The organism is Corynebacterium sp. HMSC29G08 (assembly GCF_001806875.1).
Lineage (GTDB): Bacteria > Actinomycetota > Actinomycetes > Mycobacteriales > Mycobacteriaceae > Corynebacterium.
The window spans coordinates 1-57671 of sequence record NZ_KV786272.1 but is presented as its reverse complement, the minus strand read 5'-3'; the positions used below and the strand labels follow the sequence as shown (position 1 = coordinate 57671).

The window sequence follows — 57671 nt, the reverse complement described above, 5'->3', positions numbered from 1 at the left end:
TTACGCCTTTGACGCTGAGGTGGCGGCGGCGCTCGGCGTGCCGGTGCTGCTGCTGGCGCACGACGAGCGTGCGGGGGCCCTTGCCAAACGCCGCGTGGATGAAGGCGGCGGCGTTGCCGAAGTGGTCACGGCCGACAACCTGGGCAGCGTGGCACTTAGCCCGGCCGCCCCGGTGATGTCGCCCGCGGTGTTTGAAACCTGGCTGCTAGAGCAGGCGAAGTCCCACCAGTCGCACATCGTGCTGCCGGAGGGCGAAGACGACAGGATTTTGCAGGCGGCGGATCAACTGCTGGCCAAAAACATTGCCAAACTGACCATCCTGGGCAACCCGGTAGACATTGAGCAGCGCGCCCAACAACTGGGCCTCGACCTGTCCAAGGCCACGGTGCTACACCACCTAGAGTCTGATCTTTTGGAGCAGTTCGCCGAAGACTTTGCGCAGTTGCGTAAATCCAAGGGCGTCACTGTAGATGAAGCGCGCGAAACCATGAAGGACATTTCCTACTTTGCCACCATGATGGTGCACAAGGGGCTTGCGGACGGCATGGTATCCGGTGCTGCGCACACCACGGCGCACACCATCAAACCGTCGTTCCAGATCATCAAAACCGCGCCCGGGTCTTCCGTGGTGTCCTCGGTATTTTTGATGGTGCTCAACGGCAAGGTGTGGGCGTTTGGAGACTGCGCGGTAAACCCCAACCCCACCGCCGAGCAGCTCGGGGAGATCGCGGTGGCATCCGCACGCACTGCCTCCCAGTTTGGTCTGGACCCGAAGGTGGCAATGCTGTCCTACTCCACGGGCACCTCCGGCAGCGGCCCGGATGTGGACCGTGCCGTCGCGGCCGTCGCTGCGGCACGCAGCGCCGATCCCGCCCTGTGCGTGGATGGCCCCCTGCAGTTCGACGCAGCCTGCGACCCTGGTGTTGCCGCGAAGAAAGCCCCCGACTCACCAGTGGCGGGTAAAGCAAACGTGTTCATCTTCCCCGACCTTGAAGCCGGCAACGCCGGGTACAAGATCGCGCAGCGCACTGGCGGCGCACTCGCGGTCGGTCCGGTGCTGCAGGGCCTGAACAAGCCGGTCAATGACCTCTCCCGGGGCGCTACCGTGCCCGACATTGTCAACACCGTAGCCATCACGGCGATCCAGGCAGGTGCATGATTGTGAGCTACGTCCTTGTTATTAACTCCGGGTCTTCCTCGCTGAAGTTCCAGATCGTCGACCCCACCGCTACCGCAGCTGACCCCCCGTTTGTCTCGGGCCTGGTGGAACAAATTGGTGAGCCCCAGGGCCGCCTCACCGTCAAACATGGCGAAGACAAATGGGTAGTCCAACGCGATATTCCCACCCACACGGTGGGCTTGCGCGAAGCGTTTAAGCTTCTAGACTCCAAGGGGGTCGGACCCACCCAACTCGAACTAACCGCAGTTGGCCACCGTGTAGTCCACGGCGGCATGGTCTTTTCTGAACCCGAGTTGATTGTGGACCAAGTGGTGGAGATGATCCGCTCCCTTATCCCACTTGCGCCACTGCATAATCCGGCCAACATCGACGGCATCGAAGTCGCCCGCGAACTGCTGCCGGACATCCCGCACGTTGCCGTGTTTGACACCGGATTCTTCCGCAACCTGCCACCCGCTGCGGCACTGTACGCCATCAACGCCGAAGTGGCGCAGCGCAACCTGATCCGCCGCTACGGCTTCCACGGCACCTCCCACGAATTCGTCTCCTCTCAAGTGCCGGCGCTCATTGGGCGCGACCCGCACCACACCCGCCAAATCGTGCTCCACCTTGGCAACGGCGCCTCGGCCTCCGCGGTGGAAAACGGCCACGCCATTGACACCTCCATGGGGCTGACCCCGCTGGCCGGCCTGGTCATGGGCACCCGTTCCGGCGACATTGACCCCGGCATCATCTTTCACTTGGTGCGCGAGGGCGGCATGACTATCGACGAAATCGACAACCTCCTCAACCGCCAATCCGGAGTCAAAGGCCTCGCTGGTGTCAACGACTTCCGCGAACTGCGCGCCATGATTGACAATGAGAACGAAGACGCCTGGCTGGCATACAACGTCTACATCAACCAGTTGCGACGCTTCATCGGCGCCTACATGATCGCCCTGGGCCGTGTGGACGCCATCACGTTCACCGCCGGCGTCGGCGAAAACGACAAGTTCGTACGCGCCGACGCGCTGGACACCATGGAAAACTTCGGCGTGGAAATCGATCCGGAGCGTAACAGCCTGCCCAACGACGGCCCGCGCATCATCTCCACCGACGCCTCCCGCGTCAAAGTGCTCGTGGTGCCAACGAACGAGGAGCTCGCGATCGCGCAAAAAGCCGCTGCCGTCGCGGCGCGCTACGCCTAGCGCGCCCCGTCGTTGCTCTGCGCTACCCCGCGCTGCGCTGCGCTGCGCCTAGCGCGCCCCGTCGTTGCTCTGCGCTACCCTGCGCTACGCCTAGCGCACACCGCGCGCCCCGCGCTGCCCCGCCGCTGCTAAAAAGGCGCAACAGTTGCCGTCAACGCCACCGATCATACGCATACCGAAACGATCCCAGCCGAGTAGTGGACTACGTCCTCGGCCGCGTCGGGTGAAGGGGCGAGGCGACCCCTCCAGAACACAGATATGCATACCTCGATATGCATACCTGCAGGTCGCGGACCATTTTCATTAACGGGGCCGTTATTGAAAAAACGCTCTGACCATTGCCTATGCATATCGACGTATGCATATCTGTTGAGATCGACGGCCGAACCGACCTGGCCCATGTCTGACCGACCTGGCTCATGTCTGACCGACCTGGCCAAAAGGTCGAGGCTCGGCGAGCGGGGTGCTCAAACCCCAAACCCCAAACCCCAAACCCCAAACCCCAACCCCAAACCCCGAAGCGCTAGAACCACGTGGCGGGGCGGACTTTGTTCGCCATGTCTACCAGCGCGTAGCGGTGCTTTGCATAGGGCGCCACGCGTGCCTGCTCTCGCAGCGTCAGTGCAAGGCCGCGGCGAAGGCCCCGTAACGTGAAGTCATACTCGAACAATTGTTTGCCGGACGCCGCGGTGGCCACGTCGTTGTCACGCAAAAATGTCAACGCCGCACGCAGCACGAAGATCTTCACCTGCAGGAAACGCGGCTCCGTATTCGGGATCTCCTCAAGTCGGCGCGCCGCCGCCCGGATCCGAGACTCCGTGAGCTCACGGTTTACCAGGCACAAAATCGCAGTCAAGGACGCCATCCGGTTGTGCCGCGAAGACTGTGGCACCTTATCCAACGCAGCAACCGCAAGCTCCACCTCCCCCTCGTGCATCAGTTGGCGCGCCAACCCAAACGCGGACGACACCGTCGTCGGGTTCGCCGCCCACACCAACGCATATAAACGCATGGCGTGGAAGCGAAGCATCGCGGGGTCATCCGCAACCATCGTCCAGGTGGGATCGAGCAAGCCGTCTTGGGTGAGGTTGTGGAAGAAGGACGTCGGGACGTCTGCAAGCGAAGTGCTCAACCCCGCACTCGCACGCGCCAACACGTCATCCAGCATTTCGGTGGTGTTCTCCCCGGAACGCTGCAGCAGCAACTCATCGGTGGCGGCAAGGGCAAGCTTCGGCGCGGCCTCACCAGGCAGGATCTCCAACACCGCAGAGAAGTCCCGCTGCGCCGCCACGAAATCCTCCTGCAGCAAATCCACCACGCCGGAGTACCAGTAGTAGCGCCAATTACGCCCGTAACGCTCATCCAGAGAGGACAACCAGTTGGACGCCTGCCCCGTCAACCCCAAGTCCAACATGCTGCGAACCACACCGAAGGGGATTTCCATGGACTCTTCGTACTGCGGGGTCCGCATCGCCTGGCGCAACATCTCAAGCGTTTCCTGCGGCTCCGCGTAGGAGGAACCCTGCAACATGGCAGCACCCACATCGTGGCGGTCGATAAGCGGGGAAGGCAGTGCAGCGACTACTTCGGGTGGTGTGATTTCGACGGTGCGCGTGATGCCGTCGATAAGCTGGTCAGTGTGAAACACCAAGTGCTTGGTGCCGAAGGTGGTTCTCTGCGGGGAGAACAGCGAATGCTGGGCGGGAAAGGTCACCCGGTCGCGGATGGCCAGCACCTCACGCAACACGCCAAGAAGCTGCAGCTCCATCGCGTGGGCGGAGTGGAAGCGGCGCTCCGGGTCCAGATCGCACGCGCGCGCAAGCACCCGGTACAGCGAGGTATAGCGGCGAAACAGTGGCTCATCGGTGGGTGATGGGATGCCGTGCTCAAACACGCCATCGGTAGACGGCAGGTCAATCACCAACGCCGCAAGCGTGCGCCCCACGGTGTAAATGTCCGACTCAATCGACGGGCCATCACTTGCCACCTCCGGCGCCTGGAAGCCACGCGTGCCATAGATGTAGCCGTACGCACCGATACCGGAGACTGCACCCAGGTCAATCAGTTTGACCTGGTCCTCGGTGACAATCACGTTGTCCGGCTTCAAATCGTTATACACCACCCCGCGGCTGTGCAGGTACCCCAGCGCCGGCAACACCTCAAGTATGTAGGCAATCGCCACGTCCGGCTCCAGCGGTGCCTTGCGCTGGCTGCGTAACGACGGCCCACCCACATACTCCATCACAATAAACCCACCCGGAACCCGTGGATCATCGATGAAGTTGAAAATCTTCACAATCCCTGGGTGCGTAATATCCGCCAGGAATTCCCGCTCCGCGGCGGCTGCCGCCGCCTCGTCCGCATTCGTCGTGGAATGCAGACCTTTGAGCACCACCACACGCCCTGCCACGAAGTGGTCTTGCGCCAAGTAGATCCAGCCCATGCCGCCGTGGGCAATAACGCCCATGATCTCGTACTGGTTTGCCACCATGTCACCCGGTTTCAGCGCTGGGGGAGCGGCCTTCGTATCCTCCGGGTTGATCAGTGACTCCGACGGGACCGTCGGTGTCACCCACGGCAACTCCACCATGCCGTCCGCCACCATGCGGCTGGCGCGCCGGGCCCCACGACGCTCACGGAACGTATCCAACGCTTTGAGCCTTGAGCGCTGGCTCTCCATCTCCTTGAGCAGACCAGCCATGTCGCCGAGAGGTTCGTCGTGGAAGTCATCGTCATCATCCGCGAACGGGTCGAAGGCAACGGCTTCCGTGCCTGGATACTCAGCCGGCTCAGCCTGCTCATCGTCATCATCGGCGAACGGGTCGAAGTGCACCGCCTGCGTCGGCTCTGCAAGTGGCTCCTCGTGTCCGTTTTCATGCGTGCCGGTCCCCGGCTCTGCATGTTGCTGGTTGCTCACTACGTTTCACCCTCCTCCGCGTACATCTGCCGCGGTAGCCAAGACTCTGCAAGGGAAGTGCGTAGCCATTGGTTGTACATGTGGGTCCAGGTGCCGTCGCTACGCAAGCGCTCAATCGTGAAATTGACCTGACGCACCACATCATCATGGCCCAGACCCACGCCCACGGCGTAACGCTGCTCCGCAAGACGCTCCGGGAAAATCTCCATCAGCGGGTCCTGGGCGACCATGCCGGCGAGCAACGTGTCATCTCCAATCACCGCAAACGCCTGGTACTGCTGCAGCGCCATCAAACAATCCGACCAGGAACGGGTGCGCAGCACCTCAGAGCCCGGCACCTTCTCACGCACCAGGTTCAGCAGGTTCGTGCCGTCAACCACACACACCGTTTTCCCCGGCAAATCCTCCAGACTCTTCACGTCACTGTCGCGCGGCGCGAGCATCCTTACATATGACGTGAGATACGGCGTGGAAAACGACACCATTTCCGCACGATCCGGTGTGACCGACATCGTCCGAATCACAATGTCCACATCGCCTGAGCGCAGCGCCTCCGCGCGCGAGGCGGATTCCACGAAACGGAACTCCACGTGATCCGGGCTGCCGAACACGTCACGGGCAATCTCACGCGCCAGGTCCACCTCAAAGCCGCGCATCTCGCCTGCTGAGGGATCACGGTAACTCAACAAATACTGCGACTGATCCACACCGACCAACACACGGCCGCGTTCACGAATGCGCTGCATGTTCGGACCGTCGCGCTGCTCCTGTGTCCCGGGGCGCAGCGAACCCGGCCATCCCCACTCGTCAGGCGTGGAAGCGTACTCGCCGTCCGGCTCAACACCCGGCGGGTCCAGGAACGCGCCCGGTGGGAGCAGCGGCTCACGCGTGGGCAACGGCGGATCGCCCGCGGGCGGGGGTGGGGGGCTTGTGCAGGCGGTTGCCATGACGGCAACTGTTGCACAAGCGGAAAAGACAAGAGGAATGCGCTTCATCGGTAGTACTCCCCAAGCCGGGGGCGAATACCCGCCCAAATGCACGCAACCGTAAACAACGTCAACCCCGCCACCGCGGTAGACACCAGCCTCGTCGCATCCAAGGACGCGTTGATGAACTCACGCGTATTCTCACGGGAGAAGTTAATCAACTGCTGCAGCTGCTCATCTAAATCCGCATACGCGGTGCTGCCGTTGACTAGGTCGATGGCGGTGGTAAAACGGCCGTCGGCAAGCAAACGCTCCAGCTCAGCGTGCTCCTGCGACCAGGCGGATAGCGCTCCGCGCGCTGGGTCCACCTCCGCGCCAAGCGACTCCGCCGCATCCAACGCGTCGCGAATATGCTCGCCGGTCAGCGCGAAGCTTTGCGAGGCCCTAGTCACCGACCGCCTCGACAACAACGCCAACGTCTCATCCGTGCGGGTCTCCTGGGCCTCAATACGCGCCCGCGCCAGCTGCTGCCAGGGATCTGCCGCGCTCTCAAAACCCACCGCGCCGGACTCCCACGCCTGGTAGTTGGCCGCACCGACCCACCCGATCGCAATCACAATCGCTGCCGTTCCCGCCACGAACCCCTTGTTCAAGCGGCGGCGGAACACGCGCCACAGCGCCCACTGCGCCGCCAGCAAAAACCCAAGCGCCGCAAACAGACCACTGAGCGGCACCCACTGCGGCGCGGACAGACGCCGCATCTCACGCGCCACCTCCTCCTGCGTCAGCTGCGAGAGCCGATCCGCTTTCAGCAGCATCCCGTCACGCATCACGGAACTGGCCTGTGTCATGTACGCCACACCCACCGGGTTACCAATGCGCTGATTCACCTTCGCGCGCTCCATCAAACCGGTGTAAACAGGCAGGTCGCGCTGAATATCGGTGACGTGTTTGGTGATGGTCGTGCGCGTGGCCTCCGCGCCCGCGCCACCGCCGACAGTGGTCACCGCGCCCTCATGAATATCGGCAGCAGTGGCGGCCGCGCGATCAATACTCGCCGCGTACGCCTCCATCTGCTCCTTTGACAGAAGGCCGGGCTGCACGAACGCGTTGGTGGAAATCGTGTCCGCCTGGCTCAGGCTGTTGTACAACAGGTGCGCCGAATGCGCCATCGGCTCCGTGGAGGTAATCAGCGTGTCCAGCGCCCGTTGCCGGGCCGCAATGGACTGGCTCATGGAAAAACCGGCCGCGAGTAGCGCCAACGTTAGCACCAGCATCATCGCCACCAGCCGCCCCGGAGTGGATGCCAGCCCCGCCGGAATACGCACCAGTTGAAAGCGCCGCCGCGTTGCGGTCTCGGCGCTATCAAGCCAGGCATCGTCGAACATTCCCCAAGAATATTACAGTGGGGCTCATGCTTGGCGACGGAAACGGCTGGGTCCACCACCACAACCACAAATTCTGGGGCCTCTATGGTGCCGCAGGGCTCTTTTTGCTTGCCGACGACCACGTGCTCCTCCAACACCGCGCCCCCTGGACCGCAGACGGCGACACCTGGGGCATCCCCGGTGGCGCCTGCGACTCCCACGAAACTGCCGCCGAAGCCGCGTTGCGCGAAACGGTAGAGGAGTGCGGCATCGATCCTTCGCTGGTCACCGTTGTAGAAAGCGTGGTTACGTTCGAGGTGCCGGGGTGGAGTTACACCACCGTGATCGCTTCGGCGGAATCTCGCTTGCCCTTCGCCGCGAATGAGGAGAGCGTGGAGCTGCGCTGGGTCCCGCTCGGGGAGCTCGCTCAGTCTGGCTCCGGTGGAGCGGCGCTGCCGCTGCACCCCGGTTTCGCCGCCTCGCTGCCAACAGTTCTGGCGCGCGTGGGGCATACTATTGCGCATGATTGAAGTACAAGGCCTGACAAAGCGCTACGGCGCAGTCACCGCCGTGGAAGACCTGACCTTCAGCGTCCAACCCGGTCACGTCACCGGCTTTTTGGGCCCGAACGGTGCAGGTAAATCCACCACGATGCGCATGATTCTCGGCCTAGACAAGCCGACTGCGGGCACGGCGTTCATCGACGGCGCGCCCTATTCCGCCCTTGCCAACCCCACCCGCAAGGTGGGCGCACTGTTGGACGCCAAGGGTGTGCACCCGAACCGCTCCGCGCGTGCGACTCTGTTGTGGCAGGCGCAGGCGGCGGGGTTGCCTGCCTCACGCGTTGATGAGGTGCTCTCGCTGGTTGGCCTTTCTCAGGCTGCTGGTAAGCGTGTTGGCGGCTTTTCGCTTGGTATGAGCCAGCGCCTCGGCATCGCGGCGGCGCTGCTTGGAGACCCCGAAATTCTCATCCTCGACGAACCCGTCAACGGCCTCGACCCCGAAGGCATCCGCTGGGTCCGCGGCCTATTGAAGTCCTTTGCCGCCGAAGGCCGCACCGTGCTCGTGTCCTCGCACCTTTTGGCAGAGATGGCGCAAACCGCAGACCACCTCATCGTCATTGGCAAGGGCAAGCTCGTTGCCGATACTTCCGTTGCTGAGTTCATCCGCGGTAACTCTGCGGTGGTGACGGTGGTGAGGGTTGGCGGGGGCGTCGATAAGCAAAAGCTCCTTGGGGTGCTCAATGAGTACACCGAGACTATCGACGCCGACGGGCGCCCAACCATCGAAGTGCCCAACATGACCAGCGACGAGGTCGGTGCGGCGGCATTTGCAGCCGGCGTGCAACTGGCCGAGCTGAGCGAGCGACGCGCCTCGCTCGAAGACGCCTACATGCAATCCACCGAAGGCCACACCCAATACGCTGCTTCTGCTTCTGCTCTGGAGGGTCCTCATGCTTAATCTTCTGCCTGCCGAATGGACCAAACTACGCACCACCGCCGCCTTCTGGTGGACCTCCGGGCTGACCGTGCTGATCGCCGCCGGCTACGGGGCGCTGTTCGCGTGGACCGCGCGCTTGGGCACCATCCCCTATGTTCCCCTGACCGTGATCGCCACGGTGTCGCTGACCAGCATCATCGTGATGATCGTGCAGCAATCCATGGTGGTGACCACCGAATACCGCTTCGGCCTCCCCGCCACCAACTTCCGCATCGCGCCACAGCGCTGGAAAGTAGCCGCAGCGAAAGTGGTGCTCGGCGCTGTGCTGGCGGCTGTGGTGTGCGCCGTGGCGCTGGCGGCGGCGCTGACGCTTGCAGATCTCACCGCACCCGTCTCCGCCAACTGGCCCACCAACTCCGCCACGCAACGCGCCATGTGGGCCGTGCCGCTGGGGATGGCGCTGGTAAGCCTGTTCGTACAGGGCATCGGCTGGATCGTGCGCAACACCGCCGGCACCGTGGTCATTGGCATGGCGCTGCTGCTAGTGCTGGAATCCATCGTTAGCATGATCCCAAACATTGGCGCTGACCTGGTCAAATTCATGCCGTTTGGCAACATCATCGCGTTCATGACCAACCAGCCGACCCCCTACTGGGACTCCGTCTGGCCCGGCTTCGGCGTATTCGCCGTGTGGGCCATTGTTGTCTGGGGTGTTGGCGTGGCGTTGACCGCGGCGCGCGACGCCTAAGGTTCCCTTGTTTCGTGTCCATTAAAGTGGACACGAAATGGGTTCCCACCAGCGCGTTTAGCGGCTACCAATAAAAGGCGTGAACCAAAACAATCATCTTCATGCCTTGACCACCAAACTCGTGCGGCACGTTTCCTCCACCGATGCGGCGCTGCACGCAAAATTAGACACCGCGCAGATGCACGAAATTGCGCATCGCATTTACGTAGACACCGCTGACTACCAGCAGTTAAAACGCTACGAGAAAGAGTTCTTGCGCACCTACGCCGCCGGCTTAAGCAGCCGCCGCGCGGTACTGGTCGGCCGTTCCGCCGCACGCCTCCAGGGAATGTGGGTGATGAAAACCCCCAACGAACAGGTGGAATTAGCGCTGCCCGGTGGTCGCCCATCGGCCAAAAGTCGCTGGTTCGACGGCCACAGCTATGTGCAGCTTCCGCTTATCGACGCCGACGTCCACCTCACCCACCACATCCGCTGCACCACGCCAATCCGCACTGCCGTAGATATTGCCAGGCTGCACGGCTATGACCACGGCATTGTCGCCTTCGACAACCTTTTCAGCGGCCTCAACCGCGAAGACGCCCGCGAACTCTGGCACGAACTCTCCCGCCTGGTCAACAGACTCTCCGGAACGAAAGGCATCGGCAACGCCCGCCTAGTGCTGAAGACGCCGTCCTGGCTAAGTGAGTCCGCCCTCGAAGCCATCGTCCGCACCATACTCATCCGCCACAACATCCCCTACGAGCAGCAAGTAGTTATAAGCGGCTACCGGGTGGACTTCCTCATTGACGGTCGCCTCATCCTGGAAGCCGACGGCTACGCCAAATACGGCGACCAACCTCACGACGTTGTCCTTCGCCAACTCAAGCGCGAAAACACGCTTCGTGCTGCCGGATTCCCCGTGTTTCGCCTGTTCAGTGACCAGATATGGGACGAAGCCTGGTGGATCGGCGAAGTCCATCGCATGCTGCGCGCGTCCGGGTAGCGGCTGCGTGGGTGCGACCGGGTGCGCGGGTGCTGCGTGGCGGGTAGAAGCCAGGTCCCGAAACACAAACATCGGATAGCAAACATCGGATAGAGGCGTTTTTGGCCCTTTTTCGGCCCTATCCGATGTTTGCTATCCGATGTTTGGCGGCTGCAGCGCTCTATCCGATGTTTGTGGACGCCGGCCGGAGCAGCGGCGCCGGGCCTACTGCAGCGCCGAGGTCAGTTTCATCACGTTGTCGATGTAGCGGCGGTACCAGGGGCGCTGCTCCCAAACTTGGGGGAGGAGTTCGTGGGAGACGGCGATGTAGTTCTTCGCTAGGTCGTGAAGCGCGGGCAGGAGGGAGCCGGAGGCGATGAACAGGGAGGACTCGTAGTTCAAAGAGAACGAGCGGATGTCCATGTTGGAGGAGCCGATGACGCCGACGGCGTCGCCAGTGCCAGGGTCTGCCAGGACGAACTTGGAGTGCAACACATACGGGGCGGGGAATTCCCAGATGTGGACGCCGGCGTCTAGAAGCTGCTCGTAGTAGGAGGATTGGGCGTGTTGGACCATGAACTGGTCGGCTTTGGCGCTGACGAGGAGGTCCACGCGGACGCCGCGGTAGCAGGCGGATGTGATGGCCTCTAGCAGGGAGTCTTCGGGAACGAAGTAGGGGGAACACAGGATCAGGTGTTCGCGAGCGTGGTGGATCATGGTGTTGAACATGCGCAGGTTCGGCTCGGTGAGGTAGCCGGGGCCGGAGGGCACCAGCTGGACGACGTTCACGTCACCAACACCAGTCGAACCAGCCCCAACACCAGCCGAACCAACCAAAGTGCCATACCCCTCCACCTCGCGCGGGGAGCGCAGTTCGAGGACTTCGCCGGATTCGGTGAACCAGTCCACGGCGAACATGGATTCCAAAGACGCAACGATGGGTCCGCGCACTTCGATGAATGCGTCGATCCACTGCCTGCCCGCGCGTCTATGTCTACGTAACAAATAGGTGCGGTCGATGAGGTTGAATGAGCCGAGGAGGGCGACGTTGGCGTCGATAAGCAAAAGCTTCCTGTGGTTCCGAAGGTCCGGGCGACGCCAGCGGCCACGCAGCGGGGCGAGTGGGAGCATCATGTGCCAGTCCACGCCGATTTCGGTCAGGCGCTTCTTCAACGCGCGGAAGCCGGGGTATTTTTGGGAGCCGATGTGGTCGAACAGCAGGCGGACGTGGACGCCGCGGGCGACGGCGCGCTCGATGGCCTCGAAGACTACGCCGGTGGTATCATCCCAGGCCACGGCATAGATTTCGATGTTCACGTCGTGTTGGGCGCTGTCAATGAGTTCGGCCATGCGCCGCATTGTCATGTCGTAGTCCGTCCACATGGCGGGCACGGACGCCTCCAGCGCCGGGTAGCCGGTGAGCGTGCGGTTGAGGCGGACGATAGCGGAGGCTTCGCTCTCCAACGGGCAAGGCTGATCCGGGATGTCCGTGTGGATGTCATCCAACGCCTTCTTCGCTTCCACTTGGATGCGGTGGCGGCGCCGGGAGACAATCCGCGAGCCCATGAGCAGGAACAGCGGCAGGCCAAGCACGGGCACAAACAGAATGAGCAGTAGCCAGGCGTTGGCGCTGGACGGTTTGCGGCCGCCCGGCACAACACCGATCATGACCAGTTTGATCAAAAAATCTAAGGCGAACAGCGCCGCCTGCCACCACGAAACGTCCATGCCGCTAGCGCACCGCGTCTATATCAAGCGTGTGCGTATCAAACTGCGCGATCACCGGAGCGTGGTCGGACGCGCCCTTGCCGGAGCGTTCCTCCACGTCAACCCAGGCGCGCTCCAGGCCGCGCGCCAAAGGAGCGGTGGCCAGCAGGAAGTCGATCAGCATGCCTTGGTTGCGCTGGAAGCGTGCGGATTTGTAGTCCCAGAAGCTGTACGGCTCCTCATGTCGGATCTGCGTCAGACCGGCTTCCAGCAGCCTTTGGAACGCGGCGCGCTCCGGTTCGGTCACGTGCGTACGGCCTTCAAAAAACGACACGTCCCACACGTTTTCATCACGCGGCGCAATGTTGAAATCACCGCAGAGCACCTGATGGGATGAGGGCTGAACCACGTCCGCGAGGCGCCAGAGGAACTCCAGCTTGTAGTCGTAATGCGGGTCGCCGATTTCGCGGCCGTTGGGCACGTACAGGCTCCACACGTCTACCCCGCCGCAGACAGCACCCACGGCGCGGGCTTCGCGCACAGGCTCGCCGGTTTTGGCAAACGCCGGCTGGCGCTCGAACTCGTGGCGTACGTTTTCCAGGCCGACTCGGGACGCAATCGCCACCCCATTCCACTGGTTGTAACCAACATGGGCGACGTCGTAGCCCAAGGCGTTGAAAACTGAGTAGGGGAATTTGTCGTCCGCGCATTTGGTTTCCTGCATGCACAACACGTCGATGTCACCGCGTGTGAGGAATGCGCCGATGCGCTCAGCGCGGGTTCGCACTGAGTTGACGTTCCACGTGGCAATTCGCATGCAGTAAGACTAGCCCAGCCGTGCGTAGCGGTGGCGGTGGTGTTCCACAAACCCCAGTTTGGTGTACAGTGCGATCCCCGCCACGTTCGACGCCCTAACCTGCAGGTATGCGGCGTCAGCCCGGCTTTTGGCCCACGCGAGCACACTTTGGCCCAGCACAGTGCCTTTTGCTTGTCGACGCCACCGCCCACCCACCTCAACCGCCGAAAACCCCAGCCAACGCCGCTCGTCCTCGGAGGCAGTAATCGTGGCGCGCGTGACCGCGATGGTTTCGCCGCCTTCTACCAGGCTGGCAAAACCGATCTCCCCATCAATGCGCTGTGCTAGGTCCAGCACCGCTTCAGCGGGGAGGTCTTGGCCACGGTAATGGTAGAGCGACAGCCAGTCTTCATCCGGCTGCTCTGTAACGCGCACGCGCGGGTCCATCTCGTATTCAATATCGTCGAGTTCACGCGTCATGACAACGATCTCTTCGCCCAACTGCCATGCGTCCGGGTGCTGTTCGATCAGTCGCAGTGCGGGTTTGCCAATGCGCTCCGGAATCAGAAGCTGCACCGGCATGCCACGCTCTTGATAGAACCTTGTGATCTCGTCTAAGGGCACCGCCTGGAATCCCGCGGCGTGGCCAATTGGCGTGGCGGAGTTGGAGCGCTCAGCGATCTCGGCACCGGCGCGCGCCAACCAGCCTTGGATGAGCACCTGCTCCTGTCCCGGAAACGCCTTGGCGGTGGCGGTTTCCACCGCGCGGATGTCCGAATTGCGCACCGTGCGCGGCGAGAGCTTCTTAATAATGTGCAGGTGCGTAATCTCCACAAGCTCTTCGCCGCGACGAATTACCAGGGGATCAGTGCTGTGGACAAATCCGATGACGTCACTGTCCAGGTCACCGCGACGCTGGCGCACCACAACCCGGTCCCCAACGGTGACCGGGTCCGAACGAAAAACGCGCGACATTAGCTCTGTGCTTACTTGTTTCCGTGACGGGTCAGGAACACGCCACCAACAACCAGCAGCGCACCCAGTGCGATTAGGCCCAGCATCGGGGTGCCGGTCTCTGCCAGATCGTCGCTGCGGGTCGTGCTGGTGGTACTCGTCGGCGTGGAGGTGCGGGTGGTCGAGCTCGTGCTGGAGCTAGAGCTTGTGCTGGAGCGCGTCGTGGTTGCCTCCGTCGTCCTGTTCTCTAACACCGTTGCCGTACCGGACGTGGTTGCGGAAGTGGTGGTGGACGTAGACGTACCCGTGGTCGTCGAGGTGGTGGTATTTGTCGTTGTGGTGTCTGTAGCGGTGCCCGTGGTGGTCTCGCTGGTGGTGGTGTCGCTGGTGGTGGTCTCGTCCTCCAAGGTCACCACACGCTGACGCAGCGTCGGCTCCGCTGCCGTGGCCACCGCGGTGGTTACTTCCGCCTCTTCCTCCGCAACGTTTGCTTCGGTGAGGATGGTGGGGAGAGGGTGCGTTGAAGCGTCGTCAAGCGAGAGCTCCTTGTACAGCTTTCGCAACAACACGCGCTCTTCCAGCAGCTCAGCCTCGCTGTCGGCCAGCTCCTGGGGAAGCTCGCCGGCTTCATCGCGCTTGGCGTCAAGCTCATCCATGCGTTCCGTGACATCCTCAAGCCACGCCTCAAGCGCCTCGCGCAGTGCAGCCTCGGTCTTCGGGGTCTGCTTCTTTGCGTACGCCTCGCTGGCCTTGATGGCGGCCTCGATCAGCTCCTCGCGGGTCAGCTCGGGCGCCTCCGAGCTCTCGGTGAGAACCACCGGGGCGGGCGAAGACGTCATGGTAGCGCTCGCGGCGGGTGCCGAAAGCGCAAGAGCAGCGGCAGCAGCGATCAATGCGGAAGCTGTACGCATAAGCGAGTCCTTAAAGTGAAAATGGACATTCAGCGCTTAAGCATAACCCTTCACACGCACAGGCAGGAAGTGCTAGTGGCCAAACGGGTCCTCATCGGTGCCCGGCAGCCAGGTGTTGCCGGGCTCAGTCCAGCCGTTGTCACGAATCGCGCGCTTTGCTTCCTTCTTGTAACGGCCAGTCAGTACGTCGGTGTACACGTAACCGTCCAGATGGCCGACCTCGTGCTGCAGGCAGCGGGCGAAAAAGCCGGTTCCTTCTACCTCGACCTCGTTGCCGTTCTCGTCCAAGCCGGTGACCTTTGCCCAGTCGGCGCGGCCGGTCGGCCAGCCCTCGCCAGGAACGGAGAGGCAGCCCTCGTCGTCCTCGCCGGTGTCGCTCGGCATGGTCTTCGGGATCTCGCTGGTCTCCAGCACCGGGTTGATCACCGTGCCGCGACGCATCACGTCACCATCCGGACAGTGGTACACAAACAAACGCAGCGGCACGCCGATCTGGTTGGCGGCCAGGCCGACGCCATTCGCGGCGTCCATAGTTTCGTGCATGTCAGCAATGAGCTCCTGCAGCTCCTCCACCGGCTGCGTCACTTCCTTCGTAGGGGTGTGCAGGACGGGGTCGCCGTAGATCACGATTGGTCGAATAGTCATGCGGTATATATTAGGCATGCTCGCCGACGATGACCTTGCCCTGCTGGACTTCGAAGCGCGCGCCCCACGTTCACTCGGCGCAAAAGAGGAAGCCATCCGCCGCGAACTTGGCATTAGCCCTGTGCGATACTTCCAGCGTCTTAACGGTTTGCTGGACTCGCCCGATGCGCTCGCCGCCCGGCCCCAGTTGGTGCGCAGACTGCAGAGGCTTCGCGACGGCGCGCCTTAAACCCTCAACCTTCACTCAAGGGTAGTGTGACGCGCGTGACTACGAACAACCCGGGAAACGGCCCTAGCGACAACAACCGCGACGAGTTTGTTGGCGACACCGAATACATTGCAGACACCGAGTACACCGACTACCCCGGCCACGAGCCGGACCAGGTAGCGGGCACTGCTGCTTCGGCGGGTGCCGAGGAATATACCGGCGCTCACCGCCACGAGGATTACGACGACGCTGCATACGACGCTGCATACATTGACGCCTACGACGACGAGGACGACGAGGACGACAACCTCGCCGCAGGTGCTGCTCGTGGAGCGGGTGGTCGTCGTCGTGCTGCAGCTGGCGCGGGTGCTGCGGGTGCCAGTGTTCCGAAGCGTGGCCTGGCCATGATCCTGATTGCCGTTGCCGCGTTGCTGCTGCTCTGGGGTATTTACGCCCTGACTCAGAAGAGCGGCGATGCCAACACCGGCGCTGCAACCACCGAGACCACGGCAGCTGACTCGCCAGATGGCACCAACTCGGCGCTGCCTCCGACTCCGGAGACCGTTCCGACGAATGCGAACCCGGCCGACCCGAACGCCGAGGGCCAGGAAAACGACCCGGCAGACCCGAGCGCTCCGGTCGACCCGAACGCTCCGGAACCGGCCCCGGCTCCCAACGATGGCGGCCCCGCCATCACAGCCCAGAACGCCCAGGTATTCGTCTACAACAACTCCATCGTCAGCGGCTGGGCAGCCGAGACGATGGCCAAGCTGGACGGCAATTTCCAGGTGGTGAATACTGATGAGCTCAACGATCCGACGAAGAATGCGAACATGCCGGAGGGGCAATACGGCACCTTCGAAGGCGTGCAGGTCTTCTACCCGGAGAGCACCGAGGGTGCGCGCCAGGTTGCTGAGGAGATTGCCCGCCAGCTTGGTGGCGTCGCCGTAGCAAAGACCGATAGTGTCCGGTTGCCGCCGAACACGAATGCTCGCGACGCAATCGTTGTGGTGCTCGCGGAAAACCACTAATCGCCTAACGCTTGGGCGTATTCCTGGATTACTTCCTCGATTTTGGGAGACAAATTCAGGACTTGAGGCGCCGCCCGAGGCCCGTCTGGCGGTTCCTCTGACAAATATGACATCGCTAATCCGTTCGAAATGCCGTGACCTGGGCGTTTACTGAGCGACCCCAGGCACGATGTCGAATTTGTCAGTCAAGGCCATCGCGTGGAAGCGCACCGAAACCCCCAAGCGCCGAATGTAATGGCGGGATTTCGGCGCCCACCGCATAGACTTGCTGTACATGGATCCTTACCGCGATTTTGCCCGCTCGGAGTCCAATACTCTCGGCGTGGAGTGGGAGATCTGCGTCATTGACCCGCAGACCCGCGACCTAGTGCCACGGGCTGCCGATGTGATTGACGCGGTGCACGCGGCACACCCAGGGGCTCACTTGGAGCGCGAGTTTCTGCAGAACACTGTTGAGTTGGTCACCCCGGTGTGCACGAATACGGGTGAGGCGATTGAGGCGTTGCGTCGTGATCTCAACGTGGTGCGGGGCGAAGCCGAACGCCAGGGGCTGAAGTTGTGGGCGGGTGGCGGCCACCCGTTTACGGACTTCCGTGAGCAGCAGCTCAGCGCGAAGGAAACCTACGCGGAGATCATTAACCGCACCCAGTATTGGGGTAAGCAGATGTTGCTGTGGGGCGTGCACTGCCACGTGGGTATTAGCCATGAGGACAAGGTGTGGCCGATTATCAACGCTGTGATGACGAAGTACCCGCACTTGCTGGCTATTTCGGCATCCAGTCCGGCGTGGGAGGGGTTGGATACGGGGTACGCTTCAAACCGCACCATGTTGTACCAGCAGCTGCCCACCGCTGGCATGCCGTACCAGTTCCACACGTGGGCGGACTGGGTTGGGTTCATGCAGGATCAGAAGATTTCCGGCGTGATTAGTCACACGGGCTCGATGCATTTCGACGTCCGCCCCGCCGCAAAGTGGGGCACCATCGAGGTCCGTATTTCGGACGCCACGAGTAACCTGCGCGAACTCGCTGGCGTCGTGGCGCTGACGCACTGCCTGGTGGTGCACTACGACCGGATGTTGGAGACGGGCGAGGCGTTGCCAACGTTGCAGCCGTGGCATGTGGCGGAGAACAAGTGGCGCGGTGCGAGGTATGGGTTGGACGCGGAGATCATTACCAGCCGCGCCACTGATGAGGCGTGGGTCAAAGATGACCTGGCTGCGCTGGTGGAGGAGCTCACCCCGATCGCCGGCGAGCTTGGGTGCGTTGAGGAGCTTGAGCTGGTCCACGAGATCATCGACCGGGGCGCAGGATATGAGCGTCAGCGCAAGCTCTATCAGGCCACCGGTGATTGGCGCCACGTTGTGGACGCCACCTGTGAAGAGCTCGTGCGCTGGAGTTAACCCAGGCTGGAGCTAACTCTTCGGCTTGTCGGCCTTCTTCGGCGTGCCCGTCTCCACACGCCCCGGGTGGTAGGCCGCGGGTGCGTTGTTGACCGTCAGGTCCTTCTCGGTGCCGTAGAGGCCCTCGAGTCTGGAGATGCGGCCGAGGCGTTGGCCGGTGACCGGGTTGGTCATTAGGGCGAAGAGGACGAGCAGGATCATCATGCCGACGTCGCCACGCTGATGGATCCCGAAGTCCTGCGAACCGACGAGGCGGATGATCGTGCCCACCATCATCAGCAGCAGGCCGGTGGTCTGGGGTTTGGTGATGGCGTGCACGCGGGCCAGTGTGGAGCGGAAGCGCACCACACCGACTGCGGCTGAGAACACCATGAACGCGCCGGGCAGGATGAATATCAGCGACACTACGTCTGTAATCAGTTGCCAGTTGATCATTAGTGCGCACCGTCCCTCTTGCGGAATCGCGCCACGGATAGGGATGCGATGAATCCGAGCAGCGCAATCACGATCATGACGTTGACTACGGTGGTGTCTAGCGTCCAGCAGATGTAGAGCGCCAGCACGCACTGTAGGGATGCGGTGATGCCGTCGTTGGCCAGCATGCGGTCCATGGAGTTCGGGCCGACGACGATGCGCCAGAACACGATGAAAAAGCCCATCGCTAGCAGCACGGCCGCAATGGCTAGGAAGATGTTGTACAGCGTGGGGTCCATGTCAGTGCGTTACCTTTCGTGCCCGCGGGGCTTCGTTTACGGAGCGTTTGAGGCTGCGTGGTGGGTTTTCGAAGATGTCGATCATCTGCCGCTCTAGGGTGGCTACGTTTTGGATTTCGCGTTCGAGGGCTTGGGGCGTGCTGGCGTCCAGAAGGTGCACGGTCCAGAGGCGTTTTGCCACGTTGATGTCGGTGACGGTGCCGCCGGGCTGGAGGTTGTAGGCGCACGTTGCTAAGTAAAGTACCAGCTCAGATGATACGCGCATGGGTACCTGCACGATCGCACCCTTCGGGGTGGGGGCGGGTCGCAGCGCCAGCCAGGCCACGCGTGCAGACGCCACGATCAAGTCCCACAGCCACCTCAACACGAACCTGATGAGGCGATCCCAACGGATAGTGGTGTGTTGGCGCGGCACTGGCGGCAGCGGCAGCACCAGCACAACGGCTAGGCCTAACAGCACCCCGGCGATGAGGTTGCCCCATGTCAGGTCGCCCATGAGGAGGATCCACATGAACGTCAGCCAGAGGACGAACGGCCAGCGCAGCCGGTTATTTAAACGTTGCAGCGGGGAAGCCATCAGCGTTCACCTCCGGTGGTGGGTCGGTTGGTTTGGGAGTCCGACGAAGAGTTGTCCAGCGTGGGCACCAAAAACAACTCGGGGCGCCGCGTCGGGTTCTCCGGGTCGGGGTGGAGGACGGCGTCGCGGTAGATGGACTGGTCCTGTGCGGATTGGGCGGCGCGGTCCGTCACGTCAGAGATTGGGCCGGCCAGCACCGTGATGGACAAGGACGCTGCCACCAGCAGCGCTGTCGATGCCATCATGCCAACGGGCACGCGGCCCGGGTCTTCGCGCTCTGCCATGGTGGTGGTGCTGTAGCGGTACGCCAGGTTGGACGGGCGTGCCAGGGCCACTTCGCCTTCGGGGGCATCTGCGCGGTCGCGCAGGAACGCCTTCGACCACACCAGGATCATGGCATACAAGGTGAGCAGGGAGGTAACCACCGCACCGGCGATAAGGACCCACGCAAGCCAGGTGCCTTGCTGGGCACCGGCTTGGATAAGCATGACTTTGCCCAGGTAGCCGGACAGAGGTGGAATGCCGCCCAGGTTCAGCGCCGGGATGAAGTACAAGATGGCCACCAGCGGTGAGGTGTAGATCAAAGAGCCGAGGCGGCGCAGCTGTGCGGAACCCGCCTGGCGCTCAATCAGGCCCACCACGAGGAACAGGGACGTTTGCACCAGAATGTGGTGAATGGCGTAGAAGATCGCGCCGGAAAGCCCCTGCACAGAGGTCAGTGCGATGCCGAAGATCATGTAGCCAATGTGGCTGACCAGGGTAAATGACAGCAGACGTTTGATGTCGTTTTGCGCCAGCGCACCCATGATGCCCACGATCATGGTTAAAAGCGCCACCCACATCAAAAGGGTGTCTAGTGAGCCGTCGCTAAAGACCACCGAGCGCATACGGATAATTGCGTACACGCCAACCTTGGTCAAAAGGCCCGCGAACACCGCGGTTACCAGCGACGCCGCCGTGGGGTAGGAGTCCGGCAGCCACGCATCCAGCGGGAACACCGCCGCTTTAATACCAAACGCCACGAGCAACGTGGCAAAAATCGCGGCGCGGGTGCCGGTGGGGATGTCCTCCATGCGGATACCCACCTGCGCCATGTTCACTGTGCCCACGGACGCGTAGATCAGCGCCAGGGCAAACAGGAACACCATGGAGGAAGCCACGGACACCATCACGTAACCAATGCCCGCGCGCACACGCCCGGGCGAAGCGCCCAGTGTCAGCAGCACGTACGAGGCAACCAGGAACACCTCGAAGCCCACGTACAGGTTGAACAGGTCACCCGCCAGAAATGACAGGTTCACGCCCATGGACAACAGCATGTAGACGGGGAGGAATACGGCGACTGGGTCGTCCTCGTCGCCGTCGCGAAGACCCTGCGAAATGCCGTACCACATCACCGCAAACAGCACGATGGAGGAGACGAACAGCATCACGGTGCTCAAGCGATCCGCAACCAGCGTGATGCCAATCGGTGCGTCCCAGCCGCCCATTTGTACGGTGTGGATGCCGTGAACGTCCACAGTAATGATCATGGTTGCGGCGATGACTGCCAGCGCAAACAGGGTGCCAAGGGCAATGGTGCGCTGCAGCTGCAGTGGCCGCACCACGAAAATCAGCGCCGCAGCCACGGCTGGCAGCAGGATCGGCATGGCCGTGAGATAGGGCATCATGCTTAACGACGCCTCCGCGAACGCCATCAAACTACCTGTCACCGTCCACCTCCTTTACCGGGCTTTCGAAGGTGCGTGGACCGAAGGCGTCGCCACTAGCAGACAGGCGTCCGGTCTCCGGGTCTTCGGACAGATCGTGGTCCGGGGCAGCCGAGGGCGTGGTGGGGCGGGTGGCAATTGCATGGTCTTCCTCATCGCGCTCAATCACGTCGTCCGTGCGGTAGCGGTACTGGCGATACATCAGCGACAGCATGAACCCAGCCAGCGCCATGGAGATCACAATCGCAGTCAGGATCATTGCCTGCGCTAGGGGGTCTGCCATGCCGTCGGCAGTTTCAGAGGTACGCCCAAGAATGGGAGGCGCGCCGGCTTTACCGCCGGCTTGCAGGAGCAGCAGGTTCGCGCCGTTACCAAGCAACAGCACGCCGAGGATCATGCGGGTCAGCGCACGATCCAGCATCATGTACACGCCGCAGGCGATCAGCACACCGGAGCCGATGAGCAGGAACAGGTTGGCTTCCATCTACTTGGTCTCCTTTCGTGTGGTGGTAGTAATCCGACTCAGTCTCCTGCGACGTTTTTCGTTCTTCTGCTGCAGCTCGCGTGCGCGGTCACGGGCGCGGTCCTTACGGGCCTCATCCTCACGGTCAAGGTGCGCACCCATGGACGGCAGCACGTGCATGATCAGGCCGATCACAATCAGGTAGACGCCGGCGTCAAACACCAGTGCCGACGGCACAGCGACCAGACCAATCAGCGGCAGCTCGAACTCTGCAAAGGAGCTCATCAGCGGCGGGTGGCCGAACAGCATTGGCACCGTAAAGGCTACGGAGGACAGGAGGATGCCGGTGCCGAGGATGCGTGCTGCGTCGATAGGCAAAGCGTCCTCGATTTCCCTGTAACCGCCGGCAAGGTAGCGAAGCGTAAACGCGAGTGCTGCAACGAGGCCGCCGGCGAAACCGCCGCCGGGGGCGTTGTGGCCCGAGAAGAAGAAGTACAGGGAGAGCAGCATCATGGACGGGAACAGCAGCCGCGTGACCACGTCCACCATGATTTGGCGGTTGAGCTCAGTCTCACTTGGCACGCCGGAGGACAGCCACCGCGGGCGGGTGGTGGACAGCGTTGGGCGGTGGGATGTACGGCCGAAGTTACCGGTGCCAAAGATCAGGCTGGCGATGCCGGTTGCGGCGATCACCAGCACGATGATCTCGCCGAAGGTATCGGCGGCACGCAGGTCCACCAGCAGCACGTTGACCACGTTGCGGCCGTGGCCGATCTCGTAGGCCAGATCCGGCATGTGTACGGAGATTGGCTCCGCCACGCGCGCCGAGATCGCCGTCATGGCAACCACAACAACGGAAACACCCGTGCCGATGGATAGCCAGGCGCGCAGACGGTTGTCGTCGTGACGCTGTTCCACATCCGTCGGCATCTTGCGAAGCACCAGCATGAACAGCACCATGACAATGGTTTCCACCAGCGTTTGTGTCAGTGCCAGATCTGGTGCGCCGTGCAGGGCGAAGATCAGCGCCAGGCAGTAGCCGGTGAGGCTGACCATGATTACGGCCGAGAGGCGGTTGCGCTGCACGGTGGCGAACACGGCGGCGCCGACCATGAGCACAACCACAATGGCCTGCCATACGTTGTCCCACACCACCATCTGGATGCTGTTGCTTGCGCCAAGGATCAGTGCGGCCAAAGGCACGGCCATCACCACGGCGAAGATTACCGCCAGGTTGATGGTCAAGGAACCACGCTGCGTGGACGCCGTCAAGCGCAGCGACCAGCGGCGAAGCGTGGCCAGGATGTTGTCCCAGAGCGCGTCGGCGTTGCCAAGCGCGGGGCGCTCCGATTGCGCCTTTTTCAGTAGGTCGCGCTGCCAGAACAAGACGGAACCAGCTGCGATGATCACCGCGGTCAGGATCAGTGGCACGTTAATGCCGTGCCACAGCGCAAGCTGCGCAGAATCGACGCCGGGGAAGCTCACGTCCAGGTACTCGTTGATAAGCCGGGAAAGTCTGCGCGGCACCATGCCGAAGAAGATGGTGAACATGGTGAGCACCAGCGGCGAAAGCCACATGGTGGGGCCGATTGCGTGCATCTGCAGTACAGCCTCGGACGGGGTGCGGTCGTGCTCACGCTTGGTGGCAAACGCGCCCCACAGGAAGTAGAGGGTGTAGGCCATGGTCAGCACCGAGCCAACCACCAGCACCACCAGCATGATCTTGCCAGGCATACCAACTAGCAGCTGCTCATGCAGTACGGTCTCCAGCGCGGCTTCCTTGGACACAAAGCCGAACAGCGGCGGAATGCCCGCCATGGACGCGCCGGAAACAATAGCGATTGCAGCCAGCAGCGGGTGGCTGCGGCCCAACCCGGAAAGCTTGTTCAGATCCCTCGTGCCAGTTGCGTGGTCAATCGCGCCGACCACCATAAACAGCGCCGCCTTAAACAGGGAGTGCGCAAAGGTCAGCGCCAGGCCAGCCATGGTTGCCTCGCGGGAACCAATACCGATCACCGCGGTGATAAAGCCCAGCTGGGAGACCGTGCCGTACGCCAGCACCAGCTTCAGGTCGCGCTGCTTGAGCGCCATCCAGCCACCCAGCAGCATGGTGAAGCAGCCGGTGGTAATCACTACAAGGTGCCAAGTGGTCACCGCCGACATATCTGGGGCCAACCGTGCCACCAGGTAAATGCCGGCTTTCACCATCGCCGCGGAGTGCAGGTAGGCAGACACCGGGGTAGGCGCAGCCATCGCGCCGGGCAGCCAGAAGTGCCATGGTGCCTGGGCGGACTTGGTCAGCGCGCCCAGCATGATCAGGACAATTGCGGCGGAAATGCCGGTGGTGTTTTCAATGTCCGCAATCTGCGAGATGCCGGACAGCTGCCAAATGCCGGTCTGGTGCCCGAGCAGGTTGATGCCCACCAGCATTGCCAGCCCACCAAAGGTGGTTACCATCAGCGCTTGCAGGGCCGCTCTGCGTGACGACGCCTTCTCGCCGTAATACGACACCAACAAATACGACAGAATCGACGTCAACTCCCAGAACACGTACATGAGCAGGAAGTTGTCCGCGATAACCAGGCCGTACATGACGGTGGCGAACATGGTCAGCTGCGACGCAAACGCCGCCAACCGAATCGGGTTGGAGTCGAAGTAGCCCCAACAATAAAACAGCACCAGCGCGCCAACACCCAGGATGATCAGGCTGAACAGGCCCGCTAGGGCGTCGAGCCGAAACTCCAGGTTCATGTGGACAGACGGCATCCATGCGTAGCTGGCGACGAGCTCTCCGCCGGAGGCGAACACGCCGCCGTGGAAAAGGGACACTATCCACACAAATCCCGCGGCGGGGACGAGTGCGATCAGTGCGAATGCCCACCTGCCCAGCGCCCGCAGCAGAAGTGGTGCGGCCGCTGTGGCGGCGAATAGGGCGATGAGCAGTATGAGCACGCGGCGTAAACCTACTTACTAGTCTTAGTTGCCTTCTGGGCTGCTTTCTGGGCGGCCGTAACGGGTGAGGAACGTGGCCTCTGCAATGGCAATGTGTTCAATTTCTGTGGGGTCTACCGATTCGTCCACGCCGTGGATGCCGCACAGTGGCTCCTCCACGCCGTACACAATGACCTCGGCGTTGGGGAAGGTTTCCTGCAGTGTGATGGTCAGCGGGATCGAACCACCAGCACCAACAACGGCGAGGTTTTCGCTGCCGTAGGCGTCCTTCAGACACTGGCCGAGCAGTGCGAGCGCCTCGCCCTCCGGGTCGGCCGCGAACGGCTTGCTCACGCCCGAGACAGCCACCTCAACCTTTGCGCCCCACGGGGTGTGGTTAATGATGTGCTGCTTCAGCTTTTCCGACACCTCAGCCGCGTCCATGCCGGCCGGGACACGCAGGTTCAGCTGTGCCTCTGCGCGCGGGTTGACCGCGTTGACTGCCTCCGCAACCGGGGTCGAGGTAAAGCCGATCATGGTTAGCGCCGGGCGCGACCACACCATGTCCGCCGGCTGGTCTTCCGCGCTGCCGAGCAGCTGCACGCCGTCGAGCACACCAGCGTCCGAGCGGAAGTCCTCGCGCGAGTACTCGTCGCCCTCCCACTTGGCGGTCGCGTCCACACCGTCGATAGTCGTGCGGCCATGCTCATCAAACAGGGAGTCCACAATGCGCACCAGTGCGTGAGCTGCGTCCGGGGCGGCACCGCCGAAGGAGCCGGAGTGGATCGCGCCGTTGAGCGTCTCCACACTCACGTGCACCTGGGCGCCGCCGCGTAGCGACGTCGTCACCGTCGGCACCCCAACAGCCACATTGCCGGAATCGGCGATGAGGATCACGTCAGCGTCGAAAAGCGAAGGCTCCTGCTCAATCAACTTGACCAGGCCGTCCAGGCCGCCGAGCTCTTCCGAACCCTCGACGACAACCTTGAGGCCGAGGTCCGTGCCGTCGGCGGCCTCCAACATGCGCAGTGCCTCAAGGTGCATGGCCAGGTTGCCCTTGCAATCGGCGGCACCGCGACCATACCAACGGCCGTTGCGCTCAGTCAGTGTGAACGGATCGCTGGTCCACGCCTCCGGATTATTCGCCGGAACCACGTCATAGTGGGAATACAGCAGCACCGTCGGCGCGTCGCCCACCGGCGCCTTATAACCAATGACCGTGTCCGCGTCATCCACCGTCGGGTGGCGGGTGACCTCCAAGCCCAGCTGCTCAAGAGCTTGGACAGTCCAGGCACACGCCGCCTCATGTTGGTCGGCCAGCTCGGGGGTGGAGTGCGGGGAGTTGAAGGAGACTAAAGCGGAAAGGTCGGCGAAAATCCGCTCGCGGTTCGGGGCTGGAATGCACGTTTCTGACATGGTTACGAAAGTACCTGTTTGAAATCTGTTTTACCTATCGGTTGCTTATATTGTTAACGTCAACGGTTTTGGTGGTTTTTGTGCGGGCTGGCTTTCGCTTGCTGCTTGGCCGCCTGCGCGTTTGCCGAACCGGCAAAGGGCCCGTCATCATATTTGTCAGTGCTTGCCCCATTTGCAACCTCTTTTGTAGGGGGTCGGGTTTAATAGGGGATCAGGAAAACAAGAGCGCGAGCGGTGGGGTTCGCGTGTAACGCGCGTTTGGAGTTGAAGTGGCAGACCTACTGTTTCGCCTCGGATCGATCGGTCCAGTGCCGTCGGCCGAGATTCGTCTCGCCGGAATGACGGTCATCACCGGCGGGAACAACACGGGCAAGACTTACCTCGCTCACTCCATCTTTGGGGTTCTAGATTCGGTACGTCACCGATACACTGCGTCCGGGTTCTATAGACGGGATCGGATTGCGATTGAAAACGCTGAGCTGATCAGTCAGCAGCTTGACTCTGAAGGTGTGGCTCGACTGGAACTTGCTCCGTTAGAACCGGCTCTGCAAGAGTTGGTGTCTCATATTTCGAAGGGTGTTGCGAGCAGGCTTGGTTCACGCTTTGCGGCAGATCCAACGTTGTTTTCCCAGGCAGAAATTCAAGCCCGGGTGTCCAACCTGGACTACAGCGTGTTGCAGGGTTTTAGTCGCGCCGTCCGCATCGGCAGATCAGACGCGGCTATTGAAATCAGATATGACGCCGAGACGCAGTCCCTAATCTTTGAGACGCTCGCAGGGTACGCCGACACTGCGCCCGAACGCGTCCAGTTTTGGGTACGTGCCGCCGCCACTGAGGCGATGTTGCGGGCGGCCGTTCCGGGCGTGTTTATTTCTAGTGCGGAACGGACAGGCGCGGTGATCTTCCAGCGGGAGCTGGATTACACCGCGGCACAATTGCTTGATGCTCTATATGAATCCGAAAACCCAGCGGAGCGGGAAGCGGTGGTTCGAAACCATGACTTCGCGCGCCCAGCAGCTGTCGATGCGAACATTGATTTCATTCGACGCATACCTGATATGCGGCGGGAACCCAGCCCGATTGTGAAGGCGAACCCAGCGATCCAAATTTTGATCGAAGGTATGGCAGGCGGTAGATACAAGGCGACAGGGCAGCAGCTGACTTTTGATACCGGCCAAGTGTCGTTGCCATTGATTGCAAGCTCAAGCGCCATCCGGTCGTTGGTGGATCTCAATTTCTACATTCTGTACCGGGCTAAACCGGGGGACTTCCTCATCATTGATGAGCCGGAGCTGATCCTGCACCCCGCCAACCAGCGAAAGCTTGCGCGCCTACTCGCGCTTGTGCATAACCAGGGCGTCAAGGTGTTGATTACTACCCATTCGGATTACATCGTCCGAGAACTTAGCGCGCTTGTTTCGCTGTCATCTGTGGCGGTGCCCGCGCCGGATGAGGTGGAGGAGGTGCTTCGTGAGCAAGGGATTACCCGCTCCATGGCGCTGGATCCGCAGAAGGTGAAGGTGTATAGCACCTCCGCTACCGGCGTCCACGATGTTCCCGTTAGCGATGAGGGTATCGAGGCGACCTCGTTTGATGACGTGATTGATGATCAGAATCGTCTTGTAGACATGGTTGGATGGGCTGAGTAGTTATGCGGGGAATTGGGGGGTTGGTGCTTCAGATACTTGAGCCCAAGATTGTGGCTGTGCCAGATTCCAACGGGCACCTCACCCTGGAAGAGGACGGCTATGAGGTGGTGTTGGGCAACGTGCCCGGCGGCGTTATTGCCTTCAAAGCAGACGCGTTGGATAACCAGGGCCTTGTCAGGCAGGAGGGCTCAGCGGGGGTGCGCTACGGGGCTCGCGCTGACTATGTACTGCTGGACTTTTACTATCGACGCATCACCGTCGTCGAACTGAAATCACGCCAATTCAAGCCGCAGGACGTGGTGCAGCAGCTCAAGGGCGCGACGGCTGTGACCAGTTATTTAGCCGGGTTGGCGGATGCCTTTCACGGCGAGGTCTTTGGGTTTGGGGATTTTGACTGGCGTTATGTTGTGTTTGCGAAGGGTGGGGGGCGTAAGGAGACGTCGAGAAGCAACCAAAGCCCCGAGACTGCTTTGTATAGGTATAGGAAACAAGGAGCGGTCGTTCCCTATTCGCGGTTGGCGTCGTGACCCGCCGACCTTGCACTCGCTATGTCAGAGTGCTAAAAATGGGACCTAGCACTCGCGCATGGCAAGTGCTAACAAAGTGCTAACAAAAAGTTTGAGCAGATGGGCTGGAAAGACAGCCATGCCGTCGCGGGCGCCTGCTTGAAACGACGAATGATGAACTGAGGCATCAAACCCACATGGCAAAGATGATTGCATTCGACGAGGAAGCACGCCGCAGCCTCGAAAACGGCCTGAACACCCTGGCTGACGCCGTCAAGGTCACCCTTGGCCCGAAGGGTCGTAACGTTGTCCTGGAGAAGTCCTGGGGCGCGCCGACCATTACTAATGACGGTGTGACCATCGCACGCGAGATCGATCTCGAGGATCCGTACGAGAAGATCGGCGCTGAGCTGGTCAAGGAAGTAGCCAAGAAGACCGATGACGTGGCTGGTGACGGCACCACCACCGCAACCGTGCTGGCACAGGCACTGGTGCGTGAGGGGCTGCGCAACGTTGCGGCTGGCTCCAACCCGATGGGCATCAAGCGCGGCATCCAGGCCGCATCCGAGAAGGTTTGCGCATCCCTGCTCGCCTCCGCAAAGGAAGTAGAGACCCAGGAGGAGATCGCCTCCACCGCCGGTATTTCCGCATCCGACCCGGAGATTGGCAAGAAGATCGCTGAGGCAATGTACGCCGTAGGCAACGGCTCCGTAAACAAGGAGTCCGTCATCACCGTTGAGGAGTCCAACACCTTCGGCGTTGACCTCGAAGTTACCGAGGGCATGCGCTTTGACAAGGGCTTCATCTCCGCATACTTCGCCACCGACATGGAGCGTGGCGAGGCCGTGCTGGAGGACCCGTACATCCTGCTGGTGTCCGGCAAGATCTCCAACGTTAAGGAGCTTGTGCCGGTGCTGGAGCAGGTCATGCAGTCCGGCAAACCGCTGCTGATCATTGCTGAGGACGTTGAGGGCGAAGCCCTGTCCACCCTGGTTGTGAACAAGATCCGCGGCACCTTCAAGTCTGTTGCGGTCAAGGCCCCGGGCTTCGGCGACCGCCGTAAGGCAATGCTGCAGGACCTGGCAATCCTGACCGGCGGCCAGGTCATCTCCGAGGAGGTCGGCCTGTCCCTGGAGACCGCTGGTATTGAGCTGCTCGGCCAGGCACGCAAGGTTGTGGTGACCAAGGACGAGACCACCATTGTCCAGGGCGCTGGCGACCAGGACCAGATCGAGGGCCGCGTGAAGCAGATCCGCGCCGAGATCGAAAACTCCGACTCCGACTACGACCGTGAGAAGCTGCAGGAGCGCCTGGCCAAGCTGGCCGGCGGTGTTGCGGTGATCAAGGTTGGCGCTGCTACCGAGGTTGAGCTCAAGGAGCAGAAGCTGCGCATTGAGGACGCTGTGCGCAACGCTAAGGCCGCCGTTGAGGAAGGCATTGTTGCCGGCGGTGGCGTGGCCCTGCTGCAGGCTTCCAAGGAGCTTGAAGATGACCTGGGTTTGGAGGGCGACGAGGCTACCGGCGTGAAGATCGTCCGCGAGGCGCTGTCCGCTCCGCTGAAGCAGATCGCTCTCAACGCTGGCCTGGAGCCGGGCGTTGTTGCGGACAAGGTTGCAAACCTGCCGGAGGGCGAAGGCCTGAACGCTGCGACTGGCGATTACGTCAACATGCTGGCCAACGGCATCGCCGACCCGGCGAAGGTGACCCGCTCTGCGCTGCAGAACGCTGCGTCCATCGCCGCTCTGTTCCTGACCACCGAGGCGGTTGTGGCTGACAAGCCGGAGCCGGCCGGTGCTGCTGCAGGCATGGACCCGGAGTCCATGGGCATGATGTAAACGCCCGCCTGTTTGACGCTTGAAGCCCGCCTTGTGCGGGCTTTTTGCTTTGCTTGGGGCTTCGTTGCTTGCCGACGCTCCCCGGGACGCTTCGGCACCCATTTCGGCGCACATTCGGCGCACATGTCGCTGTTTGTAGCTGGTTACACCCGGCTATCAACGCGAAAACCGGTTGGTAGCCGAGTGTGGGTAGCTACAAACTCTGTGGCGGGGCTTTGGGTGCCCGGTGGGTGTCGGGTTGGTGTTGTGTGGGTGTCGGGTTGCGCGATCCTGGGTGCTCAGTTCGGCGCTCGCGAGTACAGCGCCTCAGGCCACTACCCCCTAATTGGTGTAAACCATTCAGGTGGTGAAAATTATTCGGGTTTCTATACATCGGTAGACAATTAAAAATAGTTACGTGCTGCGCAAAACTCTTAAATACGAGTTCACTTAAAGGGTTCTGTCCGCGCAGGTAAATAGCATTTTTTAGGTGGAGTTAATGTTGGGTAAACGGGCATTGTCTGGCAGGTGTCTGTGTGCCGTTCAGATTATTTCAACGAATCCTCTTGACGGTCACGAACCTTGTGGCAAGATGAATCCGTGACGCCCACTGGGTGTCAGTACATGTCAAGATTTGCCAGACAAACACTGGCACCTACCTACTCGAAAAGGGGAAAGCAATGCCTTTCGATCTTAAGTCTCTGCAGAAGTCCCTGAAGGATTTCGCCACCTTTGGCAAGAGCACCGCTAACCTGTTGCAGGAGCTGCCGAAGTTCTTCAGCTACTTCGGCGCTTTCAGCAAGCAGGGCGCTGACAACACCAAGGCTGCGCTCCAGCTGCCGAAGAAGACCAAGTAAGAAAACTCCGCTCCTTCAATAGAAAAAGGCAATCATCATGGAAAACTTTGCAACCGTAATCAATAACTGGACTGCGCTTTCCGGCGGCGCCACCATCACCGGTGCTCTGATCAACATGCTGAAGTCCCTCGGCAGTATGGCTGGCGACGTAGCTAACCTGATCGGTCTGATCGCTTAAGATCTCCCCGAACTTTAACGGGCTTTACCGCAGACGCGGTGGGGCCCGTTTTTGGTGTTCAGGCGGCATGTAGCAAAGCGGTGTGTGTCAAAGGGGAATAGGATGGTAGGTATGGCTGACCACAAAGACGACGAACTGCCGATGATCGACCTTGCTGCGACCGAGGGATGGGTCGTAGACGACTCGGATGAAGATGATCCGGTGCTGCTGAAGCCGGACGGAACCCCGATTGACACGTGGCGCGAACAATACCCGTACGACGAGCGTATGAGCCGCGATGAATACGAAGACCTGAAGCGTGCCCTCCAGATTGAGCTGCTGAAGTGGCAGAACTGGACTAAGGATACGGGGCAGCGTCACATCATCATCTTCGAAGGCCGTGACGCAGCCGGTAAGGGCGGCACGATCAAGCGCTTTAACGAGCACCTGAATCCGCGTGGGGCGAGGACGGTGGCGTTGGAGAAGCCGTCGCCACGCGAAAGCACCTCCTGGTACTTCCAGCGCTACATTGAGCACTTCCCTGCGGCAGGCGAGATCGTGTTCTTTGACCGCTCTTGGTACAACCGTTCCGGCGTGGAGCGTGTCATGGGCTTCTGCACCGAGTCGCAGCACGCGGAATTCCTCCGTGAGGTGCCCATGCTGGAGAATATGATCCTCGGCTCCGGCATTTCGCTTACCAAGTTCTGGTTCTCCGTAACGCAGCGTGAGCAGCGCACCCGCTTCGCCATCCGTCAGGTAGACCCGGTGCGTCAATGGAAGCTGTCGCCGATGGACCTGGCATCGCTGGATCGTTGGGACGACTACACGCGCGCCAAGGAGGAGACCTTCCGCTACACCGATACGGATGAGTCGCCGTGGATCACCATCAAATCCAACGACAAGAAGCGCGCCCGCATCAACGCGATGCGCTACATCCTGTCCAAGTTTGAATACACCAACAAAGACCATGAGCTCGTTGGCCAGCCGGACCCGCTGATTGTGAAGCGCGGCCGCGACCAGATTGGTGACTAAGGTCTAGCGTCCAACCGCCCTCTCCTTGCCCTTGTGCTGGGGGAGGGCGATGTTTTTGGGGTTGTTTTGGGAGTTGTATTGGGGCCTGAAAGCGCTCTAACGGGGTCGCAAAAAGATTTGAAAAAGTTTTGGAAAACTCTTGACTGTGGGGTGGGTATGTTTTACTGTTAGTGGTATTCCAATAGTGATGAAAGGGGGTTCTCATGACGCACCTGTTGCAGGCTTATGCTGATTCAATCGAAGCAGGTCTATCTGGTCTTGTTGCGCATCTTGAGGACCCTAACCTTGTTCACTTTGATGAAGTTCACGCGGCACTGGAGCGTGTGGAGAAAGCGTTTGCAGGCAAGGCTTTTCTAGACGCGATATTCGCCTATATATGCGAGCGTGACGGTGCTGGCCGGGTTGTCGGTTCCCCGTATGCCTCGGAATATTTGAAGCAGGTGTTGGGGCTGTCGGGTGCGGAGGCGTTTTCGCGCCTGCGTCGTGGCAAAGACTTGTTTGCGCCGCCGGAACCCCCGCCTGGGGACGATGATGGGGAGGAGTCGTCCGACGCTGGGCCCGAGGGCTTCGATTTTCCGTCGGATGCTGGGGGAGATAATGAGGGGGACCTTGGGGGAGATGCTGGCAAGAAGGCCCGGGCGCGCTCCAGTGCCCGCCAGGTGAGCGACGAGAAGGCGAGAATCATTGACCGCGCACTCAAGAACCTCATCGAGGCCGCTCAGTGTGAGCGCGCCGGCATCCTGGAGAAGGCCATGGCTGAGGCAGCGATCCGCCCGCCGGAGGACCTGCGCAAGTACGTGGACAACCTGGTGAGCCGTGCGAACCGGAAGCACAAAACATCCGACCCGAACGCAGCGTGGGACCAGCGCGCCGTGCGATTCAGTGAGAATCGCTCGACCGGGGTTCACACAATCGCCATCGACACCACGGCTGCTTTCGCTGCGCTGTTCAAAGCACAGCTGCAGGCCGGGTTGCCGACGAATAAGAACCTTCCCAATGAGAAAGAACTCAACGCCGCCGGGGTTACAGACCCGCGGATGCCATGGCACCGGCTTCACGACGAATTTGTGAACATCCTCCAGAACTGGGAGAAGTACAAGAACAAGGACCGCAAGGGTGCGGCGTCGTTGATTCTGTCCATGACCATGGATGATCTCGCGGACGCTGACCACACCGCCACGTTCCAAACCAACACTGGCATTGACCTGAACTGCCTTGAGCTAGTGCGCCTGGGCGTGGGCGGCGCGGATGACTTCATTCTCCAGTTGGACAGGGTGACGGGCGTGCCGGTGTCGCTAGGAAGGACCAGGCTTGCCGACGTCCACCAGCGCATCGCCATGCTCGCCATCCAAGGGGTGTGCGCCTGGGAAGGCTGCACCCGCCCAGTCGGTGAACTTGAAATCCACCACATCGTGGCGCACTGTCAGGGTGGAGACACTGACCTCAGCAACCTCATCGGCCTGTGCCGCACGCACCACCGGCAAAATAATGACCACCGGGACGGCAGAGATGGACGCCGCCACGTGGAACGCTGTCCGGAAACCGGGGACGTCGGGGTCCAATACTGTGACGGCTCACCACTCCGAGTCAACCAAACCACGGGCCATACCGAATCGGCGGGGTATAAGTTGCGGCACCGAAAACCAAGGGTGCCCGCAGGTGGGGTGCCCGCAAGTGGGACGCCGCCCGGTGGGGTGCCGCCCGACCCGGTGTTGTTCCCTGAGACACAGGAAGCTTCAGACGGCCCGCCGTTCTAAAACCGCGGGCAACCCAGCTTGGCCAGTACCCCAGCCTGGACATCCAGCTTGCCCACCCAGCAACCCAACACCCCAGCAGCCCAACCTGGCAACCCAGCAACCCAGCCCAGCCTGGCCGGAAGCGGCTAGCGCACGGGTTCTACTGGGTTGCCTTGCCATTGGGTGTTTGCGGGGATGGTATCGCCGCGCATAACCAATGAGCCTGGGCCGACGGTGGCGCCCGCCTCAATCGTGGCGCCCGGCAGGATGACCGAGTTGAGCCCCAAGGTGGCGCCGGCCCCCACCGTGACGGCATCCAGCGACATGACGCGGTCCTGGAACAGGTGGGTCTGCACCACGGTGCCGGGCCCCACCGTCGCGCCGGCGCCGACCGTGCACAGGTCGGTTTCGGGGAACCAGTAGGACTCGATCCAGGCGCCGCGGCCCACCTTCACCCCAAGCATCCGCAGCGCAACGTTCATGACGCCGGACCCGCCGGCCCAGTTAAAGAACCACGGCGCAGCGATCACCTCCACGAACTGGTCCTGCAGCTCGTTGAGCCAGACGAACCAGGAGTACAGGGGGTGCTCGCCAGCCTGGTGGCGTCGCACCAGCATCCACTTGAACAGCACAGTGACCAGCAGCGCCACCGCACCGACAGCCATCCACACCACGCCGCCAAGCAGCAACACCACCACAAGCAACCCAGCACCGCCCAGTAACCCAGCACCGTCGAGACCCCACGACCCGAGCAGGTCCAACACGCTTGCCACCACAAGGGCGAACAGGGCGTACAGCATGCCGTGCACCGCGGGCGCCAGCAGCCGCAGGGTTTCTACGAACCCGCGGCGCGCCTTCATGGCGAAGGTGGGTTGGAAGGTTGCGGCGCCGCCGCCCTCGGCAGCCACTGCTACTCTGCGCATCCGCTCCGGCGGCGACCCCCACCAGTTAGATTCCGGCTTCGACTTCCTGGGGGCTGAGGACAGCACCGCCACCAGTGATTTCTTCGCCAATTTCCTGCCCGGGGCGACGATGCCGGAGTTGCCTAGGAAAGCGCGCCGGCCCACGGTGGTCGGGGCGCTGTGGATCCAGCCGCCGGAGAGTTCGTAGGGGCCGAGGAGGGTGTCGTCGGCAAGAAAGGCGGAGTCGCGGACGCAACTTAACTTGGGCACCATAACCGCAGTGGAGATTTCCGCACCTTTGCCTACGGTGGCGCCCAGCGAGCGGAACCACAGTGGGGTGAGCAGGCTGGCGTAGAGGGGGAAGTGGCGGTAGATCGAGTCATCCAGCAGGCGCACCACCATCCACAGGCCAAGGCCCGGCCACGAGCGCACCGGGTGGGTGCCGGGCCGCACCGCAAGCTGCGCGAGGCGCACAAATACCCAGGTCAACAGTAGGCTGACAGTAAAGTACACCAGCCCGCCGACCGCAGCGGAGGCCACCAAGCCCAGCCGAGCGCCGGCCACCAGGAAAACGCCAACCCACACGCCGGCAACCGCCGCCGCGAACGGTAGCGCCGCCAACAGCAGTGCGGCCAGCGCGTACAGCACCTCCCAGTAGCCGCGTCGTGGCGGGCGCTGGTCGGGGAACACCGCCGCCGTCTTGCCGGACTTGCCCACCTTGCGGGCAGGCGAGCCCGCCCAGCGCGCGCCCTTCTTCACCGGTTTGACTCCAGTGACGGTGGAGCCCGCCTCCACATGGGCGCCAGCCCGGACCTCGGTGCCGCCCATGAGGGTGGAGCGGGCCCCGATGCGGGCATCAGCACCCACAAACACTGTGCCGACGTGGAAGGACGCGCCATCCAGCCAGGAGCCGGACAGGTCTACGCCCGGCTCCACGGAGGCACCCGACTCTACTGTCAGTAGTCCTGAGACCGGCGGCAGGGTCTGGAAGTCCACATTTTTGGCTACCTTGTTGCCCATCATCCGCGCCATGAGTTTGAAAAACGGGGCGCCCGAAATGTTCAGCGCGCCCGAGGCGGCCAGCCACTTCTCTGCAGCCCACATACGCAGGTGCACCGAACCACCGCGCGGGTAGACACCCGGTTCCACCCGCCCGCGGATAAACCGCGCTCCCCACGCACCAAGAGGAACCCGCCCCACTGGGGTGCAAAACAGCAACCACGCCGCCAGCAACACGCCAAAAGGCGCGACAGGGGAGAGCAGACTGAACGCCAGCAGGAACCACACCAAGGGTGTTGCCGCCCGAAGGGTGAGCACAGGCAGCAGTAGCGCCGCCTGCCTCAGGCGTACCCCCATACCAACCGGGGGCACAGAGCGTTCGCGGGTGACACTAGCAAGGGGGGCGTGGGCTGAGGGGGCGTGGTCGTCGATAAGCAAGGCAAGCGCGCCAAGCCTGGGGTGGTCATAGAGGTCGCGCACCGCGAACGTGGGCACGCGCTCGCGCAGCCTGGTGACCAGGGCGGCGGCCGCGAGCGAGGTGCCGCCGAGGGTAAAGAAATCCGCATCCGCGCCGGGAACATCCACACCTAGCACCTCAACCCACAGGCCGGCGATCCACTGCTGCGTCGGGGTAAGGCCCTCAGTAGCCGCAGTGGCCGGAAGCGGCCAGGGCAACGCCGTTTTATCCACCTTGCCGGAGGTGCGAATCGGCAGCTTGTCCATCACGTGCATTCGCGGCACCAGCGCCGCTGGCATCACCTCGGCCAACTGCGCGCGCAGCGCCGCCACATCCAGTAAGACCCCATCTTCAGGGGAGACGTAGGCCACCAGCACCTTGTCGCCGGAGCCGAGCGTTTGCACGGCCACCGCGGAGTTGTACACGCCTTCCAGCGCGGCTACATGCGCCTCAACCTCGCCCAGCTCGATGCGGCGCCCGCCGATTTTGACCTGGTCGTCGGCGCGCCCGATGAACTCCAGGCCATCGTCGCTTACCCGCACGTGGTCGCCGGTGCGATAGGCCCTGGGCCAATGCAGATCACCGGATCCCCACGAAGCGTATTTCTCCGCGTCCTTGGCCGGGTCCAGGTAGCGCGCCAGGCCGACTCCGCCGATGATTAATTGCCCATCGTCCGCAACCGCTAGATCCCAGCCGTTCAGCGCCCAGCCGATGGTCACCGGTTTGCCCGGCTCGAGGCGTGCGGCTGAGGCCACCACGGTCGCCTCTGTTGGGCCGTAGGTGTTCCACATTTCGCGGCCTTGAGAAAGCCTGTCGGCCAGCTCCTGGGAGCAGGCCTCGCCGCCCACGATCAAAAGCCGCACGTGGTCGAGTGCTTCGGCGGGCCAGAGTCCTGCCAGGGTGGGCACGGTGGAGACAACGGTGATGTCGCGGCGGATCAGCCAGGGGCCCAGGTCTTGGCCGGAGCGCACCAGTGAGCGCGGCGCCGGGACCAGGCACGCGCCGTTTCGCCAGGCTAGCCACATTTCCTCACAGGAGGCGTCGAACGCGACCGACAGCCCGGCCAACACCCGGTCATCGGGGCCTAGCGGTTCGTCCTGGCAGAACAGGCGCGCCTCCGCGTCCACAAAGGCGGCTGCCGAGCGGTGCGTTACGGCCACGCCTTTGGGGGTTCCGGTGGAGCCGGAGGTGAAAATGATCCAGGCATCACTGTCAAGCAGGGGCTCTTGCTTATCGACGCCCCCACGCACCCCCACCATCTCCAACCCCTCATCCCCAAACACCGCATCCACCTTAGCTTCGCGAAAGACCAAGGCGACGCGCTCTTCGGGGTCGTCGGCGTCGACGGGAACGTAGGCGGCCCCGACGAACAGGGTGGCCAGGATGGCGACGTACAGGTCGCGCGTGCCGGAGCGCACGCGGATGCCGACGCGGCTGCCGCGGCCGATGCCGAGTGCCTGGAATTCTCTGGCCCAGGTCTCCACCTCGGTGAGGAGTTCGGCGTAGGTGAGCACCTCACCGTCATCAATCGCTGCGGCATCCGGGTGGGTAGCGGCGGTGGCGCGGATGATGTCTACCAGGGTGCGTGGCGCAGGGGCGAGGTGGGCGCGCAGCAGGTTCGCGCCGTGTGGCGGGTCTGGCTCTGGGGCTTTGGCCGGGGAGTTTGAAGGGGTTTGTGAAGGGGAGTTTGCTGACATGTTTCCGTTGGTGCAAATCAATAGTTGAAGGTGGCAACTATAGCAGTGTGACGTGGTTTATTGTCGCTGTTTATTCTGCTTTGCGCATCTTGTGTTCGGTGGCAGCGGGGCCGGAAGTAGCCCATGTGAGCAAACTCACGATTTGAGTTTTAGGCGTTTGGGGAAGTGTTTTCCTAATGGGCTCTGAATGAAAGTGCCGGTCCCGCGACTTTGACTGATGGAAGTTAGACAACTTAGTTAGAAGAGGCCAATTAAAAGTTGGAACGTCACTTTCTCTAAGTGAAAAACTGCGTTACATTGTTATCGGCTCCGAGGAAGCATGGAGGACGCTGGGATTTCCATCTCCGTGTCTGAATGTCTCGCTCGTGAGGGTCCGTGCGGCAACCGCAGGGATCGCTGTCCAACCGGACAACTCTAGAACTCTAGGAACCTATCCAGGTTTGGGTGTTGCAAGGAATTCACTCCAGCCTCGGAGAAATTCCGTGCAGCTCCTGCCGTCGGCATTGCTGGCTAGCGGCACCAAATCAAATAGTCTCTGAAAGGCAGACATATCCATGGCAAAGACCTTCACTAAGAAGACCGCCGCAATCGCTCTTGCAGCAGGTCTCGCATTCTCTGGCTCCGCAGGCGCCGTTTTCGCACCGGTTGCTGGTGCACAGCAGATTTCTGAGATCAACGCTGAAAAGGGCTCCATCACCATCCACAAGAAGGTTGGTGCAGAAACGCATGGTAACCCGAACGCTGACGGCTCCCCGAGCGACGACGTTGCAGGGCAGCCACTGAACGGCGCTGTGTTCACTGTGACGAAGCTGAACTATGACCTGACGAAGGAAGACGAGTTCGCTGCCGCGGCTGCGCTGCAGAAGACCGCGACCGGTCTCGCTGATATTCCGGCTGACAAAATGGGTGACGTAGTTGGCACCGTTACTACTGGTGAGGGTGATAACAAGGAGGGCGAAGCCAAGCTCAGCGACCTGGATGCTGGCGTGTACTACGTCACCGAGCAGGCACCGAAGAACACTGACGAGGTCACCTACATTCCGTCCGCGCCGTTCATCGTGTATGTGCCGATGGCGGACTCCGCGAACAAGACTTGGAACCGCGACGTTCACGTATACCCGAAGAACACCGAGCTGAAGGCTACGAAGGAAGTTAAGGACGCAGATAAGAACCCTGCTGCCGAGAAGGAAGAGGATCGTACTCTCACCTACACCGTTACCTCCCCGGCTCCGGTGCTGCCGCCGAAGCGTGAGCTGACTGAGCTGAACGCTGTGGATGTCTACAAAAAGGGCGACTTTGTCAACGGCCTGAAGATTGCCAAGGTTGAGATCCAGAACTCCAAGGGTGAAACCATCAAGGAGCTCACGGAAGGCCAGGCAGGTGAAAACCAGGATCTGACCGACAAGTACGTCGTTACTGACGGTGCTGAGGAGATCAAGGATCAGGATGGCAAGGTGCTCGCCGACACCAAGCGCACCGTCACCGTGACTGATAAGAAGCTGCTGGACTCCCTGAAGCCGGGCGACAAGCTTGTTGTCACCCTCACGGGTGAAGTTCAGAAGGTGCAGCAGAACAATGAAGGCGAGGGCATTGATGACGGCGAGGTGACCAACTTCGCTCGTACCACCGGTAAGACCAAGGTCACCGGCCAGCCAGGCTTCGAGAGCAAGGAAGAGCCGTTCGAGACCCCGAATACCAGCGTTGAGTCCTACTTCGCAGCTGTTCGCGTGATCAAGTTTGAGAAGGGCGAAAACGGCGAGGAGAAGAAGCTTGATGGCGCTAAGTTCCACGTGTACTCTGTGCCGTCCACCAGTGAGTGCACGGCTACGGACAATCGCACCACGATCCAGAAGGAATTTGAGGTAACCGGCGGCGAGGCTGTCATTAACGCCCTGCACGTCACCGACTTCGTCGACGGCAAGGCTGTCACCTCTGAGGTCACGACCAACAAGTTCTGCATCGAGGAGACTGTTGCTCCGAGCGGCTTCCAGTTGGACACCACCCCGCACGAGCTGACCGTCCTCAAGAAAGATGCTCAGAACCCGACGACGGAGAACAACCTGACCTTCAGCTCTACCACCAAGGTTGAGAACAAGAAGCGCCCGGCCTTCGAGCTGCCGCAGACTGGTGGCATGGGTGTCCTGGTGATGATTCTGGGTGGCCTGGCGCTGCTCGGTGGCGGTGCTTACGCCGCACGTCGTAAGGCATAACCAAAGCCCTACGGCTTGAAGGGATAGCGCCATCCGGTGCTGTCCCATAGGGCGTACCCGCGTGGGGAGGCGTCAATAAGAAAAAGAAAGTATCCCCACCAAGTTTCTATAAAGGAGCAGCATGTCTTCGGCAGTTTCGGTTGATACCCAGCCCCAAGGGGGTGACACCCCCGGCGGCGGCGAAAAGGCGAGTTTTACTCGCCGGGTCATCGTCCCGCTGCTGATCATGCTGCTTGGCCTCGCTTTGCTGATCTACCCAGTGTTTGCCACCCAGTGGAACAACTGGCTGCAGTCGCGTGAGGCCGGCTCCTACCAGCACACCGTGACGCAGGCACGTACTCTTCAACCAGTTGAACTGGACGACGCGATCAAGGCGGCGCAGGAGTACAACATGCACTACACCGATGGGCCGGTGTTGGACCCGTGGCTGTCACGAATCTCTAAGGACAACGTGCAGTACCAGGAGTACCTGACGCAGCTGCATGATTATGACGCGATGGCGCAGGTAGCTATCCCTGCCATTGACTCGAACCTGCCGGTGTACCACGGCACGGGCGAGGACGTGCTGCAAAAAGGCGTGGGCCACCTGTTCGGCTCCGCCCTGCCGGTTGGCGGCAAGGGTAACCACACGGTGCTCACCGGACACACGGGGCTGACTAACGCCACGCTGTGGGACAACCTGATCAAGATGCGCAAGGGTGACGCGATCTACGTCAACACCTACGGCCAGATGATGAAGTACCAGGTCCATGAGATTGAGACGGTGCTGCCGAACAAGTCAGACACGCTTCGCGCCAAGCCGGGCGAGGATCTGCTCACCCTGATTACCTGCACCCCCTACGGCATTAACACTCACCGCCTGCTGGTACACGCGCACCGGGTTCCCATGGACCCTGCGGAGACAGCGGTGTTTGAAAAGTCCGGCTCACTGATGCAGTGGTGGATGTGGGTTGTACTTGTACTGTTCATTCTCGCACTCGCTGCGATTGCCTGGTGGCTGTATATGCAGCGCAGGAAAGAAACGGACCGCGCTCAGACGGCGTCGTCCACGATTGGAGATCTGAGGGTGGCGCCACGATGGCCTACGGAATAGAAAGCTCGAAGATGAAAAAGTTTGTGGCTTCTGGTGCTGCGGCGTTGATGTTGTTTGTTGCGGGGCCGTTGCTTGCGGACGCTCAGACGCGTCCTGTTAGCGGCAACGATGCTGGTATTGCTGCTGATTCGGTTGGTGCTGGTGATGAGTTGTCGTTGCAGGTGACGAAGGCGTCGGGGAATCCGTTTGATGATCAGCGTGAAGGTGAGCTTCCGCCGGGTCGACTTGCGGGTGTGGAGTTTGTGTTGTGGCGTGCTGTGGATGTTGATGTAACGACGCCGCAGGGGCGTGCGGATGCCAAGCGTGCGCGTTCGAAAGAGGAGTTTGCGGCGCTTGAGCGTGAGCGTGTGGCGTCGTTGGTTACTGATGGCGATGGTGTGGTGACGTTTCGTGGTTTGACTCCGGGGTTGTATTTCTTGGAGGAGATTGCTCCGGATCGGGATCATAATTATCACGTGTCGTCTCCGGTGTGGGTGGTGTTGCCGTTTGGTGATGCTTCGGGTCATAGTTTTGTTTCGGAGAATGTGATGGTGGTTAAGCCGTCGCCGACGATTACGCCTCCGCCGCCGACTCCGCCGAAGGTGACTGTGCCTGGGACGTCGACGGTGACGACGACGTATCCGCGGCCGTCGTTTCCGCCGCTGACGGTACCTGGGGGCTCTACGACGGTGACGCGGCCGGCGGGTCCGCCTGCGACGGTGACGCGTTCGGTGGGTACGCCTGTGACGTCGACGGTTGTGCAGGAGAAGAAGTCGGGGAGTCGTTCGGGTGATTTGGCTAGTACTGGTGCCAACGTGTGGTTTGTAGTGATTGCTGGTGTGGTGCTGATTGGTCTTGGGTTGTACCTGTCTAGAAGGAACGCGAAATGAAGCAAATGAAAAACATGTTGTCTAAGCGTTTCGCAGGAACGCCACCGAAAAATAAAGGAGCTAGAACGATGACCCAGCGTTCACACCGCCGTGTGCGGGCACTGCTGTGTTCAGTTTCTGCCGTCGGTGTTGTCATGGTCAGCGCTGTCGCGCCAACCGCATTGTCACAAACCCCAACTGCTGCGGGACAGGTGGCGGCTACTGCCACCCCGGGTGCTGGAGCGGAGCAGGTAACCAATATGTCTTCCCCCGCTGCACCAACTGCACCGGATGCGGGTGTAACCATGCCTACTCAGGCTGGTGAGACCCCCAAGGCAAGCACTGCACTTACTTCGCCTACGCCTGCTGCACCGAAACCAACGGTTCCTGCAGGAGAAAAGCCAGCCGGGCAGCGTAATGCACGCGATACGCAGAAGCCGCCGGAAGGAGACCAGTCCCGTAATTCCGCAAACGCACTGCGTTTTGGTGAGGTCGTGGTGGTTTCCAAGGGAATCAACATCGTTGGCAATCACCTATACACTCTGAGAAGCAACGTGGCTTCGGCGGACCTTGGACAAGATGAAATTATCCGCCTGGTCCGCCAGGATCTCGGTGACCCTGTAAAGGTGCTGGAAGCACGGTTTAACTCCATGCCGATCGACGTCACGGAAGACACCGAGGCTGATGGCAAGCAAACGCTGAACATCCAGCCTCCGGCGGTGGTGTCCGATTCGAACCTGGTTGAAGTAGACATTGAGGTTGATCCTGTCACCGCTCTTAGCAGCCAGACGTGGAGTTTGGAAACCGCAAGTGCGGAAAATGACACTGTTGATGCTCTTTCAAAGAGTGCGCTTTTGGAAGACGATGCGGAAGCGCTTGATGATGAGCTCGAGTTTTCCCCGGAGTTTTTGCGCAGCCAAGCTAGAGAAGCGAATGAATCGGAGTTTCCGGAGAATTTTGCGCAGCTTGAAAAAATCGAAGAGTTTATTGGTGGTCCAACTGACTTCAATAACTTTTCCATCGGTAAAAACCCGTCTTTCGTACTGACAGAAGCCGTGCCAGAAGAAGATGATGGCAAGGTAGCGATTATGAGGTTCACGTTTAAAGTGGACGGTCTGTCCGCTTTGCATGGGCCATTCGATTCCCTCAAATTCAATCCTCGAGGTTGGTTTAACCTGGCAAGGGGCGCCACGCTGGAAGGCCTGCCATATTTGTGGCTCAACGATAATAAGGAAACGAACCCGGAAAAATCTCTGTCGCAACAGACAAAAAATGGTCGTGCCTGGGTTAGGCACAGCGTCGACAAGAAAACGGAAGAGGATGAATGGTATTCCACCCACTTCTTAATACCAGGGAACAGGCCGCAGATTAAGAACGGTGACACCTTTACCGTTCGGTACAAGCTGACACGTGACTACGAGGCGAAGGTAGATTCTGGGCTGTCTGGAACCCCAACATCCCACACATACTGGGTGAACACGTATGACGAATTTACTCGGTATGATTTTTCCGATGATTTCAAGACCATTAAGGTTGGCCGGCAATTCCCCGCTCAAAAGAAATACGGCGATATCGCGGTCACTCCGGATGGCAAAGAACTCTACGCTGTGGAGTTTGTAGCAAGTTTCGGATCCTGGGTGATGGACAAATACGATGCTCGTACGGGCGCTCTTATAGGTCGTAGTTCCTTTAAACTCGGGGCGTTGGAAGCCAGCGATGGTGATGGTGGCCCGCAGCTAAATGCCTTGACCTTCGACCACGACGGTAAGTTGATTTTCTCCACGCCAAAGAAAAATAACATTTGGAAAATGGATCCTTCCTGTCTGAAAGATCCGGCATTGAAATCCACGTGTGAGCTTGGTAAAGATATTGAAAAACTGGACCTAAAATGGCCTAAAGTGCCAGGTGGTTGGTTTGGCACAGAGCGACAGTTAACTTCGGCAGGTGACTTCATTGTTGGACCTGACGGGAGTTTGTTTGGTGCTGGCACTACAGATGCTGCGAATTCGGAGAGTCCGTCCATCCTTGTCCACTGGCCGGCTAAGGAGCCTGGTAATCCGGCAGCAGGACGTGCTGAAGAAGGAATCGTGATAGGAGAGCTTCCTCGCCCAACATATGGCATGGGACGCTTCGGTGACTTCATTCTTTCGACACAAACCAACGAAACTCATACAACCAGGGCAAATTCGGGTCTTGTGTGGTCCCAGATTGTTCCGGACGGAAAAGGAGGCTACACAGTCGAAGGCGAACCTCTGGAGGCAACTGTGGAAAGCACTGCGTACGGTATTTTTAAACCCGGTGAATCCCTATGGGGAGCTACCTCGGTTTATGATGCCGGACCGTATAATGAGCTCATTCTGAAGATTGAGAAAGAGGTAGTCGGGGATCGCCTTGCCCCAACTGACCAGTTTGAACTTGGAGCGTTTTTAGAGAACTCACCATTCACAAACTCTCGCTCCTATTCAATGCCCCCTGTTTTCGCTACAACCCCGGAGACTGGTCTCCAAAAAGAAGTTTCGTACAACTTTGTTAAACCTGGGCTGGAGTATGGAATTTTTGAAGGGTTCCGCACCGCAACGCCCGAGGGCGAGCGTAAGAGCATGACGAAGGAGAACGCGGAGAAGTACAGAACATCTCTGAAATGTGTTGAAGGTGATACCTGGTCTAAGGACGGCAACGAAGTGCCAACAGAAGCACTGTCTGGTCTGACCGACAAATCTGACCGTGAGAGCAAGCTGACAATCCCAACCACCCCTGGCTTGAAAGCTGTGACGTGTAGGTTCATAAACTCGACTGAACCGGAAGAGCATCCTTCGCTGGCCCTGTTCAAGGCGGCCGAGACAACCGGCCAAAACAAGGTGGAGCTGCTTTGCGGAGCGAAGTTCGAGCTTTATGAAAAGGATGAAACGCAGCCAGGTCACCGTGGCAAGAAGGTCACAGACATTGAGCCCAACCCAGAGAAGGGCTACTCCGTTGACGGGCTTGAATATGACAAACGCTACATCCTGGTGGAGACTCAGGCCCCAGATGGCTACCTCGTGCTGACTCCGACCATTGAATTTGCCATTGTGCGTGGCAAGGACGGCAAGCCTGAGCTGAAACTCTTCGAGCAGCCGACTGAGGGCGGCGTGGTGCTGCTTCCGGGTGACCCGAATGCTCAAGAAGTGAAAGAACCCGGGGACGTTGTTGGTGTGGCCATGACGGTGCTCAACGTTGAGCAGCCTCAGTTGCCGAAAACTGGAGGCCCCGGTGTGCATCGTATGATCGCTCTCGGCGTGATGGTGCTTGCCTTCGGAGGCATGTCTATGGCTCACACTTCCGGCACCCGGAGGCGAGTGCGGCCCTAAACAGCAGCACATCGCAGCAACCAAACAGCGAAAGCAGAAGGCATGAAGGAGGCTGGGGTACTTGGTATCGAAGGAAGTTATCCGTCTCGATCTCCTAGCACCCTAGAACCTCACTGCAACTTCGGAGTACTCCCTGCAGTCGCCGCTTCTAGGACTGCAATGCAGCACTACCCGTGGTGTGTTGTTTGTTGCGGATTCGGTTGGTGCTGGTGATGTGTTGTCGCCGCAGGTGACGACGGCGTCGGAGAATCCGTTTGATGATCAGCGTGAAGGTGAGCTTCCGCTGGGTGAGATGCCCGAAACCGGTGGTCGGGGTGTTTTGCGGCCGACTTTAGGTGGCATGTTGATCATGCTTGCTGGTTTGGCAATGGCACGACGTAGGGCGACCCCGTAGAACACCTGTAGGTCACGTTTCGCTAGAAGCCCTAGTTCGCCCTAGTCAGCCCGAGTCCTAGGACTCCTCTTCAAGTACCGCCTTTGAGAGCTTCTTCAGGCTCTTTAGCTGCTTTGCGCTCGATACCTCCAGGGCGCGCTCCTCGGCGGCGGCGACATCTTTGAGGAGCGCAGAGTGCGCCTTCGTCCCCTTTTTGGTGGCAGTGACAATCTGGCGGCGCCGGTCCTTTGGGTCTCGGTCGCGCTTGACCCACTCTTGTTGCTCTAGGCAGTCGATGAGCCGGACCATGTCGGAAGCGTCGATGAGCAGCAGTTCAGACAGCTCCCGCTGGGAAAGCGGCCGCTCCAGCACGCAGCTGAGCACCCAGTATTCGCGCATGCTGGTGCCGTGCTTGTTCAGTGCTTTTTCCACCAGCTCTTTGGTGTGGCGGCGCACCCGCTCGATCTGAAACGACGGCGACTTGGTCAGCGTGCTAGGCAATTCTGGGGACTGGGCCATAATTGTGATTCTAAACCGTTGGCAGGCCGGCCTCGACCCAGGCGCTGGTACCACCGGCGACGTTGATCACGTTGTCCCACCCAAGCGCGTTTTCTAGATACTCAGCGGCCTGCAGGGAGCGGCCTCCGGCGTGGCAGATGACGTAAATGTCACGGTCGGGGTCGATTTCTGCGGTGCGTTCGACCAGTTCGCTCAGCGGGATATTGATGGCACCGGTGGCGTGGGTGGTGGTGTATTCGTCGGGCTCGCGGACGTCGATAAGCTGGATGCCCTGCGGAACCTCAGTAACCTGCACAGTTTTCATAAGCCCAACCCTATAGTGTTTTTATGGCTAACCGGAAGGCGCGCCCGCCGCAGTGGGTGTTTCATGTGCGGCGCGCAGTGGCGCTGGCGATCCTGCTACTTATGGTGATTGTGCCGGTGCGCGCGTGTGGCGGCCCGGGGGAGGAACCGGAAGTGGTGGCTGAGCTGCCGCCCGCGCACGTCGAGGCGTCCGCCCCCATCGCCTTATCCATCCCCTCGGTCGGGCTCAATGCCAGCTTTGAGAAGGGGCCTTGCAGGCTTATCGACGCCACCGTCGACCCCTCCAGCCTGTCCAAAGCCTGCATATTTACCGCTGACTCCAAACCCTACGAGCTGCCCGGCAGCGACGCGGGCGACATCGTTGTGATCGCCGGGCATGCTGCCGCCGGGGTGCCGGCCGTGTTTGACAAGCTGTACAACCCGTCGGCCCAGGAGCACACCGTGGCGGTTGGCGACGCCATGTACCTACGCACCGAGACTTCCGGCAAGTGGTGGCTGAAGTACGAAGCGACGGACCTTCATGCGCCCTCCAAGGACGCCCTCGCCGGCGACGCCGCCATCTGGGGCGAAGCGGCGGTGCCGGGGCGGTTGCTCACCATTACCTGCATCCAACCCGCCAACCCCTTCAAAGAAGCCGTGTCGAATGCGGTGGTGGGGTGGCAGTTTGTGGGCGTGGTGGGGCAGGAGGACGCTGTGGGGTGAGCGTGTTGGGTGCTTGCCGCGTGTTGAGTGCTTGCCGCGTGTTGGGTGTGACAAATGTGAACGGTGTGACTAGAGTGGTGTAAACCTTCAAGTCTTGCTTGAGACTTTAGCCTTTCTTGATAACCCCTTTTGGAGCACACCATGCAGCGTCACGCCACTTCCCTGACCGCCCTCGCCGTTGCAGGCGCAATGGCCATCGCCATCACCCCGAACGCATCCGCGCAGTCCTCCGATGGATCTGTCAGCGCTGAAGTGTCGGGTTCGAGTGTTAACGCGGCCGTTGATACGCTGACCAGCCCGGTACTGGACCCGATCACTGAAGGCATGTCCTCCACCGCAACCGAATCCAACCCCTCCCTGCCCGCGTGGGCCGTGGCCGCCGAAGCCGGCCAGTTCAGCGGCAAGACCTGGTACTACATGGCCGACGGCCTGACCGTGACCACCGACGCCGAAGCCGCCAAAGGCAGCCCCACCGGCAACGCCCAGGTAGAGATGTCCCTGCTGGACTTCGCCGCCGCCACCGGCCGCACCGTGCCCGCAAGCCAGGTCGGCCCCGCACGCCTCAAGCACCAGGCAGTAGTCATGGACGCCGAGGCTGCAGAAGCCCTGCCGGACTTCGCGCCGGGCGCCCTCGCCGCCGAATTCGACGACAAGAAGTGGTTCTACGCTGCCGACGGCTTCAACGTTGTCAGCGACGAAACCCAGGTCAACACCCCAACCCAGGGCGAATTCCGCACCATCTGGTCGCTCGCGCAGGACACCGGCAAGCGCCTGCCCGAAAACCTCGTGCAGCGCTCCCTGACCATGACCACCACCACGTTGTCCGAGGTTGGTGGGGGCGCTTCGGGTTCTCATGGCACTTCGGGCAGCTCCACCTCCCCGGCCTTCAACTTTACCCTTGAGTCCTTGCCAGCCTGGGCCGCAGGCGCACTCGTTGGCAAGCTGGACGGCCAGGAGTGGTTCTACTCCAAGGACTTCAAGTACGTCGTGAACAAACCCGAGCTGGTCAACGCCGATGTTGAGGTCGGCAACGCATCCTGGATGTCTGTCATCGAGTTTGCCAACAAAACGCAGCGCTCCCTGCCGGAGGCGCTGCGCGGCAAGCTGGCCCTGGAGGCCGGTTCCTCCAACCCGGGCGCAGGCATTGCGGCTAACGGTTCCTCCGCCTCTGACCTGGGTAATGCAGCCGCGATCGTCCTGCCGGCGATGCTGGTCATCGGTGGCGTGGCCTGGTACCTGAACCAGGACGGCAAGACCTTTGTTACCAACCTCGGCCGCATCGGCGTGACCCCGACCGCACAGGAGATCGACGCTTCCGCCCACATGCTGTCCTCCAACCGTGGCGAGGTCGAAGCCCAAGCCCGCGCCGCCGCCGAAGCTGAGGCAAAGGGTGGGGCCGTGACCACCGTTGAGGCCCAGGCCGAGACTCGCGGGATCAGCGCCGCCACCGGCTCCAACGCCTTTGGCAAGGGCATGATCGCCCTGCTGCTGGCTTCCGTACTGGGTGCGGCCGTGTTCGCGTTCGGCCGCCGCCAGCTGGTGTAGCCGGCTTAGCCCACCAATCACGTTTGCAGCTATCTACTTGTAGCTATCAGCGCAAAAACCGCTTGATAGCCGGGTGTAGGTAGCTGCAAACGCGTTTTTTGGGGAGGCGCGGCGGCGACGCGGCCAAGCGCTCGGCAAATCAACCCATCGGTCGATGGTGGAGCACCGCAGCCATGCCTACCGTGAAGTCGTGAACACAGACACCACCAAAACCCCAGAACAAACCCCACAACAACCCCTCCAAAACCGGTGGAAAGCCCTCGGCGTCTTGGCCGCCGGCCTGGCGTTGATTGTGATGGACGGCACGATCGTTGGCGTCGCGTTGCCAACCATGATCACTGCCCTTGATCTCAGCCTGACCAACGCGCAATGGGTCAACGCGATCTATAACGTGATTTTCGCGGCGCTGCTGCTTGGTTCGGGACGCTTGGGGGATCGCATCGGCAGAAGGACGGCGTTCGCGGCGGGCGTGTTCTTGTTCCTTGCGGGCTCGCTACTCGCCGCCAGCGCGACCGGCGCTAGTACCCTGATCGCCGCCCGCGCGGTGCAGGGCGTCGGCGGCGCGTTGGTGTTGCCAGCTACATTGTCTTCGGTGAACTCCCTGTTCACCGGCAAGGATCGCGCCGCGGCATTTGGCGTGTGGGGTGCGGTGATGAGCGGTACGGCGGCGTTGGGGCCGCTGCTTGGTGGCGTGTTGACCCAATACGCGTCGTGGCGTTGGATTTTCTGGGTGAATCTGCCGTTAGGCCTGCTGGTCATCGTCGGCATTTTCGCGTGGGTGCCGCAGACCCACGGCAAGCGCAACGTGCGCGGTGTGGATGTGGACGGTGTGCTGACCTCTGCAATCGGCTTCGGCCTGCTCGTCTTCGGCCTTATCGAGGCCACCACGCTCGGCTGGTGGACGAAGAAGGAGACACTGCGCATCGGCGCCTGGTCCTGGCCAGACGCGTGGACCCTATCGCCGGTGCCGTTCGCCATCGGCATCGGGCTGGTCTTCATCGGCCTGTTCCTGTGCTGGGAGCTGCACCGAGCGCGCAACGGCCGCGACGCCCTGCTGGATCTTAGCCTGTTCAAAGTCGGCACGTTTTCCTGGGGCAACCTCACGGCAGCGATGGTGGCCATCGGCGAGTTCTCGCTGATGTTCGTCCTGCCGCTATTCATGGTCAACGCCATGGGCTTAAGCACGGTGCGCACCGGCGTGGTCCTTGCGGCAATGGCGCTGGGGGCGTTCGCCTCGGGTGCGGCGGCGCGTCATCTAGCAGCACGGCTCGGCGCGCCCGGCGTAGTGGTTTTGGGCCTTTCGCTGGAGGTTGTCGGCGTCGGCGTTTTGGCCTGGGTGGTTGGCAAACAAGCACCGATCTGGTTCACCATCGGCGCGCTGGTGGTCTACGGCGTTGGCCTGGGCCTTGCGTCGGCGCAGTTGACGTCCACGGTGCTTGCCGATATCCCCGCAGAGCTCTCCGGCGCCGGCTCCGCAACCCAGTCGACAGTGCGCCAGCTCGGCTCCGCCCTGGGTGCCGCGATCGCCGGCTCCGCGCTGGCCGCCGCGATGGCGCAGAAGATCCCCGCAGCGCTGAACAACGTCAGTGGCCTGCCCAACCAGGTAACCAATCAGCTCTCACAGGCCACGCAGTCCTCCGCCGGCGCGATGATCGGGCAGCTGCGCAACGCCGCCCCCGACAACCCCCTCGCCACCCAGCTCGGGCCGGCCCGCGACGCAGTGGTCACGCAGCTGTCCACCGGATTCGCGCAAGCAGCCGCCTGGTCGATCGGGTTCTCCGCGGCGTTCCTCGTCCTGGGGCTCATCGGTTCCCTGATGGTGCGCCACCACGCCCAGCACACCAGTCACCACTCCCGGTAGGTGGAGGCGGGGGTGTGGGGGACGCTGCGGGCCTCGGCAAGCAACTTGGCCCCCTTCACCCGCTGGATGCAGGCGGCTTCATCTTTCAGGATGTCGGCGGGGAAGATGCGGATCACCTCGTAGCCTCGCTCTTTGAGCCAGTTCTCGCGCGCCAACTGCCGCATGATCACCTCGTGCGAGACATCGGCGTATTTGAGGTAGCCATCGATTTCGATGATCAGGTTGCCCCACAGCAAGTCAACGCGGTAATCCCCAACCCACATCTGCTCTTGCGCCGTAATGCCATGCTCCGCCAGAATCACACGGAACAGCGACTCAAACGGAGAATCCGACACCACCGAGCTCAGCTCGAACGCCTGTCGCGCACGCGCAATGCCGCCTTTACCGGAAAGCCGCTTGATCACGGACTGCAGCGCGGCCCGCACCTCCCGACGATTGCCGCGCGGAATCCCGTGCATCAGCCCGTCCATCGCCACCACGCCGTGCCGCACACCGTGCAGCCGCGCGATGTCCACCGCGGTGCGAACCGGCATGGTCAGCCGCGCCCCACGATAGGTCGCCAGGTCCATGTCGGGCACCACAAAACGCCTGTACACCACCCCTTTGGGCCATTGGCTTGTCGACGGCACCGCCCCGCCCCCAACGCCAACTCCACAGCCTCCGCATCCGTGGGCAGCACCCACATATTTGCGACGCGCGCCGCCGAGCGCCCCACCAGCACCGCCCGCGACGCAGCCAGACCGGCCGCATAGCAGCGCAGAAACTCCTGCTCGTGGCGACGCATCCCGCGCCACCGCTCCTCAGTGACAAAGCACGTTGCAGAAAGCTTGACGCAGTCGTGATGCTGCGCGGCACCCTTCTTTAGCAGGTGCGTGGCCAGTGCCTCCCGGTCCATGAAGTCCCCCTATGAATCCCCTTTTTGCTCGCTTCCCCCTGAAGCGATGGTGTGGCTGCATCGTAACAGGACTGGGTTGTTCGCCGCTAGGGTTCGCTGGCCGCAACACGGCCGCAGCACGGCTGCAGCACTGCCGGAACACGGCCGAAACACGGCCGGAAACACGGCCGGAAACACGGCCGGAAACAAGAATGCAGCTATCTACGTGTAGCTATCAGCGAAAAAGCCGCTTGGTAGCCGGGTGTAGGTAGCTGCAAACGCTGGGGGAGGGGCGCCGCGCCCTACTTCTTGTACGCGTCCAGCGATGCCTGCAGGATCGCCTCGGCCTCAGCCTTGTCGCCCCAGCCGGAGCCGGTGACTTCCTTGTTCGGCTCGAGGTCCTTGTAGTGGACGAAGAAGTGCTCAATCTCGTCCTTGAGGAAGTCGGAGACGTCGGAAATGTCCTGGTAGTGGTTGTAGCGGACGTCGTCGATCACGCACAGCAGCTTGTCGTCGCCGCCGGCCTCGTCGGTCATCTTGAACACGCCGAGCGGGCGGGCCTTGACGGTCACACCGGGGAAGACGGGCTCCGGGGTGATGACCAGGGCGTCGAGCGGGTCGCCGTCGTCTGCCAGGGTGTGGTCGATGTAGCCGTAGTCGGCTGGGTACGCCATCGGGGTGAACAGGTAGCGGTCGAGGTAGACGCGGCCGGTTTCGTGGTCTACTTCGTACTTGTTGCGGGAACCCTTGGGGATTTCGATGATGACCTCGATAGCCATGTGCACTCCTTAGTTCGGTGAATATCCGCCAAACATCATACGTGGACTACGCTGTGGGCCGATGAAGGTATGGACTTGGGTGGTTTCGGCGTTGGCGTTGACGGCGGTCGGCGGTGTCGCGGGTTTTGGTGTGGCGGCGCACGAGCAGCTCTCAGCGCTTGAGTACGCGCCTGCCTACGAGTTGCCCGCAGCGCACCAACCCCTGAAACCGGCCACGGGGGCACCGATCGACCAGCACCTGCTTATCGACGCCCTCACGCACGCCTCCCAAAACCCCAACCTTGGCCAGTTCCACGCCCACATCACTGACGCCTTCACAGGCAACGTCATCTTTGAGCAGATGGCGGATGTGCCGCTGCGTCCGGCCTCTACTACCAAGGTGCTCACCGCAGCGGCGGCACTGTATGAGTTGGGGCCGAACGACACGCTGACCACCACCGTCTACAGGGATGGGGACGCTGTGTATATCAAGGCCACGGGGGATGTGTGGTTGGGGCAGGAGGGGGTGGACGTGGTGGCGTCGATAAGCAAGGGGGCTCGCGCTGTGTATGTGGATACCTCCCAGTGGGCTGGGTTGCCGGAGCTGTTGCCGGGCTGGGATGAGCTGGACATTGACGGTGGCTATGTGGCGCCGCTGCAGCCGCTGATGCTCAACGGCGGGCGCGGGCTGGAGCACGAGACTGGCGATGTGCCGCGCTCGCATACCCCGGCACTGGACGTGGCGCAGGCCGTGGCGGACCAGGTAGGTGCCGGGGAAGTTGGTGTGGCCCCGGTGCCGGAGGGGGCGCAGGAGGTGGGCGCGGTTCAGTCGCCGACACTGGTGGAGCGCATGGAGATGATGATGAAGCGCTCCGACAACGTGTACGCCGAGGCGATCGCTCGTGAGCTTCGGGACCACACCGGCAAGGACCCGCTGACCGTGCTTGCGGAGCGCGGATACAATACTGTCGGCTGTGTGATCGAAGACGGCTCCGGCCTTTCCACCCTGAACCTGATCACCCCGCGGCTGTTGGACGAGATTCTTGCGGACGCCGCGATGAACGCTCCCCTCCGCCCCCTCCTAGCCACCCTGCCGGTGGCCGCCGGCGAAGGCACCCTGATCGACCGCTACGGGGATCTCGACGGGCGCGGCTGGGTGCGCGCGAAAACCGGCACGCTTGATGACACCTCTGGCCTTGCCGGTACCGTGACCAGCGTCAACGGCAATGTGTACACGTTCGCGTTCCTCTCCAACGGCTCCGACATTTTAGAGGCGCGCCGGGCGATGGATGAGATGGCATCGATCCTGAGGGACTACTGATGACTGAGCTGTTTTGGCCGCGGAAAAGCCCGCACTTTCTTGCTTGCCGACGCGCCGTGCGCGAAGTTTGGCAAACGTCTAAAATCGGGCTGGTTGATGGGCCTGTTGATAGGCCTGTTGTGATCGGTTTTTCCGGAGGACCGGACTCCTTGGCGCTTGTGGCCGCGGCGGCTGCTGAGAACGTGCCGGCATTGGCGGTGGTGGTGAATCACAACCTGCAGGAGGGATCTGCGCAGATTGCCGGCGAGGCCGCCGTGCAGGCCCGCGCGCTGGGCGTGGACACCAAGGTTGTGCACGTGGATGTGGATTTGGAGGCTGGCGGGGGCAATGTGGAGGCGGCGGCGAGGGAGGCTCGCTACGCTGCGCTGTTTCGGGTTGCAGGCCAGGTTGCTGGTCAGGTTGCTGGTCAGGTTGCAGGCGCTAACGGCGAAGTCTGGGTCGCGCACACCGCCGACGACCAAGCGGAAACCCTGCTGCTGGGTGCCCTGCGCGGCAACCCCTCGGGCATGCTGCAGCGCAGCGGCAACCTGGTGCGCCCCTTTATCTACCTGCGCCGCGCCGATACGGTTGGTGCCTGCAGAGAGCTGCACTTGCATCCCTGGCATGACCCTATGAACGAGGACCTGGCGTTTAGGCGTGTCGCCATGCGCACCGAGATCATCCCGGCGTTGTCGGAGCTTTTGGGCGGCGACGCCGTGCCTGCCCTTGCCCGTACCGCGGACCGGATTGCGCAGAGCAACGAGGTTATCCGCGAGTTGGCCACACCCACCGGCGGCTGCGATGAGCTGGCCTGTGCTGATCTTGACTGCGCTGAGCTGGCTGCGCTGCCCGCGGTGGTGCGCCGCTCCCGGATCCACGCCTGGCTGGTGAACAAAGATATTCACCCCAACGGAGCTCAACTCGACGCGATTGAGCGCCTTGTCACCCACTGGCGCGGCCAGGTTGGCGTGGAACTTGCGGCTTCCCAGCTTTTAAAGCGGGAGGCTGGGCGGCTAGTTGTTGTGCCGCGTGGCCGTGAAGTGGCAAGATAGGCGGGGTTACAAAACAGGGAAGGGCACCCATGACTCAGCTGCATAACACCAAAGATTTCAACGTCACGGCGAACCGCTACGGCGACGATGTGGAAGCGATCCTGATCTCGGAGGAGGTGCTGCAGGAGCGCATCCAGGAGCTCGCCGACAAGGTGAGCGAGAAGTATAAGGATTCCGCAGAGGACCTGATCTTGGTGTGCGTGCTCAAGGGCGCGGTCTTTTTCCTTACGGACTTTGCGCGCAAGCTGTCCATCCCGTGCGAGATGGAGTTCATGGCCGTGTCTTCCTACGGCAACTCCACCACTAGCTCTGGTGTGGTGCGCATTCTGAAGGATCTGGATAAGGAGATCGCCGGCCGCGACGTGCTGGTGGTTGAGGACATCATTGACTCTGGCCTGACGTTGAGCTGGCTGTTGAAGAACTTGTCTGGCCGCAACCCGAAGAGCCTTGAGGTGATCACGCTGCTGCGTAAGCCTGAAGTGCAGACCGCCAAGATTGACCTGATGGATGTGGGCTTTGACATTCCGAATGAGTTTGTCATTGGCTACGGCTTGGATTACGCGGAGCGTTACCGTGACCTGCCGTATGTGGGTACGTTGCATCCGCGGGTGTACTCGGATGGGTCTGAGGATTAAAGCCTAGAAGCTAGTTAGATTTCACGGATTACATGAGCAAAAATCAAAATGTTTTGCGGTGGGGCCTGATTGGTGCCACCGCCCTCATCGTCCTGTACCTGCTTACGTTGATTGGGGACGATTCTCGCGCCTACCAGCCGGTTGACACTTCCCTTGCGCTTGAGCAGCTGGAGAAGGGCAACGCCAAGGAGGTGCAGATTGATGATCGGGAGCAGCGCGTCCGGATTGAGCTGAGGAAGCCCATTACTGTCGACGAACGCGAGAACGTCGAAGCCGTCTCCACCCAGTACCCAGCGCGTACTACTCCAACGATCTTTGATGCGGTGAAGGCCTCTGGCGCCGACAGCTTTAAGACGAATGTGACTCAGGAATCCTTCCTGATGTCCATGTTGGGCTTTATGCTGCCGATGGTCCTGATCTTCGGACTTCTGATGTATCTGATGTATCGCATGCAGGCCGGTGGCGGCATGTTTGGCATCGGAGGGTCCAAGGCGAAGAAGCTGGATAAGGACAACCCGACGAATACGTTTGCGGACGTGGCTGGTGCCGATGAGGCGGTGGATGAGCTGCAGGAGGTTGTGGACTTCCTGACGGATCCTACGATTTATGAGCAGCTGGGTGCCAAGATCCCGCGTGGCGTGCTGCTGTACGGTCCGCCGGGTACCGGTAAGACGTTGCTGGCGCGTGCCGTTGCCGGTGAGGCTGGCGTGCCGTTTTACTCCATCTCTGGTTCTGATTTTGTGGAGATGTTCGTGGGCGTGGGTGCCTCGCGGGTGCGTGACCTGTTTAAGCAGGCTCGTGAGAGCGCGCCGTGCATCATCTTTGTGGACGAGATTGATGCCGTTGGTCGCCAGCGTGGCTCCGGCATGGGCGGTGGCCACGACGAGCGCGAGCAGACCCTGAACCAGTTGCTGGTTGAGATGGACGGCTTTGATGGCCGCGAGGGGGTCATCCTGATCGCGGCGACGAACCGTCCGGACATTCTGGATCCGGCGCTTTTGCGCCCAGGCCGCTTCGACCGTCAGATTCCGGTAACCAACCCGGACATGACGGGTCGCGCGAAGATTTTGAAGGTGCACGCCAAGGGCAAGCCGTTGGCCAAGGATGTGGACTTAGATGCGCTGGCGAAGCGCACCGCCGGCATGAGTGGCGCGGACCTTGCGAACGTGCTGAATGAGGCGGCGCTTCTGACGGCGCGCATCGGCGGCAACGTGATCACCCCGGACGCGTTGGAGGAGGCTACGGACCGTGTGATTGGTGGTCCGCGCCGCTCCACGAAGATCATCTCGGAGCACGAGAAGAAGGTCACCGCTTACCACGAGGGCGGCCACACGCTGGCTGCTTGGGCGCTGAAGGATATTGAGCGCGTGTATAAGGTGACCATCCTGCAGCGCGGCAACACCGGTGGCTTTGCCATGACTGCGGACGAAGACGATAAGGGCATGTACAACCGCGACGAGTTGTTTGCCCGCATGGTCTTTGCCATGGGTGGCCGAAGCGCCGAAGAGCTAGTGTTTGGCACGCCGACTACGGGTGCCTCCAACGACATTGAGCAAGCGACGAAGATCGCGCGCGCCATGGTTACGGAGTACGGCATGTCCTCGGTGCTTGGCACAGTGAAGTACGGCGAAGCCCAGGGGGATCCGTTCTCTGGTCGCGGCGCCGGCGCCAGCTTGGAGTACTCTCCGGCGGTTGCAGAAACTATTGATAGGGAGATGCATGAGCTTCTCGACGCCGCGCATGAAACCGCCTACTCCATCCTGTCGAAGTACCGCGATGAGCTGGACACGCTGGTGACCAAGCTGCTGGAGAAGGAGACGCTGCGCCGTCCTGATCTGGAGGCGATTTTTGACACCATCGAGCCGGAGCGTCCCGAGCTTCCGGCGCATGACGTCCGCTTTGTCCGCCAGCCGGGCCGAGAGCCGGTGAAGACTCCGGTGGAGCTGGCCAAGGAGCGTGGCGAAGAGCCGCCGAAGCGTTTCTCTATCTTGGAGGCGTCGAGGCAGACGCGTGAGCGTCGCCGTCGTGAACGCGAAGCGATGGGTGGGCCGAAGCATGCGAAGCCGGGTTCCTCGCGTTGGCAGCCGGGCCAGCCGGGCCAGTCGCGCCAGCCGGGCCAGCCGCAGTACGGTGGCCCGACCCCGCCGCCGGGTTGGACCTATCCCGGCCAGCAGCAGGCGCCGGGCCAGCAGCAGGCACCGGGCCAGCAGCAGGCACCCGGCCAACAGCAGGGTCCGGGCCAACAGCAGGGTC

The 57671-nt window shown here is 61.4% G+C and carries 49 protein-coding genes (1 of these 49 running past the window's edge); 28 read left to right on the top strand and 21 right to left on the bottom strand.

Annotated elements, in window-relative coordinates:
* Positions 1–1159: the 3' portion of a phosphate acetyltransferase gene (gene pta / locus HMPREF3101_RS10195; RefSeq protein ID WP_070465204.1), read on the top strand. 194 nt of this gene lie to the left of the window's left edge; only the last 1159 of its 1353 coding nucleotides appear in the window; its start codon lies beyond the left edge, outside the window; its stop codon occupies positions 1157–1159.
* A 2-nt stretch (positions 1160–1161) separates the two neighbouring features.
* Positions 1162–2367 carry an acetate kinase gene (locus HMPREF3101_RS10190; protein ID WP_070465230.1) on the top strand — a complete coding sequence of 402 codons (1206 nt, stop codon included), beginning with the start codon at positions 1162–1164 and terminating at the stop codon, positions 2365–2367.
* 523 nt (positions 2368–2890) lie between these two features.
* Here HMPREF3101_RS10190 and HMPREF3101_RS10185 read toward each other — a convergent pair.
* Genes HMPREF3101_RS10185 through HMPREF3101_RS10175 form a run of 3 tightly spaced genes read right to left on the bottom strand, consistent with a single transcriptional unit; the run spans position 2891 to position 7598 of the window.
* Positions 2891–5284 (bottom strand): serine/threonine protein kinase, encoded by a 2394-nt coding sequence (locus HMPREF3101_RS10185; RefSeq protein ID WP_083280213.1) that lies wholly within the window; start codon positions 5282–5284, stop codon positions 2891–2893.
* The gene (locus HMPREF3101_RS10180; RefSeq protein ID WP_246816732.1) at positions 5284–6231 is read right to left on the bottom strand and encodes a glutamate ABC transporter substrate-binding protein; all 948 of its coding nucleotides are present in this window, start codon (positions 6229–6231) and stop codon (positions 5284–5286) included. The genes HMPREF3101_RS10185 and HMPREF3101_RS10180 overlap by 1 nt, the downstream gene beginning before the upstream one ends.
* Positions 6232–6275: 44 nt before the next feature.
* A complete protein-coding gene (locus tag HMPREF3101_RS10175) occupies positions 6276–7598 on the bottom strand; it encodes a hypothetical protein (protein WP_070465200.1) in 1323 nt (440 codons plus the stop codon).
* Between the two features lie 26 nt (positions 7599–7624).
* Here HMPREF3101_RS10175 and HMPREF3101_RS10170 point away from each other — a divergent pair, with 26 nt between their 5' ends.
* The 4 genes from HMPREF3101_RS10170 to HMPREF3101_RS10155 all read left to right on the top strand — a co-directional run bounded on the left by HMPREF3101_RS10170 (position 7625) and on the right by HMPREF3101_RS10155 (position 10750).
* On the top strand, positions 7625–8107 hold the full coding sequence (locus tag HMPREF3101_RS10170; protein ID WP_070465225.1) for an NUDIX domain-containing protein: 483 nt from the start codon (positions 7625–7627) through the stop codon (positions 8105–8107).
* Positions 8100–9038, top strand: coding sequence for an ABC transporter ATP-binding protein (locus tag HMPREF3101_RS10165; RefSeq protein WP_070465198.1), 939 nt, complete (start codon positions 8100–8102; stop codon positions 9036–9038). Before HMPREF3101_RS10170 ends, HMPREF3101_RS10165 begins: the two co-directional genes overlap by 8 nt.
* Positions 9031–9765 (top strand): hypothetical protein, encoded by a 735-nt coding sequence (locus HMPREF3101_RS10160; RefSeq protein WP_070465196.1) that lies wholly within the window; start codon positions 9031–9033, stop codon positions 9763–9765. Before HMPREF3101_RS10165 ends, HMPREF3101_RS10160 begins: the two co-directional genes overlap by 8 nt.
* 106 nt (positions 9766–9871) lie before the next feature.
* Complete coding sequence (locus HMPREF3101_RS10155; RefSeq protein ID WP_070465193.1) at positions 9872–10750, top strand: DUF559 domain-containing protein; 879 nt, start codon at positions 9872–9874, stop codon at positions 10748–10750.
* A 204-nt stretch (positions 10751–10954) separates the two neighbouring features.
* Here the strand turns inward: HMPREF3101_RS10155 and HMPREF3101_RS10150 are convergent, their stop codons facing one another.
* The 5 genes from HMPREF3101_RS10150 to HMPREF3101_RS10130 form a co-directional block, all read right to left on the bottom strand.
* The gene (locus tag HMPREF3101_RS10150) at positions 10955–12457 is read right to left on the bottom strand and encodes a phospholipase D-like domain-containing protein (RefSeq protein WP_070465188.1); all 1503 of its coding nucleotides are present in this window, start codon (positions 12455–12457) and stop codon (positions 10955–10957) included.
* Between the two features lie 4 nt (positions 12458–12461).
* Positions 12462–13253, bottom strand: coding sequence for an exodeoxyribonuclease III (locus tag HMPREF3101_RS10145; protein WP_070465183.1), 792 nt, complete (start codon positions 13251–13253; stop codon positions 12462–12464).
* Positions 13254–13262: 9 nt separating this feature from the next.
* Positions 13263–14207, bottom strand: coding sequence for an N-acetylglutamate synthase, CG3035 family (locus HMPREF3101_RS10140; protein ID WP_070465177.1), 945 nt, complete (start codon positions 14205–14207; stop codon positions 13263–13265).
* A gap of 11 nt (positions 14208–14218) precedes the next feature.
* Positions 14219–15097 (bottom strand): hypothetical protein, encoded by an 879-nt coding sequence (locus tag HMPREF3101_RS10135; protein WP_070465174.1) that lies wholly within the window; start codon positions 15095–15097, stop codon positions 14219–14221.
* Between the two features lie 72 nt (positions 15098–15169).
* Positions 15170–15742 (bottom strand): peptide deformylase, encoded by a 573-nt coding sequence (locus tag HMPREF3101_RS10130; protein ID WP_070465171.1) that lies wholly within the window; start codon positions 15740–15742, stop codon positions 15170–15172.
* Between HMPREF3101_RS10130 and HMPREF3101_RS10125 the strand changes: the two genes are divergently transcribed.
* From HMPREF3101_RS10125 to HMPREF3101_RS10115, 3 genes are all read left to right on the top strand, one after another.
* On the top strand, positions 15741–15971 hold the full coding sequence (locus HMPREF3101_RS10125) for a DUF3263 domain-containing protein (RefSeq protein ID WP_052206074.1): 231 nt from the start codon (positions 15741–15743) through the stop codon (positions 15969–15971). The genes HMPREF3101_RS10130 and HMPREF3101_RS10125 overlap by 2 nt on opposite strands.
* A gap of 35 nt (positions 15972–16006) precedes the next feature.
* Positions 16007–16981 carry a LytR C-terminal domain-containing protein gene (locus HMPREF3101_RS10120; RefSeq protein ID WP_141737438.1) on the top strand — a complete coding sequence of 325 codons (975 nt, stop codon included), beginning with the start codon at positions 16007–16009 and terminating at the stop codon, positions 16979–16981.
* A 274-nt stretch (positions 16982–17255) separates the two neighbouring features.
* Positions 17256–18383 carry a glutamate--cysteine ligase gene (locus tag HMPREF3101_RS10115; protein WP_070465165.1) on the top strand — a complete coding sequence of 376 codons (1128 nt, stop codon included), beginning with the start codon at positions 17256–17258 and terminating at the stop codon, positions 18381–18383.
* Between the two features lie 12 nt (positions 18384–18395).
* On the opposite strand, the gene HMPREF3101_RS10110 is transcribed toward HMPREF3101_RS10115, so the two are convergent.
* Genes HMPREF3101_RS10110 through HMPREF3101_RS10080 form a run of 7 tightly spaced genes read right to left on the bottom strand, consistent with a single transcriptional unit; the run spans position 18396 to position 26192 of the window.
* Positions 18396–18815, bottom strand: coding sequence for a monovalent cation/H(+) antiporter subunit G (locus HMPREF3101_RS10110; RefSeq protein WP_168160190.1), 420 nt, complete (start codon positions 18813–18815; stop codon positions 18396–18398).
* 2 nt (positions 18816–18817) lie between these two features.
* The gene (locus tag HMPREF3101_RS10105) at positions 18818–19096 is read right to left on the bottom strand and encodes a monovalent cation/H+ antiporter complex subunit F (RefSeq protein ID WP_070465159.1); all 279 of its coding nucleotides are present in this window, start codon (positions 19094–19096) and stop codon (positions 18818–18820) included.
* A 1-nt stretch (position 19097) separates the two neighbouring features.
* Positions 19098–19673, bottom strand: a complete 576-nt coding sequence (locus HMPREF3101_RS10100) for a Na+/H+ antiporter subunit E (protein ID WP_070465157.1) — start codon at positions 19671–19673, stop codon at positions 19098–19100.
* Positions 19673–21343 carry a Na+/H+ antiporter subunit D gene (locus tag HMPREF3101_RS10095; RefSeq protein ID WP_083280214.1) on the bottom strand — a complete coding sequence of 557 codons (1671 nt, stop codon included), beginning with the start codon at positions 21341–21343 and terminating at the stop codon, positions 19673–19675. Before HMPREF3101_RS10095 ends, HMPREF3101_RS10100 begins: the two co-directional genes overlap by 1 nt.
* 31 nt (positions 21344–21374) lie before the next feature.
* Complete coding sequence (locus HMPREF3101_RS10090) at positions 21375–21866, bottom strand: Na(+)/H(+) antiporter subunit C (RefSeq protein WP_070465154.1); 492 nt, start codon at positions 21864–21866, stop codon at positions 21375–21377.
* On the bottom strand, positions 21867–24797 hold the full coding sequence (locus tag HMPREF3101_RS10085; protein ID WP_070465149.1) for a Na+/H+ antiporter subunit A: 2931 nt from the start codon (positions 24795–24797) through the stop codon (positions 21867–21869).
* A gap of 24 nt (positions 24798–24821) precedes the next feature.
* A complete protein-coding gene (locus HMPREF3101_RS10080) occupies positions 24822–26192 on the bottom strand; it encodes a dipeptidase (RefSeq protein WP_070465146.1) in 1371 nt (456 codons plus the stop codon).
* Positions 26193–26461: 269 nt separating this feature from the next.
* On the opposite strand from HMPREF3101_RS10080, the gene HMPREF3101_RS10075 reads away from it, so the two are divergent.
* The 7 genes from HMPREF3101_RS10075 to HMPREF3101_RS10055 all read left to right on the top strand — a co-directional run bounded on the left by HMPREF3101_RS10075 (position 26462) and on the right by HMPREF3101_RS10055 (position 33964).
* Complete coding sequence (locus HMPREF3101_RS10075) at positions 26462–27841, top strand: AAA family ATPase (RefSeq protein WP_070465144.1); 1380 nt, start codon at positions 26462–26464, stop codon at positions 27839–27841.
* A gap of 56 nt (positions 27842–27897) precedes the next feature.
* Complete coding sequence (locus HMPREF3101_RS10070; RefSeq protein ID WP_141737437.1) at positions 27898–28368, top strand: hypothetical protein; 471 nt, start codon at positions 27898–27900, stop codon at positions 28366–28368.
* Between the two features lie 176 nt (positions 28369–28544).
* On the top strand, positions 28545–30182 hold the full coding sequence (gene groL / locus HMPREF3101_RS10065) for a chaperonin GroEL (protein WP_070465138.1): 1638 nt from the start codon (positions 28545–28547) through the stop codon (positions 30180–30182).
* Between the two features lie 659 nt (positions 30183–30841).
* Positions 30842–31018, top strand: a complete 177-nt coding sequence (locus HMPREF3101_RS12190; protein ID WP_168160189.1) for a hypothetical protein — start codon at positions 30842–30844, stop codon at positions 31016–31018.
* A gap of 37 nt (positions 31019–31055) precedes the next feature.
* Positions 31056–31196, top strand: a complete 141-nt coding sequence (locus HMPREF3101_RS12185; RefSeq protein WP_168160188.1) for a hypothetical protein — start codon at positions 31056–31058, stop codon at positions 31194–31196.
* 111 nt (positions 31197–31307) lie between these two features.
* Positions 31308–32207 carry a polyphosphate kinase 2 gene (gene ppk2 / locus HMPREF3101_RS10060; RefSeq protein WP_052206094.1) on the top strand — a complete coding sequence of 300 codons (900 nt, stop codon included), beginning with the start codon at positions 31308–31310 and terminating at the stop codon, positions 32205–32207.
* A 203-nt stretch (positions 32208–32410) separates the two neighbouring features.
* Entirely contained in the window at positions 32411–33964 is a 1554-nt protein-coding gene (locus tag HMPREF3101_RS10055) for an HNH endonuclease signature motif containing protein (RefSeq protein WP_070465135.1), read from the top strand.
* A 125-nt stretch (positions 33965–34089) separates the two neighbouring features.
* Here the strand turns inward: HMPREF3101_RS10055 and HMPREF3101_RS10050 are convergent, their stop codons facing one another.
* Positions 34090–37998, bottom strand: coding sequence for a Pls/PosA family non-ribosomal peptide synthetase (locus HMPREF3101_RS10050; protein WP_083280211.1), 3909 nt, complete (start codon positions 37996–37998; stop codon positions 34090–34092).
* Between the two features lie 554 nt (positions 37999–38552).
* Here HMPREF3101_RS10050 and HMPREF3101_RS10045 point away from each other — a divergent pair.
* The 5 genes from HMPREF3101_RS10045 (at position 38553) to HMPREF3101_RS10025 (ending at position 45890) form a co-directional block, all read left to right on the top strand.
* Complete coding sequence (locus HMPREF3101_RS10045) at positions 38553–40208, top strand: SpaH/EbpB family LPXTG-anchored major pilin (protein WP_070465132.1); 1656 nt, start codon at positions 38553–38555, stop codon at positions 40206–40208.
* Positions 40209–40329: 121 nt separating this feature from the next.
* Positions 40330–41301 (top strand): class C sortase, encoded by a 972-nt coding sequence (locus HMPREF3101_RS10040; RefSeq protein WP_083280210.1) that lies wholly within the window; start codon positions 40330–40332, stop codon positions 41299–41301.
* A gap of 11 nt (positions 41302–41312) precedes the next feature.
* Complete coding sequence (locus HMPREF3101_RS10035; RefSeq protein ID WP_070465129.1) at positions 41313–42170, top strand: prealbumin-like fold domain-containing protein; 858 nt, start codon at positions 41313–41315, stop codon at positions 42168–42170.
* Entirely contained in the window at positions 42167–45496 is a 3330-nt protein-coding gene (locus HMPREF3101_RS10030) for a SpaA isopeptide-forming pilin-related protein (RefSeq protein WP_141737436.1), read from the top strand. The genes HMPREF3101_RS10035 and HMPREF3101_RS10030 overlap by 4 nt, the downstream gene beginning before the upstream one ends.
* A gap of 181 nt (positions 45497–45677) precedes the next feature.
* Positions 45678–45890: a hypothetical protein gene (locus HMPREF3101_RS10025; RefSeq protein ID WP_141737435.1), complete on the top strand. Its 213-nt coding sequence runs from the start codon at positions 45678–45680 to the stop codon at positions 45888–45890.
* A gap of 57 nt (positions 45891–45947) precedes the next feature.
* Here the strand turns inward: HMPREF3101_RS10025 and HMPREF3101_RS10020 are convergent, their stop codons facing one another.
* Complete coding sequence (locus HMPREF3101_RS10020) at positions 45948–46388, bottom strand: MarR family winged helix-turn-helix transcriptional regulator (protein WP_070465122.1); 441 nt, start codon at positions 46386–46388, stop codon at positions 45948–45950.
* A gap of 10 nt (positions 46389–46398) precedes the next feature.
* Positions 46399–46692: a rhodanese-like domain-containing protein gene (locus HMPREF3101_RS10015; RefSeq protein ID WP_070465119.1), complete on the bottom strand. Its 294-nt coding sequence runs from the start codon at positions 46690–46692 to the stop codon at positions 46399–46401.
* A gap of 23 nt (positions 46693–46715) precedes the next feature.
* On the opposite strand from HMPREF3101_RS10015, the gene HMPREF3101_RS10010 reads away from it, so the two are divergent.
* The 3 genes from HMPREF3101_RS10010 (at position 46716) to HMPREF3101_RS10000 (ending at position 50799) form a co-directional block, all read left to right on the top strand.
* Complete coding sequence (locus HMPREF3101_RS10010) at positions 46716–47393, top strand: sortase family protein (protein ID WP_070465116.1); 678 nt, start codon at positions 46716–46718, stop codon at positions 47391–47393.
* A gap of 141 nt (positions 47394–47534) precedes the next feature.
* Positions 47535–48938 carry a hypothetical protein gene (locus tag HMPREF3101_RS10005; RefSeq protein WP_070465113.1) on the top strand — a complete coding sequence of 468 codons (1404 nt, stop codon included), beginning with the start codon at positions 47535–47537 and terminating at the stop codon, positions 48936–48938.
* Between the two features lie 190 nt (positions 48939–49128).
* The gene (locus HMPREF3101_RS10000) at positions 49129–50799 is read left to right on the top strand and encodes an MFS transporter (protein WP_070465217.1); all 1671 of its coding nucleotides are present in this window, start codon (positions 49129–49131) and stop codon (positions 50797–50799) included.
* Here the strand turns inward: HMPREF3101_RS10000 and HMPREF3101_RS09995 are convergent.
* From HMPREF3101_RS09995 to HMPREF3101_RS09985, 3 genes are all read right to left on the bottom strand, one after another.
* Positions 50784–51368 (bottom strand): endonuclease domain-containing protein, encoded by a 585-nt coding sequence (locus HMPREF3101_RS09995; RefSeq protein ID WP_070465110.1) that lies wholly within the window; start codon positions 51366–51368, stop codon positions 50784–50786. The two genes, HMPREF3101_RS10000 and HMPREF3101_RS09995, sit on opposite strands and share 16 nt — an antisense overlap.
* Positions 51335–51694 carry a hypothetical protein gene (locus HMPREF3101_RS09990; protein ID WP_070465109.1) on the bottom strand — a complete coding sequence of 120 codons (360 nt, stop codon included), beginning with the start codon at positions 51692–51694 and terminating at the stop codon, positions 51335–51337. Before HMPREF3101_RS09990 ends, HMPREF3101_RS09995 begins: the two co-directional genes overlap by 34 nt.
* Before the next feature lie 281 nt (positions 51695–51975).
* Positions 51976–52452, bottom strand: coding sequence for an inorganic diphosphatase (locus HMPREF3101_RS09985; RefSeq protein ID WP_070465107.1), 477 nt, complete (start codon positions 52450–52452; stop codon positions 51976–51978).
* Positions 52453–52513: 61 nt separating this feature from the next.
* Here HMPREF3101_RS09985 and dacB point away from each other — a divergent pair, with 61 nt between their 5' ends.
* From dacB to ftsH, 4 genes are all read left to right on the top strand, one after another.
* Positions 52514–53752, top strand: a complete 1239-nt coding sequence (dacB, locus tag HMPREF3101_RS09980; RefSeq protein ID WP_070465103.1) for a D-alanyl-D-alanine carboxypeptidase/D-alanyl-D-alanine endopeptidase — start codon at positions 52514–52516, stop codon at positions 53750–53752.
* The gene (tilS, locus tag HMPREF3101_RS09975; protein ID WP_083280206.1) at positions 53752–54783 is read left to right on the top strand and encodes a tRNA lysidine(34) synthetase TilS; all 1032 of its coding nucleotides are present in this window, start codon (positions 53752–53754) and stop codon (positions 54781–54783) included. The genes dacB and tilS overlap by 1 nt, the downstream gene beginning before the upstream one ends.
* A 29-nt stretch (positions 54784–54812) precedes the next feature.
* Positions 54813–55418 (top strand): hypoxanthine phosphoribosyltransferase, encoded by a 606-nt coding sequence (gene hpt, locus HMPREF3101_RS09970; RefSeq protein ID WP_210386195.1) that lies wholly within the window; start codon positions 54813–54815, stop codon positions 55416–55418.
* Between the two features lie 32 nt (positions 55419–55450).
* A partial coding sequence (gene ftsH, locus HMPREF3101_RS09965; protein WP_141737434.1) for an ATP-dependent zinc metalloprotease FtsH occupies positions 55451–57671 on the top strand: 2221 nt, incomplete at its 3' end.

Bases quoted from the DNA above. Each gene is read 5' to 3' on its own strand.
- HMPREF3101_RS10180 (WP_246816732.1), bottom strand. From the start codon at position 6,231: ATGGCAACCGCCTGCACAAGCCCCCCACCCCCGCCCGCGGGCGATCCG.
- HMPREF3101_RS10175 (WP_070465200.1), bottom strand. From the start codon at position 7,598: ATGTTCGACGATGCCTGGCTTGATAGCGCCGAGACCGCAACGCGGCGG.
- HMPREF3101_RS10170 (WP_070465225.1), top strand. From the start codon at position 7,625: ATGCTTGGCGACGGAAACGGCTGGGTCCACCACCACAACCACAAATTC.
- HMPREF3101_RS10165 (WP_070465198.1), top strand. From the start codon at position 8,100: ATGATTGAAGTACAAGGCCTGACAAAGCGCTACGGCGCAGTCACCGCC.
- HMPREF3101_RS10160 (WP_070465196.1), top strand. From the start codon at position 9,031: ATGCTTAATCTTCTGCCTGCCGAATGGACCAAACTACGCACCACCGCC.
- HMPREF3101_RS10150 (WP_070465188.1), bottom strand. From the start codon at position 12,457: ATGGACGTTTCGTGGTGGCAGGCGGCGCTGTTCGCCTTAGATTTTTTG.
- HMPREF3101_RS10145 (WP_070465183.1), bottom strand. From the start codon at position 13,253: ATGCGAATTGCCACGTGGAACGTCAACTCAGTGCGAACCCGCGCTGAG.
- HMPREF3101_RS10140 (WP_070465177.1), bottom strand. From the start codon at position 14,207: ATGTCGCGCGTTTTTCGTTCGGACCCGGTCACCGTTGGGGACCGGGTT.
- HMPREF3101_RS10135 (WP_070465174.1), bottom strand. From the start codon at position 15,097: ATGCGTACAGCTTCCGCATTGATCGCTGCTGCCGCTGCTCTTGCGCTT.
- HMPREF3101_RS10125 (WP_052206074.1), top strand. From the start codon at position 15,741: ATGCGGTATATATTAGGCATGCTCGCCGACGATGACCTTGCCCTGCTG.
- HMPREF3101_RS10130 (WP_070465171.1), bottom strand. From the start codon at position 15,742: ATGACTATTCGACCAATCGTGATCTACGGCGACCCCGTCCTGCACACC.
- HMPREF3101_RS10115 (WP_070465165.1), top strand. From the start codon at position 17,256: ATGGATCCTTACCGCGATTTTGCCCGCTCGGAGTCCAATACTCTCGGC.
- HMPREF3101_RS10105 (WP_070465159.1), bottom strand. From the start codon at position 19,096: ATGGACCCCACGCTGTACAACATCTTCCTAGCCATTGCGGCCGTGCTG.
- HMPREF3101_RS10100 (WP_070465157.1), bottom strand. From the start codon at position 19,673: ATGGCTTCCCCGCTGCAACGTTTAAATAACCGGCTGCGCTGGCCGTTC.
- HMPREF3101_RS10095 (WP_083280214.1), bottom strand. From the start codon at position 21,343: ATGATGCCCTATCTCACGGCCATGCCGATCCTGCTGCCAGCCGTGGCT.
- HMPREF3101_RS10090 (WP_070465154.1), bottom strand. From the start codon at position 21,866: ATGGAAGCCAACCTGTTCCTGCTCATCGGCTCCGGTGTGCTGATCGCC.
- HMPREF3101_RS10080 (WP_070465146.1), bottom strand. From the start codon at position 26,192: ATGTCAGAAACGTGCATTCCAGCCCCGAACCGCGAGCGGATTTTCGCC.
- groL (WP_070465138.1), top strand. From the start codon at position 28,545: ATGGCAAAGATGATTGCATTCGACGAGGAAGCACGCCGCAGCCTCGAA.
- HMPREF3101_RS12190 (WP_168160189.1), top strand. From the start codon at position 30,842: ATGCCTTTCGATCTTAAGTCTCTGCAGAAGTCCCTGAAGGATTTCGCC.
- HMPREF3101_RS12185 (WP_168160188.1), top strand. From the start codon at position 31,056: ATGGAAAACTTTGCAACCGTAATCAATAACTGGACTGCGCTTTCCGGC.
- ppk2 (WP_052206094.1), top strand. From the start codon at position 31,308: ATGGCTGACCACAAAGACGACGAACTGCCGATGATCGACCTTGCTGCG.
- HMPREF3101_RS10055 (WP_070465135.1), top strand. From the start codon at position 32,411: ATGACGCACCTGTTGCAGGCTTATGCTGATTCAATCGAAGCAGGTCTA.
- HMPREF3101_RS10050 (WP_083280211.1), bottom strand. From the start codon at position 37,998: ATGTCAGCAAACTCCCCTTCACAAACCCCTTCAAACTCCCCGGCCAAA.
- HMPREF3101_RS10045 (WP_070465132.1), top strand. From the start codon at position 38,553: ATGGCAAAGACCTTCACTAAGAAGACCGCCGCAATCGCTCTTGCAGCA.
- HMPREF3101_RS10040 (WP_083280210.1), top strand. From the start codon at position 40,330: ATGTCTTCGGCAGTTTCGGTTGATACCCAGCCCCAAGGGGGTGACACC.
- HMPREF3101_RS10035 (WP_070465129.1), top strand. From the start codon at position 41,313: ATGAAAAAGTTTGTGGCTTCTGGTGCTGCGGCGTTGATGTTGTTTGTT.
- HMPREF3101_RS10030 (WP_141737436.1), top strand. From the start codon at position 42,167: ATGAAGCAAATGAAAAACATGTTGTCTAAGCGTTTCGCAGGAACGCCA.
- HMPREF3101_RS10020 (WP_070465122.1), bottom strand. From the start codon at position 46,388: ATGGCCCAGTCCCCAGAATTGCCTAGCACGCTGACCAAGTCGCCGTCG.
- HMPREF3101_RS10015 (WP_070465119.1), bottom strand. From the start codon at position 46,692: ATGAAAACTGTGCAGGTTACTGAGGTTCCGCAGGGCATCCAGCTTATC.
- HMPREF3101_RS10010 (WP_070465116.1), top strand. From the start codon at position 46,716: ATGGCTAACCGGAAGGCGCGCCCGCCGCAGTGGGTGTTTCATGTGCGG.
- HMPREF3101_RS10005 (WP_070465113.1), top strand. From the start codon at position 47,535: ATGCAGCGTCACGCCACTTCCCTGACCGCCCTCGCCGTTGCAGGCGCA.
- HMPREF3101_RS09995 (WP_070465110.1), bottom strand. From the start codon at position 51,368: ATGGACCTGGCGACCTATCGTGGGGCGCGGCTGACCATGCCGGTTCGC.
- HMPREF3101_RS09990 (WP_070465109.1), bottom strand. From the start codon at position 51,694: ATGGACCGGGAGGCACTGGCCACGCACCTGCTAAAGAAGGGTGCCGCG.
- HMPREF3101_RS09985 (WP_070465107.1), bottom strand. From the start codon at position 52,452: ATGGCTATCGAGGTCATCATCGAAATCCCCAAGGGTTCCCGCAACAAG.
- dacB (WP_070465103.1), top strand. From the start codon at position 52,514: ATGAAGGTATGGACTTGGGTGGTTTCGGCGTTGGCGTTGACGGCGGTC.
- tilS (WP_083280206.1), top strand. From the start codon at position 53,752: ATGACTGAGCTGTTTTGGCCGCGGAAAAGCCCGCACTTTCTTGCTTGC.
- hpt (WP_210386195.1), top strand. From the start codon at position 54,813: ATGACTCAGCTGCATAACACCAAAGATTTCAACGTCACGGCGAACCGC.